50 protein-coding genes and 1 pseudogene (2 of these 51 running past the window's edge) are annotated in these 57671 nt (G+C 62.8%); 21 read left to right on the top strand and 30 right to left on the bottom strand.

What is annotated here, in order from left to right; translation table 11 throughout:
• From QQK16_RS20195 to QQK16_RS20170, 6 genes are all read right to left on the bottom strand, one after another.
• A protein-coding gene (locus QQK16_RS20195) for a bifunctional diguanylate cyclase/phosphodiesterase (RefSeq protein WP_284198297.1) crosses the window boundary here: on the bottom strand, nt 1-805 show its start. 1760 nt of this gene lie to the left of the window's left edge; 805 of the gene's 2565 nt are visible here — the first part of the coding sequence; its start codon is at nt 803-805; the stop codon falls past the left edge of the window.
• Nucleotides 806-1110: 305 nt separating this feature from the next.
• On the bottom strand, nt 1111-2241 hold the full coding sequence (locus tag QQK16_RS20190) for an acyltransferase family protein (RefSeq protein ID WP_284198296.1): 1131 nt from the start codon (nt 2239-2241) through the stop codon (nt 1111-1113).
• A gap of 176 nt (nt 2242-2417) precedes the next feature.
• On the bottom strand, nt 2418-3542 hold the full coding sequence (locus tag QQK16_RS20185; RefSeq protein WP_284198295.1) for a caspase family protein: 1125 nt from the start codon (nt 3540-3542) through the stop codon (nt 2418-2420).
• 137 nt (nt 3543-3679) lie between these two features.
• Nucleotides 3680-5737: an adenylate/guanylate cyclase domain-containing protein gene (locus QQK16_RS20180; protein WP_284198294.1), complete on the bottom strand. Its 2058-nt coding sequence runs from the start codon at nt 5735-5737 to the stop codon at nt 3680-3682.
• Nucleotides 5716-6435 (bottom strand): hypothetical protein, encoded by a 720-nt coding sequence (locus tag QQK16_RS20175; RefSeq protein WP_284198293.1) that lies wholly within the window; start codon nt 6433-6435, stop codon nt 5716-5718. Before QQK16_RS20175 ends, QQK16_RS20180 begins: the two co-directional genes overlap by 22 nt.
• A 34-nt stretch (nt 6436-6469) precedes the next feature.
• Nucleotides 6470-7168, bottom strand: a complete 699-nt coding sequence (locus QQK16_RS20170; RefSeq protein ID WP_284198292.1) for a Crp/Fnr family transcriptional regulator — start codon at nt 7166-7168, stop codon at nt 6470-6472.
• 166 nt (nt 7169-7334) lie between these two features.
• Between QQK16_RS20170 and QQK16_RS20165 the strand changes: the two genes are divergently transcribed.
• The 6 genes from QQK16_RS20165 to QQK16_RS20140 all read left to right on the top strand — a co-directional run bounded on the left by QQK16_RS20165 (nt 7335) and on the right by QQK16_RS20140 (nt 13614).
• Entirely contained in the window at nt 7335-8096 is a 762-nt protein-coding gene (locus QQK16_RS20165; protein ID WP_284198291.1) for a hypothetical protein, read from the top strand.
• A gap of 456 nt (nt 8097-8552) precedes the next feature.
• On the top strand, nt 8553-8828 hold the full coding sequence (gene infA, locus QQK16_RS20160) for a translation initiation factor IF-1 (protein WP_284198290.1): 276 nt from the start codon (nt 8553-8555) through the stop codon (nt 8826-8828).
• 255 nt (nt 8829-9083) lie between these two features.
• Nucleotides 9084-10826 carry an ABC transporter transmembrane domain-containing protein gene (locus QQK16_RS20155; protein ID WP_284198289.1) on the top strand — a complete coding sequence of 581 codons (1743 nt, stop codon included), beginning with the start codon at nt 9084-9086 and terminating at the stop codon, nt 10824-10826.
• Nucleotides 10813-12570, top strand: a complete 1758-nt coding sequence (locus QQK16_RS20150; RefSeq protein WP_284198288.1) for an ABC transporter ATP-binding protein — start codon at nt 10813-10815, stop codon at nt 12568-12570. The genes QQK16_RS20155 and QQK16_RS20150 overlap by 14 nt, the downstream gene beginning before the upstream one ends.
• Before the next feature lies 1 nt (nt 12571).
• Entirely contained in the window at nt 12572-12895 is a 324-nt protein-coding gene (locus tag QQK16_RS20145) for a YnfA family protein (RefSeq protein WP_284198287.1), read from the top strand.
• Nucleotides 12892-13614 carry a pseudouridine synthase gene (locus QQK16_RS20140; RefSeq protein WP_284198286.1) on the top strand — a complete coding sequence of 241 codons (723 nt, stop codon included), beginning with the start codon at nt 12892-12894 and terminating at the stop codon, nt 13612-13614. The genes QQK16_RS20145 and QQK16_RS20140 overlap by 4 nt, the downstream gene beginning before the upstream one ends.
• A 91-nt stretch (nt 13615-13705) precedes the next feature.
• Here QQK16_RS20140 and QQK16_RS20135 read toward each other — a convergent pair whose 3' ends face one another.
• The 6 genes from QQK16_RS20135 to QQK16_RS20110 form a co-directional block, all read right to left on the bottom strand.
• Nucleotides 13706-14605 carry a GNAT family N-acetyltransferase gene (locus tag QQK16_RS20135; protein WP_284198285.1) on the bottom strand — a complete coding sequence of 300 codons (900 nt, stop codon included), beginning with the start codon at nt 14603-14605 and terminating at the stop codon, nt 13706-13708.
• Nucleotides 14606-15614: 1009 nt separating this feature from the next.
• On the bottom strand, nt 15615-16244 hold the full coding sequence (locus tag QQK16_RS20130) for a lytic transglycosylase domain-containing protein (RefSeq protein WP_284198284.1): 630 nt from the start codon (nt 16242-16244) through the stop codon (nt 15615-15617).
• Between the two features lie 17 nt (nt 16245-16261).
• Nucleotides 16262-17977, bottom strand: a complete 1716-nt coding sequence (locus tag QQK16_RS20125; protein ID WP_284198283.1) for a proline--tRNA ligase — start codon at nt 17975-17977, stop codon at nt 16262-16264.
• Nucleotides 17978-18112: 135 nt separating this feature from the next.
• On the bottom strand, nt 18113-19267 hold the full coding sequence (locus tag QQK16_RS20120; protein ID WP_284198282.1) for a hypothetical protein: 1155 nt from the start codon (nt 19265-19267) through the stop codon (nt 18113-18115).
• A complete protein-coding gene (locus QQK16_RS20115) occupies nt 19260-19703 on the bottom strand; it encodes a DNA polymerase III subunit chi (protein ID WP_284198281.1) in 444 nt (147 codons plus the stop codon). Before QQK16_RS20115 ends, QQK16_RS20120 begins: the two co-directional genes overlap by 8 nt.
• Nucleotide 19704: 1 nt before the next feature.
• On the bottom strand, nt 19705-21336 hold the full coding sequence (locus QQK16_RS20110; RefSeq protein WP_308447092.1) for a leucyl aminopeptidase: 1632 nt from the start codon (nt 21334-21336) through the stop codon (nt 19705-19707).
• 84 nt (nt 21337-21420) lie between these two features.
• On the opposite strand from QQK16_RS20110, the gene lptF reads away from it, so the two are divergent.
• Genes lptF through QQK16_RS20095 form a run of 3 tightly spaced genes read left to right on the top strand, consistent with a single transcriptional unit; the run spans nt 21421 to nt 24541 of the window.
• Entirely contained in the window at nt 21421-22611 is a 1191-nt protein-coding gene (gene lptF, locus QQK16_RS20105; protein WP_284198280.1) for an LPS export ABC transporter permease LptF, read from the top strand.
• On the top strand, nt 22608-23684 hold the full coding sequence (gene lptG, locus QQK16_RS20100) for an LPS export ABC transporter permease LptG (protein WP_284198279.1): 1077 nt from the start codon (nt 22608-22610) through the stop codon (nt 23682-23684). The genes lptF and lptG overlap by 4 nt, the downstream gene beginning before the upstream one ends.
• Nucleotides 23681-24541 carry an alpha/beta hydrolase gene (locus tag QQK16_RS20095; RefSeq protein ID WP_284198278.1) on the top strand — a complete coding sequence of 287 codons (861 nt, stop codon included), beginning with the start codon at nt 23681-23683 and terminating at the stop codon, nt 24539-24541. Before lptG ends, QQK16_RS20095 begins: the two co-directional genes overlap by 4 nt.
• Here QQK16_RS20095 and QQK16_RS20090 read toward each other — a convergent pair.
• The 3 genes from QQK16_RS20090 to QQK16_RS20080 form a co-directional block, all read right to left on the bottom strand.
• Nucleotides 24511-25017 (bottom strand): DUF456 domain-containing protein, encoded by a 507-nt coding sequence (locus tag QQK16_RS20090; RefSeq protein ID WP_284198277.1) that lies wholly within the window; start codon nt 25015-25017, stop codon nt 24511-24513. The genes QQK16_RS20095 and QQK16_RS20090 overlap by 31 nt on opposite strands.
• Nucleotides 25018-25200: 183 nt before the next feature.
• Nucleotides 25201-25395 carry a hypothetical protein gene (locus tag QQK16_RS20085; protein ID WP_284198276.1) on the bottom strand — a complete coding sequence of 65 codons (195 nt, stop codon included), beginning with the start codon at nt 25393-25395 and terminating at the stop codon, nt 25201-25203.
• A 277-nt stretch (nt 25396-25672) separates the two neighbouring features.
• Nucleotides 25673-26332 (bottom strand): glutathione S-transferase family protein, encoded by a 660-nt coding sequence (locus tag QQK16_RS20080; protein ID WP_284198275.1) that lies wholly within the window; start codon nt 26330-26332, stop codon nt 25673-25675.
• 241 nt (nt 26333-26573) lie between these two features.
• On the opposite strand from QQK16_RS20080, the gene QQK16_RS20075 reads away from it, so the two are divergent.
• Nucleotides 26574-27767: an efflux RND transporter periplasmic adaptor subunit gene (locus tag QQK16_RS20075; RefSeq protein ID WP_284198274.1), complete on the top strand. Its 1194-nt coding sequence runs from the start codon at nt 26574-26576 to the stop codon at nt 27765-27767.
• Nucleotides 27764-28486 carry an ABC transporter ATP-binding protein gene (locus QQK16_RS20070; RefSeq protein ID WP_284198273.1) on the top strand — a complete coding sequence of 241 codons (723 nt, stop codon included), beginning with the start codon at nt 27764-27766 and terminating at the stop codon, nt 28484-28486. Before QQK16_RS20075 ends, QQK16_RS20070 begins: the two co-directional genes overlap by 4 nt.
• Before the next feature lie 25 nt (nt 28487-28511).
• Here QQK16_RS20070 and QQK16_RS20065 read toward each other — a convergent pair whose 3' ends face one another.
• A complete protein-coding gene (locus QQK16_RS20065; protein ID WP_284198272.1) occupies nt 28512-29663 on the bottom strand; it encodes a GGDEF domain-containing protein in 1152 nt (383 codons plus the stop codon).
• 116 nt (nt 29664-29779) lie between these two features.
• On the opposite strand from QQK16_RS20065, the gene QQK16_RS20060 reads away from it, so the two are divergent.
• The 4 genes from QQK16_RS20060 to QQK16_RS20045 all read left to right on the top strand — a co-directional run bounded on the left by QQK16_RS20060 (nt 29780) and on the right by QQK16_RS20045 (nt 33526).
• On the top strand, nt 29780-30943 hold the full coding sequence (locus tag QQK16_RS20060) for an ABC transporter permease (protein ID WP_308447091.1): 1164 nt from the start codon (nt 29780-29782) through the stop codon (nt 30941-30943).
• Entirely contained in the window at nt 30940-32115 is a 1176-nt protein-coding gene (locus QQK16_RS20055; RefSeq protein WP_284198271.1) for an ABC transporter permease, read from the top strand. The genes QQK16_RS20060 and QQK16_RS20055 overlap by 4 nt, the downstream gene beginning before the upstream one ends.
• A gap of 211 nt (nt 32116-32326) precedes the next feature.
• Nucleotides 32327-32887, top strand: coding sequence for a DUF5610 domain-containing protein (locus tag QQK16_RS20050; RefSeq protein WP_284198270.1), 561 nt, complete (start codon nt 32327-32329; stop codon nt 32885-32887).
• A 78-nt stretch (nt 32888-32965) separates the two neighbouring features.
• Nucleotides 32966-33526: a DUF2062 domain-containing protein gene (locus tag QQK16_RS20045; protein WP_284198269.1), complete on the top strand. Its 561-nt coding sequence runs from the start codon at nt 32966-32968 to the stop codon at nt 33524-33526.
• A 40-nt stretch (nt 33527-33566) separates the two neighbouring features.
• On the opposite strand, the gene QQK16_RS20040 is transcribed toward QQK16_RS20045, so the two are convergent.
• Together QQK16_RS20040 and QQK16_RS21590 are read right to left on the bottom strand one after the other, a co-directional pair.
• Entirely contained in the window at nt 33567-34388 is an 822-nt protein-coding gene (locus QQK16_RS20040) for a mechanosensitive ion channel family protein (protein ID WP_284198268.1), read from the bottom strand.
• Nucleotides 34389-34729: 341 nt separating this feature from the next.
• Nucleotides 34730-34972, bottom strand: a pseudogene (locus QQK16_RS21590) (transposase); the annotation flags it as partial.
• 291 nt (nt 34973-35263) lie between these two features.
• Between QQK16_RS21590 and QQK16_RS20030 the strand changes: the two are divergent.
• Nucleotides 35264-35572: a hypothetical protein gene (locus tag QQK16_RS20030; protein WP_284198267.1), complete on the top strand. Its 309-nt coding sequence runs from the start codon at nt 35264-35266 to the stop codon at nt 35570-35572.
• 660 nt (nt 35573-36232) lie between these two features.
• On the opposite strand, the gene phaC is transcribed toward QQK16_RS20030, so the two are convergent.
• The 3 genes from phaC to QQK16_RS20015 all read right to left on the bottom strand — a co-directional run bounded on the left by phaC (nt 36233) and on the right by QQK16_RS20015 (nt 41427).
• Nucleotides 36233-38008, bottom strand: coding sequence for a class I poly(R)-hydroxyalkanoic acid synthase (phaC, locus tag QQK16_RS20025; RefSeq protein WP_284198266.1), 1776 nt, complete (start codon nt 38006-38008; stop codon nt 36233-36235).
• A gap of 92 nt (nt 38009-38100) precedes the next feature.
• The gene (locus QQK16_RS20020; protein WP_284198265.1) at nt 38101-40212 is read right to left on the bottom strand and encodes a 3-hydroxyacyl-CoA dehydrogenase NAD-binding domain-containing protein; all 2112 of its coding nucleotides are present in this window, start codon (nt 40210-40212) and stop codon (nt 38101-38103) included.
• A gap of 9 nt (nt 40213-40221) precedes the next feature.
• A complete protein-coding gene (locus tag QQK16_RS20015) occupies nt 40222-41427 on the bottom strand; it encodes an acetyl-CoA C-acetyltransferase (RefSeq protein WP_284198264.1) in 1206 nt (401 codons plus the stop codon).
• Nucleotides 41428-41580: 153 nt separating this feature from the next.
• On the opposite strand from QQK16_RS20015, the gene QQK16_RS20010 reads away from it, so the two are divergent.
• Entirely contained in the window at nt 41581-42717 is a 1137-nt protein-coding gene (locus QQK16_RS20010; protein WP_284198263.1) for an acyl-CoA dehydrogenase family protein, read from the top strand.
• A gap of 164 nt (nt 42718-42881) precedes the next feature.
• Nucleotides 42882-44099 (top strand): hypothetical protein, encoded by a 1218-nt coding sequence (locus QQK16_RS20005; protein ID WP_284198262.1) that lies wholly within the window; start codon nt 42882-42884, stop codon nt 44097-44099.
• Between the two features lie 31 nt (nt 44100-44130).
• On the opposite strand, the gene QQK16_RS20000 is transcribed toward QQK16_RS20005, so the two are convergent.
• From QQK16_RS20000 to QQK16_RS19960, 9 genes are all read right to left on the bottom strand, one after another.
• Nucleotides 44131-44691 carry a DUF2059 domain-containing protein gene (locus QQK16_RS20000; protein WP_284198261.1) on the bottom strand — a complete coding sequence of 187 codons (561 nt, stop codon included), beginning with the start codon at nt 44689-44691 and terminating at the stop codon, nt 44131-44133.
• Between the two features lie 34 nt (nt 44692-44725).
• Nucleotides 44726-45598 carry a dTDP-4-dehydrorhamnose reductase gene (rfbD, locus tag QQK16_RS19995; protein ID WP_284198260.1) on the bottom strand — a complete coding sequence of 291 codons (873 nt, stop codon included), beginning with the start codon at nt 45596-45598 and terminating at the stop codon, nt 44726-44728.
• Nucleotides 45599-45803: 205 nt separating this feature from the next.
• Entirely contained in the window at nt 45804-47264 is a 1461-nt protein-coding gene (sbcB, locus tag QQK16_RS19990; RefSeq protein WP_284198259.1) for an exodeoxyribonuclease I, read from the bottom strand.
• Nucleotides 47257-48747, bottom strand: a complete 1491-nt coding sequence (locus QQK16_RS19985; protein WP_284198258.1) for a hypothetical protein — start codon at nt 48745-48747, stop codon at nt 47257-47259. Before QQK16_RS19985 ends, sbcB begins: the two co-directional genes overlap by 8 nt.
• Complete coding sequence (locus QQK16_RS19980; RefSeq protein ID WP_284198257.1) at nt 48744-49487, bottom strand: ABC transporter ATP-binding protein; 744 nt, start codon at nt 49485-49487, stop codon at nt 48744-48746. Before QQK16_RS19980 ends, QQK16_RS19985 begins: the two co-directional genes overlap by 4 nt.
• Before the next feature lie 186 nt (nt 49488-49673).
• The gene (locus QQK16_RS19975; RefSeq protein WP_308447090.1) at nt 49674-50555 is read right to left on the bottom strand and encodes a dienelactone hydrolase family protein; all 882 of its coding nucleotides are present in this window, start codon (nt 50553-50555) and stop codon (nt 49674-49676) included.
• Nucleotides 50556-50611: 56 nt separating this feature from the next.
• Nucleotides 50612-52468, bottom strand: a complete 1857-nt coding sequence (locus QQK16_RS19970) for an Ig-like domain-containing protein (protein WP_284198256.1) — start codon at nt 52466-52468, stop codon at nt 50612-50614.
• Nucleotides 52469-52563: 95 nt separating this feature from the next.
• Nucleotides 52564-53463, bottom strand: a complete 900-nt coding sequence (locus tag QQK16_RS19965) for a DMT family transporter (protein WP_284198255.1) — start codon at nt 53461-53463, stop codon at nt 52564-52566.
• Nucleotides 53460-54416, bottom strand: coding sequence for a histone deacetylase family protein (locus QQK16_RS19960; RefSeq protein ID WP_308447089.1), 957 nt, complete (start codon nt 54414-54416; stop codon nt 53460-53462). The genes QQK16_RS19965 and QQK16_RS19960 overlap by 4 nt, the downstream gene beginning before the upstream one ends.
• Nucleotides 54417-54583: 167 nt before the next feature.
• Here QQK16_RS19960 and QQK16_RS19955 point away from each other — a divergent pair, with 167 nt between their 5' ends.
• The 3 genes in view from QQK16_RS19955 to QQK16_RS19945 are tightly spaced (at most 8 nt apart) and all read left to right on the top strand, a layout consistent with a single transcriptional unit that may run on beyond the window.
• The gene (locus QQK16_RS19955; RefSeq protein WP_284198254.1) at nt 54584-55522 is read left to right on the top strand and encodes an AAA family ATPase; all 939 of its coding nucleotides are present in this window, start codon (nt 54584-54586) and stop codon (nt 55520-55522) included.
• An 8-nt stretch (nt 55523-55530) separates the two neighbouring features.
• Nucleotides 55531-56535: a DUF58 domain-containing protein gene (locus QQK16_RS19950; RefSeq protein ID WP_284198253.1), complete on the top strand. Its 1005-nt coding sequence runs from the start codon at nt 55531-55533 to the stop codon at nt 56533-56535.
• Nucleotides 56532-57671: the 5' portion of a transglutaminase TgpA family protein gene (locus tag QQK16_RS19945; RefSeq protein ID WP_284198252.1), read on the top strand. Its footprint extends 804 nt past the window's final position; 1140 of the gene's 1944 nt are visible here — the first part of the coding sequence; the start codon lies at nt 56532-56534; its stop codon lies off the right edge, out of view. Before QQK16_RS19950 ends, QQK16_RS19945 begins: the two co-directional genes overlap by 4 nt.

Raw genomic sequence — 57671 nt, 5'->3', positions numbered from 1 at the left:
GACTCAACGCTCGCTGACGGAGCCTTGCGTCACGCAATAGTCCCCACCCCAGCAACAGTATCAACATCACCAGCAACCCGGCTGGCACCAGCAGAGCATGGACAAACGCACTGCCGCTCTGCTTCGGCCACCAGACAACATAGCGCCCCTGCACACCGTCAACTTGCGTCAGCGCCACATAGGCCCCACCCGCCACCGGCTCGCGTCTCAAGGTCAATCCGTCCAGCCGTTGCTGCGACAGCACATCAGCCACTCGTGCCACGTCCAGCTTGCGGGCGAAGACTAATACCCGATCAGCGCGCAGCTTGGCGTATTTCGTAACGTCCTGGGGCTGCACCCGTAAGGCAGTTACCCAATAGGCATGGTCGCCCCAGCGCAGGTCACGGCTGACTTCCTTGCCGGCCGCCGCCGCCCTGGCTTCACTCAGCAAGGCACGCCAGGCTGGCAGGCGATCCAGTTCGAACTCGGCGCCATCTCTCAACTCACCGCGCAGCATCAGGCGCAATACACGGCGGTCACCCTCGGCCAAGAGCATCAGATCTATCTTGAGCTTGGTGTGTATGGTCTCGGTCGTTCCGTCGTCAAACCATGCCAGATCCGGCTGTGCCGGCATGCCCACCTTGGCATACATGTCATCCCACAAGGCATAGTCTGACAAGCTGGCCGGCAGCTGGCGCTTGGAGGCGTCCAGCAGCGCCATCACCAAGGCCTGCTCGGCCGCCACCGCAACCTCGTTCTGGCGCACAGCCGTTCGCCAAAGCAGCCATGCCAGGCCACCGATCAGCAACGCGATCAGCAACATCATGCTGAGCACATATCGATGCAGCGTCTGGCTGGGTAATCTCTGCTGGGGGTTCAAGTCGCCTCCGTGGCTACGCCTACAAACGGCACAGCTCAAGGCAACTATAGCCAAGCCTGCCGAGTTGGGTAGGAGCCTGACTTGCCCTTGCCAGCCGAAGCGCAGGGATACCAGCCCATCTGGCACCCGGGAAACCCGGGCGCTAGCCCCAGGAGCATCTCAAGCAGCGGCTCCACCTTGATATAGCCCCACCCCTACCCCCGCCCGCCGGCGGGGAACCTCGCTACGCTCGAGGGCGCCTGACTTGCCCATCACCCGCCCAGGCGTCGCCTGCCCCAACGTAGCAGCGGCCGTTCCAGCCAGTGATGGAAGAGCAAACCACAGCCAACACACAGCAGGCAGGCCAGCAGCAGCACCAGCAGCCAGGGGCCTTGCTGTTGTGGCAAACCCAGGCCCAGCAGCCAACGAAATGCCGGTAACCCAGCCAGCAGCAGCAGACCCATATGGGTGAGATAGATCGAATAGGAAGCATCACCCAGTTTTTCCAGCCAAACCAGTTTGCGGCTACGTGCTTCCCAATAAGGCGACAGACTGGCCTGCATCAGCACGGCCAGGGCCAACCCCAGAACAGAGATGCCCAGGCCATCCTCGGCAATAGGCTTACCCGATTGCAGGAAGGCGACAGCCAGCCAGAAGCACAATGTGGCGGCCAGTGGCGCCGAGTACTCCACCAGCCAGCGCCCCACCGGGCTGGTGGCACCATACCGTGCCCACAAGGCGCTCGCCATGCCAAAGAAGAACAGCAAGGAATAGTTGGAGAATAGATACGCCACCGACCAGGGTATGCTGACCAACTTGCCGGCAAGCAACATGATGCCCAGCAACCAAGACGCCATCAGGAACAGGCCCAGGCTGCGATTCAGTATCAGAACGCCAAATACCAGATAGAAGGCCAGTTCAAACCGTAATGTCCAACCTATGCCAACTAACATGGGTTCGGGCGTGGCCGGGTGCAGTATCACGATATCCATCAGCGGGCGCAGCCACTCCCAGCGAGTGCCCAGATACCAACTTGCGGCCAGCGTCAGCAGCAAGACCACCCAGTAAGGTGGGTAGATGCGCAGTAGCCGCTTGAGCAGGTAGACGCCGGCACGATAGGGCCGACCGATATCGTCGCCATGCATCCACATGATGATGAACCCGCTGAGTACAAAGAACAGCTCCACCCCCAGGCTGCCTATTGCCAATAGGCCTCCCAGCAAGGGCGCGCCGGCAAATGGTGCCAGCAGCAAGGCGCAGTGAAACACCAGCACCATCAGCGCCGCCAGGCCCCTCAGGCACTGCAGGGTATGCAGCTGTTGCGCCGCTTGCACCCCGCACTGTACCTGCTGGCCAGACAACAACGGCGTCACGGAAAGGTTGGAGGGCAAGGTAGTATGCATGCGTAGTCCAAGCGGAACGGCCCCCCGACAGCGACACCGGACACGCCGGGGTGAGCACGGGCAAACCCGGATCGTGGCGGGGCACCTTGCCCGACCTGGATCCATTGCATGCAGTATGGGGAGCTTGCCGCCAGGCCGCTGTGAGCCAGCTCACAGGCCTGCTGGATAGCGCAGAACTATAGCGGTGGCGGCGGCAGGTAACGGCTGGTGCGCTTGGCTTCTTCCGCCTGGCTGGCCTGCCGTTGCAGCTCGGCAATCTGCGACGCCAGTTGCTGCCGCATCGCCCGGGTCGCCGACGCCTCCGCCCTGACACGGGCTGCCGCCTGCTCGTTGGCCTCATACCGTGTCTGCAGCTGCTGGCTGCGCTTGAATACCGTTTCGTCGCTGCTATTGCTACTCGCCAGGAGGTCGAGTTCACCGCGCAGCCGGCGGCCCTCTGCTTCGCGCGCCAACACTGCTGCATCCAGCCGGTTTTCCAGCGCCTGCTTGTCGCTGTACTGGCGCTGCAGCTCGACCAGGTCCGATTTGGAGGCGCAGCCGGCAAAGCAGAATTCGCCGGTAAACGAAGTATAGACATAGGGTACTTGTTTACGTCCCAGGGCCAGCAGGGTTTCACCCTGCACACCCTGGCTTACCCGCTTCAGCATGTCCTCAATGCCCAGCCGGGGCGTGGCAATGTGCTGAAGAAAATGCCGGGTGAGCGTGCCGTTTCGCCCGCTGCCGTCAAAGGCGGCTTCATTGGCGCCCGTGGCATACAGCACCATGGTGCCCGCCGGTACGACATCCATGCGGGCCAGGCCCTGGCGGCCGAGCTGCCCCGCCCACGGGTTGTCCCGGCAAGCGTCCAGCACCACCAGGTTCAGGCTGTTGCGTGCCTCGCCCAGTGCCTGCATCAACACCCGCAGATTGACGGTTTCGATCTCCAGCGCCGCCAGCGAGCGCAGCGTGGCCTCGGTCGGTATCAGGTAGTTGTCGCCATGGATCTGGACTGCGTGACCGGCGTAGTAGAACACCCCGATATCGGCGGGCCCCAGGCTGGCAGCATAGTCGCGTATGCTGGCTTGCAGCACGGCTGCCGTCGGCAGATTCTCCAGGCAAACTGGGGTAAAGCCCTGCTGACGCAAGGCCTCGCAGATATCCACCGCATCATTGCGCGGATTGCGCAGGCTGCCCGCGTGGACGTAGTCGGCATTGCCTATGACCAGGGCCAGCCGCCGTGGCGGGTTGGCCTCGGCGGCAACCGGCAGGTTTGCCAAGGTCATGGCAACGGCAAACAGCAGGTAGGCTAGGCAACGGGACATGGTAGGCAAATAGACACCCCAGGCAACATCCCACAGGGATTAGGTGTTTTTCTTCTTGTGGATTTTAACACGACCCACTCCCTTCTCTCCCGCAGGTCCGCTTGGTGCAGGGTCGCCTGCCGCAGGATCGCCTGCCGCTACTTCTGCTCCAGCAGGTAGCAGGCCTGGTCGGTGTCCCACCAGCCGGCCTGGCGCCAGCGGCGCAGGGTGGCGGCATCCTGGTCGAACTGCGGTGGTGGAGCAGGTTCGCCGCCGGCCTCGAAATCCTGGCGCCAGGCATCCCAGGCGGCTACTGCTGCCAGGTCCACCGCTTCGTCCTGCAGATGCAAGGCCCACGCCGCCAGACACCCCTGCCGCCCCTTCAGTTGCAACTGGGCCAACAGGCGCGGCTGCAGGCCCAGACGACTGGCGGCAGGCAGCATGTCCGCCGTAACGATCAATCTGGCCGAGAAATGCCGGGTCAACGCTTCCAGCCGAGCCACGAGGTTGAGCGGATCGCCGATGATGCCAAACTTGCGTATGCCGCCTTCCGGCCCGATCTCGCCCATGCAGACCTTGCCCCGCGTCAGCGCCACCCCGGCAAACAACCTGGCCGCCAATTGCTCACGCTGCGCCAGCGGCATGCTAGTCGGCAGTCGTTGGGGCAAGGCCTTCAACCATGCCTGTTGCCGATGCAAGAGTGCCACAGCGGCTTGTAGTGCCTGCACACCGTCGCAGTGCCTCTCGCCACCATCCAGGTCTGGCCAGTAGTAGCACACCATATCGCCCATATAGGACTCCAGCCAGGCACCATGCTCAAGCTGCATGCCTGCGGTAACCTGGGTCAGGTAGTCGTTGATGAAATCGAATACGGCCAAGGCGGAGGGCAACTGGCGGGTCAGGCTGGCGTAATCCGCCAGATCGCTCATCAGCACCACGGCCTCCACCTGCTGCCCCTGCTTGGCCAGTGGCGTATCCGCCAGCAGCAGATGGCGCACCTGCGGCGGCAGAAAGCGCGCCAGCACACTGTTCTGGCGAGTGCGCAGGTAAAGATGCCCGGCATGGCAGACACTGCCCGCCACCAGCAGGGCTATCAGCAAGGTTGTCCAGGGCAGCAGGGCATAAGGGTAGGCCAGCGGCGCCATCAACCAGGCCGCCCCACCCAGCGCAAGCGCCAGCAGGCCCAGCCACCGGGCACGCAGATAGCAGCAGGCAGCGATCCAGCCTGCCAGCATCAGCAGTCCCAGCAGCATCAACCACGGCCAGGGCAGCAGCCTGGGGCCATCACCCTGCAGCAAGGTGGCCAGGCCGTCCTCAATCAAGCGGCCACCCGAGCGCAAAGCCACGCTGCCCCCGGGGCCAGTGGGCACCATATGTACGTCTTCCGCTCCTTGCTCATCGGTCAGCTGCAGCACCACATGGCGCCCCTGCACCTGGGGTGACAGCGCTTGCCAGAGCCTGGTTTCGCAAGCAGCCAATTGGCTTAGCGGCAGCGGGGTAATCCTGCCGGCATCGCCAAAGCGCAAGGCCAACAGGCCAGCCGTATTAGGGGACGGCATGGCAAACGCCCCAAGCAAGCTACCGGCATCCGTAGCCATATGGCGTATCAGCCCATCTGCCCCCAGTGGCAGGGTAGGTTGCACCATGCGCACGCCGTCGGCAGCACCAAACAACCAGGCGTGGGGCGGCGGCTGGCGGTCAGACAGCGGGGTGGGCAGTATCAATGCCCGCTGCGCAGCTGCATCCATATCCAGCGGCGCTGTGCGGTTACGGCCGGCCAGTGTCTGGCAGGCCTGCTCCCCCAGCAGGGTGCATATTCGAGGCGGTTCACCTGTCGGCAGACAGGCAACAAAATCCTGGGCGCGACGATTGCGCAGGGCAATCTGGGCATCCAGCACGACCGAGCGCGCGCCCATGGCGACCAGCCGCTCCACCGCCAGCGCCTGCAGGGTCAGAGACTGCTCGCGGGATACCGAGTGCGGGATATCGGCATCAAACACCACCCGCTGCGTCAAGGGCGATGCCTGCCGCTGATTGGCGGCCAGTACCCGGTCATAGAAAACCGTATCCAGCCATCGCCACTCCAACACGAGGCTGGCGCCGGCCGCCAGGGCCGCCAACCATAGCGCGGCCAGCCACCAGCGTGGCCGGCTCAGGGGCAACGCCAGGCATAGCGCCCGGCGCGTTGCCGCGATCACGGCGCTTCGACGCGCCATTGGATGGTGTATTCCGCCTCGCCCGCCAAGGCAGGCTGCTGCAGGGCCAAGCGATGCAGCACGCAGCTCGCCAGCGCGGCATCATTCTCCGCCGTGGCGGCAAAGCCCTGCTTGGCTTGATAACGGAGGACCAGGTTTAGAGGCCATTGCAGGCCCTGCTTTTGCCGGCACAGATCCAATACTGCCACCTGGCCCTGCATCCAGGCGGCAAGCACATCGTCGTCACCGGGTTTGCTGGCCGCGATCGAACGCAGTTGTACGGTGGCGGCCACGCTGGCACGTTGCCGCAAAGGTACGATGGACTCCACCACGCATACCGGCGCCGCCTCCTTGCCGCACCGCAACTGATCACCGCGCCATTCGCAACCGGCCGATGCCAGCCGCGATTGCCAACCCGCTCCGGCCTGCAGGCGCAAGACCAAGGGCCGGTCACTCCAGCCATCGCAGCGCAGCCGAGCTGGCTTGCTGCCCGTAGGTGCCGCAATGCTCAGTGACACAAAGCCATGCGGTGCAATCACCAGCTCGCCCTGCTCCAGGCGCAATCTGTCCTTGCCAGCGCAGGGTGCCTGGTTGTGGTAACGGTCACTGGAGCTGGGGTCGATCACGATGCTGCACGCCATTGCATGACCCAGGCCGGCTGCCGCCCACAGGCCTGCAGCCACCGTTATTGGTACATGGCGCATTCCCCGCCTTTTCATGCCCATCTCTCCTTAGAGCCTGCTTCGCCTGACGCTAGGCCCCGGTCATGCCCAGTCGCTGCAAGTCCTCAGGCTTGAGTATCTGTATGCGCCCGTCTACCACCGCGATCAGGCCAGCCTCATCCCAGCTGCGCAGCAATTTGTTCACACTCTCCCGGGTGGCGCCCACCATGCCGCCCAACTCGCCCTGCGACACCCGCAGTTGCAGATAATGCCTGCCCTGCAGCTCGGTTCCATGGGCAGAGGCCAAGAACAGCAAGGTACGCGACAGACGTGCAGGTACGTCAAGCACAGACAGGTGCTCTACCCGCTCGGTCAAGGTACGGATACGCTGGCACAGGGCCACCATCAGCTTATCGCGCACGGCTGGATGCTGCGCCAGAAAGGCCAGGAAACCCTGCCGGTCTATATAGGCCAGCTCCGCACGACTGCTGCATATCACCGTGGCGCTGCGGCACTTCCCGTCCAGCAGGGCAATTTCGCCAAATGTAGTACCGGCATCCAGCAGCGACAAGACGGTCTCCTGCCCTTCCTCATTGCTGGCCACCACCTTGAGTACGCCGCGCAGCACGGCATAGAAGCGATCCCCAGCATCGCCTTGCAGGAACACGGCATCCCGCGCCCTGACCTCCATCAGCGACATGCGTGCTACCAGTGCGTCCAATTCCTCGTCGTGCAAGTCGGCAAACAGGGTGTTGCGCGCCAACATTTCGCGCAGCGAGATCGGTTGCACTATTTATTCCATCCAGACGGTTCGGGTACCATCATCTTAACGCCAACGGCACCTTGGCGGACCACGGCCTGCAACCGCGCAGGCCGGCAAGGCACCCAGGGTCACCATCGCCTGGGCGCCAGCGCAAGGCGGCAGTCCCTCCCCATCGGTATCCATCAGGTTCTACATGCCACGTCCTACCCCATTCAGCTGCTCGCTGCCCACTCTCACCATCCTGCTGCTGGCTCTGCCAGCCCAGGCCGAGGAAGCCACCTGGTCCATCAGCACCGGCATCCGGCTCTGGTCCAATGAGTGGGAAGCCAACAGCTTCCCCTACGCCAGTTACCTGCCAGGCAATGGCAGCCAGCCACAACGGCAGGTGGTAGCCAAGATGCGCTCCGATGCGGAGATCGTGCCGATACCGACACTGTCGCTCCGTTACGGCAACTGGATACTGAATGGATCGGCCGCCATGGAGCGTGAGTTCCGCTTCAATGACAACCTGAGTACCCTCTATGCCTCACGCCGGGAACAGGACATCAACCTGGGCTATTTTTTCGCCCCCCAGTTCAATGTCGGCGTGGGTTACAAGCGCCTGCTGTGGGATGCGGTACAGATAGATGGCCCCACCCTGTCTGTCAGCGGCGCCGCGCCACTGGACACCCACCTGGCCCTCTACGGCGGCGCCGCCATAGGCGCGCTGAAGACCCATACCAGCAGCCTGCCTGGCTCGCTCAGCACCCGCTACTTTGTCAGCGAGGTGGGGCTGACCTACAACCTGGCGGGCATCAGCCCCGGGCTCTCCAGCGTCTCCGGCCTGTTCGGCTACCGCATGCAGAAGCTGACGGTACACCGCTTTCCCTTGGCCGATAGCGCGGGCGGCCGCTACACCAGCAGCATTTCAGACTTTACTTCCGGCCCGGTTGCCGGCCTGAACCTGCGATTCTGACTGACCTGCCAGGCTAGCCTGTACGCTCGGCACGCGCCTTCTCCGCCGCATTCTGCAGGCTTGCCGACATGCCGTTCAGCCAGCAGCTACGGCCCTTGCCGTATAAACCTGTATAGTGTCGGACTGTGCTCCGTTTGGGCAGTGTTGCGCCGTACGCCGCAACGCCGCGCTGTGCCGCGCACACGGGCTGATTTAGTCCGCTTTACAGGGTCCATCCAGCAATCTCGGTTTCTACGCGAGGCGAGGCGCGAATGACTATTTTCAATGCTGCATAGGCTAGATATGCGCGGAAATGGTTTTCACGAGTAACGCCGCCTTGGAACGAAATGGTCGTCACCGCCAGGTGCCCGCCCATCTCGGCCTACTCCTTGAGGGTACGACGAATCGAGGCTGCCGGAGTGCCCTACAGTACCCTATCCCCCACCGAGGCGGCTTGCCTCGGCACTGGAGTAATGCATGGCCAAGGAAGAACTGATTGAAATGGAAGGTACGGTATCGGAAGTCCTGCCGGATACCCGCTTTCGCGTGAAACTGGAAAACGGCATGGAGCTGATCGCCTACGTTTCGGGCAAGATGCGCATGCACCGCATCCGCATCCTCGAAGGCGACAAGGTGACCGTGGAACTGTCGCCCTACGACCTGACCAAGGCCCGCGTCAGCTTCCGCCACAAGGATGAGCGCGCAGGTGGCGGCGGTGGTCAACGCCGTCCTGGCCAGTTCAACCGGCGCTAAACCGCCAGGTAGCTGGTCACGCCAACGGCACCCCCAGGGGTGCCGTTGTGCTTTTGGCAGGCGTCCGGCCAAAACCCTCTCCAGGTGCCAGCAACCACGCACCACCATGCCGTGGCCGACCAGGATGCTCACAAGACACCCCGCTGGGTGCGCCTAATAGACAACCGCCAGCATTTTGTCGCAACCGTGCATGCCTTCTCGCGCCAGCCCCGTTAGAATCGACCACCCTTCCCGAGCCATCACGGTATTCCCGGCATGCCATTATCGCGGCTGATCGCCCAGTTTATACGCCAGCATTGGCGCCCCTATGTGCTGTCGGCCCTGATGCTAATGGGCGTAGGCGTACTGACCGTCTTTATCCCCCGCCAAGTGGGCGCGATCGTTGACGGCCTGGTAGCCGGCCAATTGCATGGCAATGCCTTGCTCTGGCAATTGGGCAGCCTGTTGCTGGCCGGCATGGGCATCTACTTTCTGCGGGTAGGCTGGCGCTTGCAGCTGTTTGCCGCCAGCTACCAGTTGGGTGTGCAACTGCGCACCCAGCTCTACCAACGGCTTAGCCTGCAGGGCCCCAGCTTCTACCAGCAACAGCGTACCGGCGATCTGATGGCCCTGGCGACCAACGATGTCGATGCGGTCGAAATGGCGGCCGGCGAAGCCATGCTGGCTGGATTTGACGGCACGCTCACCCTGCTGATGGTGCTGGCCATGATGACCCTAGGCGTGGACTGGCACCTGGCCGCTGCCGCTCTGGCGCCCTTCCCGCTGATGGCTTTGGCTTTCTGGTATATCTCCAACCAGATACATCGCGCCAGCCATGACTCGCTTACCCGCTTCTCCGACCTGAACGACCACGTACAGGAAACCCTGGCTGGGGTGCGGACCTTGCGCGCCCTGGGGCTGGAGGCACGTAGTGCACAGCAGTTCAGCGAGCTGGCCGAGCACGCCGCCGAGGCCAGCCTGCGGGCGCAGCGCTGGGAGGCTGCCTATGAGCCCGCCGTGGGCCTGACCCTGGTTGCCGCCGTTGGGCTGACGCTGGGCGTTGGCGGTTATCTGGTCTGGCAAGGCGAGCTGACCGTGGGCCTGCTGACTGCCTTCAGCATGTATCTGGGCCAGCTTATCTGGCCCATGTTTGCCGCCGGCTGGGTCATGTCGCTGATAGAACGCGGCCGAGCAGCCTGGAGCAGGCTGCAACCGATACTGGATGCCCCGCTTACCATCACCGACACAGGCAAGGTGACCAAGGTCGAGCCAGGCCCGCTGCGGCTCGATGGCGTGCAATTGCGTTACCCGGGCCAGCAGGCCGAAGCGCTCAGCGACATCAGCTTCTGCCTGCTGCCCGGCCAGACCCTGGGCCTGGTCGGCCCCACCGGTGCGGGCAAATCCAGCATCGTGCGACTGATACTGCGCCAGTACGCCCAGCACAGCGGCAGCTTGTTCTGGGGCGGCCATGCCCTCGCCGACTACCAGCTGGAAGCCCTGCATGGCGCCATAGCCTGGGTGCCGCAGGAACCCTTCCTGTTCTCTGCCAGCGTGGCCGACAACATCGCCCTGGCCAAGCCTGATGCCAGCCGCGCCGAGATCGAGCAGGTTGCCCGGCTGGCCTCGGTGCACGAAGACATACTGCGCTTTCCACAGGGCTATGACACCCCAGTGGGCGAGCGTGGCGTCACCCTCTCGGGGGGCCAGCGCCAGCGTGTGGCTATCGCTCGCGCCCTGCTGGCCGATGCCCCGCTGCTGCTGCTGGATGATGCGCTGTCTGCCGTCGATACCCAGACCGAAACCGATATCCTGGGCCACTTGCGCGACCAGCGCCTGAACCGCACCGTCATCATTGTCAGCCACCGGCTCAGTGCCGTGATGGATGCCGACCAGATACTGGTGCTCAAGCACGGCCGGATTACCGAAACCGGCCACCACGCCGACCTGTTGCTGCAGGATGGCTGGTACGCCAGCCAATGGCGCTATCAGCAACTGGAGGCCAGTCTTGACGCCCTCTAACCCGCTCTCCGCCGCCAATACCCGGCAGGCCATTGCCTTGCTGCGGCAGGCCGCAGCACCCGAACACCACAACCTATGGTGGGGCTGCTTCTGGCTGATTGTTGCAGCCGGCCTGGAAGCCCTGGGGCCACTGTTGGGTAAATATTTCATCGACCAGTACCTGCTGCCCAGGGTGCTGGACTGGCCGGCCATTAGCGGCTTGCTGATAGGTATTCTGCTGACCGGCTGGGTAGCCAGCGTGCTGCGCTACCTGCAGCTCACCCGGCTGGCTGGCGTGGCCATGCGCTCGGTAAAACGGCTGCGCGAGCAGGTCTACGGCCATGTGCTGCGGCTACCCATGGCCTTTTTCGACAAGGCTATCACCGGTCAGTTGGTCAGCCGCGTCACCAACGACACCGAGCAAGTCAAGAACCTCTACGTGCAGGTGCTGTTCGTCATGCTGGACAGCAGCATCGTGGTGCTGGGTGCGCTCGTTGCCATGGCCTGGCTGGATTGGCGCCTGATGCTGATCGTCATCGTGCTGCTGCCGGCCGTAGTCATCATCGTCTGGTTCTACCAGCGCTTCAGCGCACCGGCTGTCAGCCGCGCCCGCGAGCTGCGCAGCGATATCAATGCCCAGGTAGCAGAGAGCATTGCCGGCATGGCAGTCCTGCAGGCCAGCAATGCCGAAAGCCGTTTTGGCCTGCGCTTTGGCGATACCAATCGGCAGCATTTCCGCGCCCGCATGGCTGAGCTGCGTGCCAATGCCTGGCTGCTGCGGCCCATGCTGGACCTGCTCAACGTGATCCTGCTGGTGGTGGTGATCCATAGCTTCAGCCAGCGGGCGCTGGGCGGGCTGGAGGTAGGTATCCTGTATGCCTTTGTCAGCTATATCGGTCGGGTGGTGGATCCGCTGATCCAGATTACCTTGCAGTTCAGCCAGCTGCAGCAAGCGGTAGTAGCCGCCTCCAGGGTCAACACCCTGCTACAGGAGCACAAGCCGATGCCCCAGGGCGGGCACGCCCGCATCAGCCACGGCGAGGTGAACATCAGCGGACTGGGCTTCGGCTACAGTAGCGACAACCCGGTGATACACGATCTCAACCTGCACATAGAGGCAGGCCAATTTGTCGGTATCGTCGGCCACACCGGCAGCGGCAAATCCACCTTGCTCTCGCTGCTGCTGCGCTTTTACACCCAGCAACAGGGCTTGATCGCCATAGACGGTATCGAGCTGCAGCAATTCAGCGACGATGACTTCCGCGCGGACGTGGGGCTGGTGCCGCAAGACCCCTTCTTGCTGGCCGCCAGTGCACGCGAGAACATCGCCATGGGCAGGCCGCTCAGCAGCGCAGAAATCGAAACCGCCGCCCGTGCCGCCCGTTGCCACGACTTTATCCTGGCCCTGGAGCAAGGCTACGACACTCCCCTGGGTGAAGGCGGCGCCCGCCTATCCACCGGGCAGAAGCAGTTGATTGCCATTGCCAGGGCACTTGCAGGCAAACCCCGCATATTGTTCCTGGATGAAGCCACCGCCCATATCGACAGCGAAACCGAACAGGTGGTGCAACAAGCCTTGACCGAGCTGCGTGGCAGGGTCACTGTCATTGCCATCGCCCACCGGCTTTCCACCATACGCGACGCGGACACCATCGTGGTGCTGAATCATGGCCGCATTGCCGAGCAAGGCCAGCACGAGACGCTGATGGCCCATGAAGGCGGCATCTACCAACGGCTCTACCTGCTGCAGCAGTTGGGCGACTAGCATGCTGCAGACCTTGGGCCTCTACCTGCTCACCGCAATAGCCGAGATACTGGGCTGCTTTCTGCCCATGCTGTGGCTGCACAAGCGCGGCCCAGCCTGGCTGCTGTTGCCGGCAGCGGCGTGCCTGGCCCTGTTCGTCTGGCTGCTTAGCCTGCACCCGGCCGCCAGCGGCCGCGTCTATGCTGCCTACGGCGGGGTTTACGTGGCGACTGCACTAGCCTGGCTATGGCTGGTCGATGGCCTGCGCCCCACCGCTTGGGATTGGGCTGGCGTCGGCCTGGTACTGGCCGGCGCCACCGTCATCATCCTGGCCCCGCGCACATGAACTACCACCATCCTATTCTCTATCGCGACGAGCGCCTGGTCGCCATCCACAAACCCTCGGGCCTGCTGGTACACCGCAGCGAGATAGACCGGCACGAGACCCGCTTTGCCCTGCAGGAGGTGCGCGATCAGCTGGGCCAGCGCGTACATGCCATACACCGGCTGGACAAAGGCACCTCGGGCATCTTGCTGTTTGGTCTGGATGCCGACGCCGCCCGCGCGGTATCGCAACAGTTCGAAGCAGGTACCGTGGAGAAGCGCTATCTGGCCGTCGTCCGTGGCTGGCCAGATGATGCCGGCGAAATCAACCACCCGCTCAGCCGCCAGTACGACAGCTACGAGCGCATGCCCGACCAGTTGGCACCACCGCAGGAAGCCATCACGCGCTACCGCCGGCTGGCCACGGCCGAGCTGCCCCATAGTGTCGATCGCTATCCGCAAAGCCGCTATGCGCTGCTGGAACTGGACCCACTGACCGGCCGCAAGCACCAGTTACGCCGACATCTCAAGCATCTGTCCCACCCCATCATCGGCGATGCCACCTATGGCAAGGGCAAGCACAATCGCCTGTTCACCGAACTCTATGGCAATACGCGATTGCTGCTCGCCTGCACCCGGCTGGCCTTCAGCCACCCGGATGGCGGTGCGCGCATCATTGTGGACGCCCCGCTGGCGGAGGATTTTTCCGCTGTCTGCAGGGCGCTGGGCTGGACTGCCTGATTTTTAGGCAGCGGCAATTCCCTCCAAGCGCTCAAGCACTTGGCCTACTTTCCCACAGGCCACACACAGGCTTGTCCCTGCCCTGTGTGGGTCAAATTGCGACGGGGCGACGCAGATAGCAGGTGGTGCCGTATTGCTCGAAGCCATGGGCCAAGTACAACCTTAGTGCAGTTGTGTTGGCCGTAGATACGGTCAACTCCACCGTCTGCGCCCCCTGCTCGGCCATACGCTGCAAGGCCCAGCGCAGCAAATGCCGGCCCAAGCCCTCCCCCTGCCTAGAAGGGTGCACCAGCAGGCTGTTGAGATAGACCAGGCTGTCGCTGTCCGCCTCCCACTGCACCAGCCCCTGTGGCCGGCCATCGATCTCGACAAAGCCCAGCGAGCAGCCCGGCAGGCTGGCCCGGTGCGCCAAATCTGCTACCGTAGCCGGCGTCACAGGCGGTAGGTGGCCGGCATAAGCGGCGTTCGATAGGGCACACCAGGCTGCCATATCGTCGGCATCTCCCCGGCGCAAGGGGCGTATGGCAACGTCCGGCGCCGGTGGATAGTCAACGGGCAGGGCACGCCGCAACTCGGCCTCCTCTGCCAGCACCGCAAAACCCTGCTGCTGCGCAAAGGCCAACCCAGCCAACCAACGGGCCGGCAAGGCGCACTCCAGGGGCATGCGCTCTCCATCCATCGCCAACAGCCCCGCCATGATGGCCCGGGCTACGCCACGCCGCCGAAAGGCCGGATGCACCATGATGCGGCCATAGCGCAACATCCCCTGCGCGCCCTCCTCCAGGCCGCTATAGGCCATGCCGGCGACTTGCCCATCCAACTCCACCACCAGGAAGTCCCTGCCAGCCAGGCGGCCCGGATCGCGGGCAAAATGCTGCCAGCGGGCCATGCTCAGTACATTGACGTCAGCATCCACTGCGGCGCAGGCCGCAAACAGCGCCACGATACCCGCATCGTGCAGGTCGGCTTGGTAGGCAATCACGGGAATCATGGCGCGGGAGCCTAGCATAGGTGTGCAGGCAAGCGCACGCACACCCAGCCTAACTGCCTGCTTTTTAAGCAGCACCAAAAACCCCTGCGGGGTCAGCCACTTGCCCAACTTGTCCACAGTTGCCACACAGGCTTGTCCCGCCGTACTGTGGAAACAACCCGTCCTATCACCAGCCCGCGTGCCGCAGTACTGCTGGCAGTCGCGGTTTGCACCAGAGCCCATGCAATGGCTAGGACAAGCCACGCCTGCCTGTTTTTTAGGCAGCTCCATAAAGCCTTCTGCCTTCAGTCACTTAGCCTATTTGCCCACAGGCCACACACAGGCTTGTCCCGCGCCGGTGTGGAAACACTGGGGTTTTACCCCCAGCGCACAAGCTGCAGCCCTGCTGGCAGGCTGTTTTTACCCATTTATGGCTCGGCAGGCAGCCAAATGCGCTGTTTGCCTGTTTATTAGGCACACCTGGAAAGCATCTTTTCCTCAGTGACTTACCGCGCTTGCCCACAGGCCACACACAGGCTTGTCCCGCGCCTGTGTGGAAACACCGGGGCTAACCCCCAGGACACCGGCCGCAGCCCTGCTGGCGGGCGGTTATTGCCCGCTTATGGCTCGCCAGGCAGCCAACTACGCCACTTGCTTGTTTTTTAGGCACGCTGGGAAAAACGCCTGCCCTCAGTGACTTACCATGCTTGCCCACAGGCCGTGCACAGGCTTGTCCCGGCTGGATGTGGAGCAATGGAAAAGCGCACAAACGCGCTACATGCCTATGGAAGCTGCCGCCTCCCGAACTGCATCCACATCCACCGCGACGACCTTCTCGCCCTTATGCATGAGATGGTGCGGGAATGCATCGCCGTAACAGGCAAGCCCGGCAGGCAAAAAACGGCAAGATAACGGCGCATGGCGACACGCCGACCTGGACCTTGATTCCATGCCGCACAAGCGGCGTCCGGGCCGGGCAACGCTGCACGATCTGGGCCAAAAACAAAACCCCGCCATGGCGGGGTTTTATTTACTTGTTGGTCGGGTAGGACACCGTCTGCACCCTGACCTGGCCTGGCTGCCAATCCCAGTGGGTGCGCCAGGCCGCCAGGACGGCATTGGGGTATTCCGGCCTGCCGGTACTACCGTTGTAACGCCCCAGGGCACGGTAAAGATCGCCCTTCTCGACATTCAGGTAGTGCCGCATGATGGTGCAGCCAAAGCGCAGGTTGGTGTACATGTCGAACAGGTTGTGATCGCCCTTGCCGATAGCGCGTTGCCAGAACGGCATCACCTGCATCAGGCCACGCGCGCCCACCGACGAGATGGCATAACGGCGAAAGCCACTCTCGACATGGATCAAGCCCATCACCATCTGCGGATCCAGCCCGGCGCGGGTGGCTTCGTAGTGGATGGCCGTCAACAGCTTCTCGCGCATGAAGTCATCGGGGATGCGCTTTTTCAGCCGAGCCGACATCTCGATCATCCAGGCCTGTCCCTCATTGGGGTTGGCAAACACCAGCCGTGGCGAGGCGCTGTCGTTGATGGACCGCTGCATGGCAGTGGCCACCGAGAACGACAGGTCTTCTTCCCGCTGGGCGCCGGCCAGGGCCGGCAGCGTCGCAAAAAGCAATGTAGAGACGAGTACTGAACGCAACATACTACGAACCATAATCCTTACTTTGAAAGCTTGCCAAGCAGGAAGCCTGTGACATCGGCCTGTGCTACCAGTTCCGTGGTACCAGCCTGGCGCGACACGTACTCCACCTTGCCATCCGCCAGCGACTTGTCGCCAATAGTGATGCGGTGGGGGATGCCTATCAGTTCCATATCGGCAAACATCACGCCAGGACGTTCGTTGCGATCGTCCATCAGGACTTCCACGCCACGGCCTGCCAGCTCGGCGTACAGCGCATCTGCTGCCGCCTTGACGGCCTCGGAACGCTGGTAGCCCACCGGCACGATGACCACAGCGAACGGCGCCATGGTGGTGCTGAAGCGTATGCCCTTGTCGTCGTAGCTCTGCTCGATGGCGGCTCCGACGATACGGGACACGCCTATGCCATAGCAGCCCATTTCCATGGGCTTGAGCTGGCCTTCGCTATCGAGGTAGTTGCAGCCCAGGGCGGTAGAGTATTTGGTGCCCAACTGGAAGATATGCCCCACTTCGATGCCACGGCAGATTTCCAGCACGCCACGGCCATCGGGCGAGGGGTCACCGGCCACCACATTGCGGATATCAGCAACCAGATCTGCTTCCGGCAAATCGCGGCCCCAGTTCACACCGGCGGTGTGGAACTTGGGCTTGTTGGCCCCCACCACAAAGTCGCTCATGGCGGCGACGGTGCGGTCGGCAATCAACTTCACCTTGCTGCGATCAATACCGACTGGCCCCAGGAAACCGGGAGGGCAATTGAAGAAGGCCCGTATCTCTTCCTCGCTGGCAAAACGGAAGTCGGCCAGGCCATCGAGCTTGCCTACCTTCACCTCGTTGAGAGAGTGATCACCGCGAAGCAGCAGGATATGCAACTGTTCATTGGCCATCAGGGCAATGAGCTTGACGGTACGCTGCAGTGGAATGCCCATCAACTCAGCCACGGCTTCGCAGGTGGTCTGCTTGGGCGTATCCACATCGCGCATGTCCTCGCTGGCAGCGGCGCGCGGCGCGGCCGGTGCCATGGCTTCGGCGGCTTCCACATTGGCGGCAAAGTCCGAATCCGGACAGTAGGCCAGGGCGTCCTCACCCGACTCGGCCAGCACATGGAACTCCTGCGAGGCATCGCCACCAATGGCGCCGGAATCGGCCTTCACGGCCCGGAACTGCAGGCCCAGGCGGGTGAATACCTGGGTATAGGCCTGATGCATCTTGCGGTAGCTCTCGGCCATGCCCGCCACATCAGCATCAAACGAGTAGGCATCCTTCATGACAAACTCACGCGCCCGTATCACGCCAAAACGGGGGCGTATCTCGTCGCGGAACTTGGTCTGTACCTGGTAGAAATTCAGCGGCAGCTGCTTGTAGCTCTTGATCTCGGTGCGGGCGATATCGGTAATCACCTCTTCGTGCGTCGGCCCAAAGCAGAAGTCGCGATCATGCCTGTCCTTCATCTTCAGCATCTGAGGGCCGAACACCGCCCAGCGGCCACTCTCCTGCCACAATTCAGCCGGCTGTATGGCCGGCATGGTCAGTTCCAGTGCACCGGCCTTGTTCATCTCCTCGCGCACGATGGCCTCTACCTTGCGCAGTACACGCAGACCCAGTGGCATCCAGGTATAGAGGCCGGAGCCGAGCTTCTTGATCAGCCCGGCACGCAGCATCAGCTTGTGGCTAGGCAGTTCGGCCTCATTGGGGGCTTCTTTGAGGGTAGAGAGGAAGAATTGCGAGGTGCGCATCAGACGGTAGCTCGACGGTAATCGTTTGAAAGAACGCGATTTTACCGTAGGTTCTGCCGAATATTCCGTTTGAATGCATAAACAAATACCGGCCCTGTTGCAGGACCGGCTGATTTGTACCTTTTCTGCGGTCTTTCAGCGTTTTTTCAGCGCGTCTTCTATGCGGCTGCGTATCAGTTTGTCTAGCTGGGGCTGCAGGGCACCCAGGGTCCGTTTCAGCGATTCGGTATGCACAATGGCCAGCTGCTTGCCCAGCTCTATGCGCACCATACGCTCCAGCTCGGGCTTGAGGCCGGCGACCAGCTCCTGCGCCAGTGCGGCCACATCCAATACAGGCGCCGGCTCTGCGTGATCCTCGTCCAGCTCCAGGCTCAGCTCGGGCAGTTCGTCCGATACCAGCACCGTGACACCGCTACGCGGCGAAGGTGAAGCTGGCGACATCGCCGGGGGGGAAGCCGTCGCAACCGGGGCGGCGGGCGCCACTGCCGGGGCAGTGGGTGGCGCAACGGGCGCCACTGGCACGGCCGCTGGCTTCGTCGCAGGAACCGCAGGTGTTACCGGTGCGGGTGCGGGTGCGGGTGCGGGGACAGGCTGCGGTGTGGCAGCAACCACGGGTGCAGGGGCAACAGGCGCTGCCACCAAGGGCGCTGCCGGTACAACAGCAGGTGCAGGTGCAGGTGCAGGTGCCGCCCTGGGCTCTTCTGGAGGTGGGGAAAAATCGAAGTTGAGCGACAGCTCTGGCATCAGCGGCCCATCCGCCAAGGGCGAGTGCGGCTGTGACTGCGGCACAGCGGGCTTGGCAAGCTCCTTGGCGGGCGGTGCATCCAAACTGGGGATGGTCAGCTCGGGGAATTCAAAACTGGGCGCGGGCGACGCAGGCCTTGCCGCCTCCACGGGCGGAGCGGGTGCTGTAGGCGGGGGGGCCACGGGCGCCGCAACCTGCGGTGCAGCCGGGGCGGGCCTGGGGGACGGGGCAACCGGATCTGCCGCCACGGGCGCAGCAACCGGCGCAGGTGCCGCAGCGCGTGTCGGCGGTGCACCCAGGCTATCCAACGACGAGGGCAACTCGCCACGTATCTCTTCGGGCGTGAACATCAGTTCATCGCCCACCACCGGTTCTACCTGGGTCAGCACCGGAATCGCATCACTGAGATCCCCGGCATCCAGGTCGGTAAGCACCGGCACGTTGGGGTTGAGGCCGCTGCCACGATGGCGTGCGATCAAGGCATCCATCTTGCCTACGACAGCTGGCGGCTCGGTATCGGGGCCCAGCGAGGGAAAATCAGCCATTTGCACGACCTTGCTTGTCCATATCGGTGAACTCGACGTCGTATCCAGCCCGTTTATAGAGGGCCAGACGTTGCCGGGCAACCTCGCGCAAATCCATGTCGTCGCGCGGCACGATTTCTACGATACGCGCTATGCCGCGATCTGTGGGGACGACATGCGCCGTCCAGTTGAACACCACCTCGCGCGGCAGTAGCAGCTCGAGGCGGTGGTCTATCAGTGCCGGCGTCTGGGAGGCCAGCGCATCATCGCCCAGGCAGTGGGGGACAAAGCCAGTAGGCGGCACCTCCCACAGCAGGCGATCGATGACGCGACTGGCGGTCTCCGAATCGGTGACGATGCCGGTGGCAAGCTTGCGCTTCACAGCCTTGCCCACAAGCTGGCATAGCGCCTGCTCGCGGTTGGACACATTGAAATAGAAGCTTGCCAGCGGTTTCATATCACTTCTTCTTGCCAGCCGGCTTGGCAGCGGGCTTTGCTGCAGGCTTTGCAGCAGCCTTGGTTTCAACCTTGGCAACAGGCTTGACCGCAGCCTTGGCTGCAGGCTTGGCGACTGCCTTGGTAGCGGGCTTGGCAGCCGCCTTAGCCGGCGCAGCCTTGGCTGCAGGCTTGCTGCCTGCCACCGCTGCGGCACGTGCCCGCAGGAACTGCGTCAGCAGCGGCACGGGACGGCCGGTCGCACCCTTGGCCGCGCCCGACTTCCAGGCCGTACCGGCAATATCCAGGTGAGCCCAGTCATACTTCTTGGTAAAGCGCGACAGGAAGCAGGCAGCGGTGACCGAACCACCAGGGCGGCCGCCGATATTGGCCAGATCGGCGAAGTTGGACTTCAGTTGTTCCTGGTATTCGTCGAACATCGGCATCTGCCAGGCACGGTCGCCCGCGGTTTCGCCCGCTGCCACCAGTTCACGGCCCAACTCTTCCTTGTTGGCATACAGGCCGGTCACATGATGCCCCAGGGCAATTACGCAGGCGCCGGTCAGGGTAGCCACATCCACCACAGCGGCAGGCTCGAAGCGTTCTGCATAAGTCAGCGCGTCGCACAGGATCAAACGACCTTCGGCGTCGGTATTCAGTATCTCGACCGTCAGGCCATTCATGGTGGTCACGACATCACCAGGCTTGCTGGCATTGCCGGCAGGCATGTTCTCGCAACTGGCGACCACGGCGTAGACATTGAGCGGCAGCTTCATGGCGCCCACGGCGTGCATGGTGGCAATCACCGAACCCGCGCCCATCATGTCGTACTTCATTTCGTCCATGCCCTCACCCGGCTTCAGGCTGATGCCGCCCGAATCGAAGGTGATGCCCTTGCCGACCAGCACCACGGGCTTGTCGCCCTTCTTGCCGCCTTCGTGCTTGAGCACGATGAACTTGAGCGGTTCGGTGCTGCCCTTGGCCACCGAGACAAACGAGCCCATGCCCAGCTTCTCGACGTCGGCACGCTCTAGCACTTCCACTTTCATGCCAAACTGCTTGGCAATATCCTTGGCGGTGTTGGCCAGATGGGTGGGGGTGCAGAAATTGGGTGGCAGGTTGCCCAGGTCCTTGCCTAGGTTGATGGCGCTACCCAGCGCCACACCAGCAGCCACACCGACGGCAGCAGCAGCTTCATCGGCCTTGGCCACCAGCACGGTCACTTTCTTGAGGCCGGGCTTGTCGTCCTTCTTGGACTTGGTGGCATCGAATTTGTAGCTGGCATCAAATGCCGCCACAGCGATTTCCTCGGCGGCCCAAGCCGCATCGCGGCCTTCAAAAGCCAATGCCAGCTCGCCACCGGCTGCCGTCGCAGCGCGCACGGCAGCGCGGGCGGCATCACGGAATTCCTTGTCGGTCTTGCCGGTGCTGACCAGCAGCACGCGCTCGGCAGCCACGCCGGCAACCTTGTGCAGCAGTACACTGCTGCCCGACTTGGCATCCAGGTCGCCCAGCTTCAATATGGCGCTGAGATGGCCACCGGCCGCCTTGTCCACCAGTTGCGCAGCCGCCCCGAGTTTGCCCTCGGTGACCGACAGCGCCAATACGGCCGCCTTGTGTTTTTCGGGGCTCGCGGCCTTTGCAATGATTTCCACGGTGGACTCCTGTAAGATCGCGGCTCGGCCGCTGCCCGGTATAGGCAGCGCACCCCGCTAGGTTTTTGAAACGCACTGCGGCTTATGGCCGTAGCGAGAATCGAGAAAATTCTCCCGATTTTCCGAACTAGACCGGCAAAAGTCAAAGCGCAACCCGTGCCAGCCCATTCAGCCTCCCCTTCCCTGCTACGTTCCTGCCTACCTTCAGAGCGCCTGTTCGAACGTGCCATGCTGCGCGAATTCGGCGTCATGAGCGCTGGTGTGTTCGTCATTCTGCTCAGCATTATGATCGTAACCAGCGGTGCCAAGTTGCTCGGCCTTGCGGCCAGTGGCGGCATCGTATCCGAAGCCGTGGCCGCCTTGCTGGGTTTCACGCTGCTCGGCCTGGTGCCATGGCTGCTGTCCATGACGGTCTTCATCACCGTACTCTGGTCGCTTACCCGCGCCTGGCGCGACCACGAGATGGCCATCTGGTTCGCGGCCGGCCAGCCACTCACTGCCTGGATCAGGCCGGTGCTGACCTTTGCCATTCCACTGGCGCTGGTGGTGGCCATGCTCAGCCTGGGCCTCAGCCCGTGGGCCAAGCAAAAAAGCCGTGAATACCGCGAACAACTGGCTACCCGAGACGATATGTCAGCGCTGGCGCCGGGTCTGTTCAAGGAATCTTCCCTCAGCGACCGGGTCTATTTCATCGAGAATTTCTCCGGCGTGGCGGGTGCGGCCCGCAATATCTTCGTGCAGTCCACCGCCAGGGACGGCACCCATAGCGTTACCGTAGCAGCCCAGGGTTATCTGCGCAGCCTGCCCGATGGCGAGCGCATACTGGTCATGCAGAACGGCCGCCGCTATGAGGGCATGCTAGGCCAGCCCAACTACCGCATCGTGGAATTCAATGAGGCCCGCATCCGGGTGCAGGAACCCGACCGGCGGGAAGCCACTACCACCAGCGAGACGCAGTCCACCCTGGCGCTCTGGCATAGTGATAACCCCGAAGACAAGGGCGAACTGGCACGCCGCATTGCCAGCCCCATCAGCACGCTGCTGCTGGCCCTGCTGGCTATCCCGCTGGCCTATGTCAATCCGCGTGTCGGCCGGGGTTTCAACCTCATCGTCGCCATCCTGCTGTTTTCCATCTACCTCAATCTGGTCAACATCGCCCAGAGCTGGATCGCGGCGGGCAAACTCTCCAGCCTGATAGGCATCTGGCCGGTGCATCTGGCCATGGCGGCCATTGCCTGGGGCCTGTTCCGCTGGCGGGCCAAACCCCGATCATGAAATCGCTCTCCCGCTACCTAATTGCAGAAGTCACCCGCAGCAGCCTGTTCGTGCTGGCCGGGCTGCTGGGCCTGTTCCTGTTCTTCGACCTGATAGGCGAACTGCGCGACATGGGCCAGGGCAGCTACACCTTCAGCAAGCTGCTGGCCTATGTGCTCCTGCTGATACCCGGCCACGCCTATGAACTGATGCCCATCGCCGTACTGATAGGCGGCATGATCGGCCTCTCCATGCTCAACCAGCACTCCGAGCTGACCGTCATGCGGGTGGGTGGCCTGTCGGTCTGGCGCCTGCTGGGCATACTTGGCATCGCCGGCCTGTTTTTCGCACTGATCACCATGGCGGCAGGCGAGTACCTGGCCCCCACGGCTGAGCGCGCCGCCACCCAGTTGCGGTTGGCGGCCAAGGGCCAATTGGTGGCCCAGAACAACCGTTCCGGTTTCTGGCTCAAGGACGACAGCAGCTTTGTGAATGTGCGCGAAGTCCTGCCCGACCAGACCCTGCGCCATGTGCATGTCTATTTGTTCGATGACCAGCGGCAGATGACAGCCTATGGCTATGCCCGCTTTGGCGACTGGCAGAAATCCGAGCAGGCCTGGAAGCTGCGGGAAATCATCCTCACCAACTTCCATGGCGACAAGGTGGATGTCCAGCACATGCCCGAGTACCTCTGGCGCTCGGTGCTGACACCCGACACCCTGCAGGTATTGCTGGTGAAGCCCGAGCAGATGTCGGTGCTGACCCTACTCGACTATATCGACCACCTGGCCCGCAACCAGCAGAAAACCAGTCGCTACGAAATCGCCTTGTGGAGCAAGCTGGTCTACCCCTTCGCCTGTCTTGCCATGCTGATCATCGCCCTGCCCTTTGCCCAGACCCAACGCCGGGCCGGCGGGGTAGGCATGAAACTGTTCATCGGCATCATGCTGGGCCTGGGCTTCTACTTCGTCAACAAGCTGGTCGGGCACTTCGGCCTGCTGTATGACTGGCCGCCCCTCTTGGCCGCCATCCTGCCTTCCACCCTGTTCCTGATACTGGCGCTGTTCCTGCTCTGGTGGCAGGAACGACGATGACCGCGGCGGGTGTGGCCAGCGCCTTGCTGCGCATCGCGCTGGGCACAACCTGCGCAGTCATGCTGTTGTGGCTGCTGCTCTACCTGCTACAGGAACGCTTGCTGTTCCAGCCCCAGCCCCTGGCTGACGCACAGCGAACCGCCACCGGTCGCCTGCCCGGCACCGAGACGCTGAGCCTGGTCAGCCCAGAAGGCCACACCCTGCGGGGCTGGCTACGCAAACCTGACCAAACTGGTCCCTGGCCCTTGCTGCTGTATTTTGGCGGCAACGCCGAAGAAGTCAGCCACATCCTCGCTGAGCAGGCCGCCTGGCCCGGCTGGGCCATCGCCACCCTCAACTACCGCGGTTTTGGCGATAGCCAGGGCGAGGCCGGTGAAGCGGCCTTGCGTGCCGATGCCCTGCTGCTCTACGACCACCTGAGCCGCCGTAGCGATGTGCAAGCCAGCCGCATTGTCGCCATGGGCCGCAGCATGGGCACCGGGGTCGTGGTGGCCCTGGCAGCCGAGCGCAAACTCAGCGGGCTGGTGTTGATCACCCCCTACGACAGCCTCACTGCAGTGGCCCAGCGGCACTATCGCTGGGTGCCGGTACGCTGGTTGCTGCGCCACCATTTCGATTCAGCAGCCCAGGCACCGCAGCGACACGAACCCGCCTTGTTTCTGGTGGCAGGCGAAGACCAACTGATACCCAAAGCCCACGCCCAGCGACTGCACGATGCCTGGCGCGGCAGCAAGATCTGGGTGGAACTACCCAACACCGGCCATGGCGACCTGTCATCCGCCCCAGCCTATGACGTCGCCCTTCGAAGCTTCCTGCAGGGGATAGCTCAAGGTACCGAAGGCGCACCCAGAAAATAGGCCAGCACAAACAAGCCCAGCATGAACAGGCTCAGGCCTACCTTGGCCACGGTGCCAATCAGCAGTCCCAGCCAGGTTGCCGCCCCCACCTTGCCTGCCTTCAGGGTGTCTCCGCTGGCCATCCATTCGCCCACGGCCGCACCGACAAACGGGCCCAGTATCAGACCCGGTATGCCGGCAAAGATGCCGACAATGGCGCCCACCGTGGCCCCGATGACCGCCTGGCGGCTGGCCCCTGCTTTCTTGGCGCCCCAGGCGCCAGACACGAAATCAACCACCTGCAGAATGATGGCCAGCACCAGCAATACGCCTAGCCAGCCCCAGCCCAGGCGTTTGAAATCGTCCAGCCAGGCGCCCAGCAGGCAGCCCGCAAACAGTAGCGGCGCAGACGGCAGCAGGGGTAGCAAATTGCCGGCAAAACCGGCCAGCATCAGCAGTATGGCCAGCAACCAGCCGCCGATATAGAGATAATCCATGACAACCCATCAGCAATGCAGCCCTTGCGGCTGCGATGGGGAGCAAGCATAGCGGGAATGCCCGCCCCATGCCCAGCCTCATGGTGGCGGCGCCCAAATGCAAAGGCGACCGAAACCACGGTCGCCTTTTATTTGCCGGCTTGGGCCAGCAGCGGCGCTTACGCGCGCCGCCCTATGGCGGGCCTAGTGCTGCAAGCCCGCGAGAAATGCATAATCGCTATCACGTCGGCCTAGGGAACCGCGCTGTTCACTGCTTTCCAGCGCGAGGTTGTAAATACGCCAGTCGCGGTCTTCAGGGTGTATCGGGGTGCGACGATCTTGCAGGCGACGTTCCGGGCCTCGGTAGCCTAGCGTGTCGATAAAGGACTGTTCGCGCATCCAGCCTCCTTTCCTTGGCGCAGTGCAGATTACACACCGCTTGAGACCCAACTCTAGACCCGTACGGACAATTTGGCGCGGCCGTTCGTCGCGGAACCGCCGATACGCGGGCTTCACTGGCAACCTTGCTAGGGCAGACCCGTAGCCTGGCATGAGGTTGGGCGCTCAAGTATTGAGCTCGTGATAGCGCCCCCCTCCAACAGGTGCAGCCCCGAAGTTGGGACGACCCGCGATCAGTTCTGCCCACCTCGATACTGCCCAATTCGCCCGGCACACCTCAGTCCCGCTCCGGCGCACCCAATGGGAAGTTCGGCCGAAACCACCGCGCCTCCTCCACCGCACGGGCGAAGGAGGGACGGGCAAGCAGCCTTGCGCGATAAGCGCGCAGTACGGGAAACGTCTCGGCAATCCGGTGCGTCCAGTCCGCGTAGAACAAGGAAGGTGCGGCAGCACAGTCTGCCAGCGTGAAATCCTCACCGGCAGCCCAGGTCGTGCCAGCCAATTGCCCTTCAAGCCAGGCATAAGCAAGTTCCAGTTTGCTGACGGCCAGCGCCATGCCTTCCTGGCGCTTCACCGGGTCGCCCGTCAAGGCGCCATCCACGGCGTATTGTGCCGCGTTCATGACATGCAGGTCGAAGAAGCGGTCGAGAAAGCGCACCTCCAGCGCCGCTACCGGGTCTGCGGGTAGCAGGCGCACCGGCCCAGGGTAGGCATGCTGCAGGTACTCGATGATAATGCTGGTCTCGGCAATGCTGCGCTCGCCATCCACCAGCAGTGGGAACTTGCGCAGGGGCCAGCGTCGTAGCCACTCTGCCGTATGCTGTGGGGTATCCGGCCCTATGCTGCAGAAAGCGAAAGGCGTGTCGTTCTCATACAGCGCCACCAGCACTTTCTGCGTATAGGAGGAGAATGAATGACCGTAGAGCAACAGCGACATCGTGAGACCTCCCGTTTTTGGAACCGCGAACAAGCCCGCTGCATTCAGCAATGCGGCGCCGATTGATAGTCCATCACTGGCCCAGACACCCAGGCATCAACCTGTACCGGGCCGGGTCGCCCGCAGCATTAATAGCTGGAATATTTGCGCCATCGCAACTGGATAGCAAATTTATGCGTGGTACACGCCGCTCACCCACCGCCGGCCCTAGAATGCGGGAATCCTAACCGGACCTCCCACCATGACCGATAACCTCAAGCAACTCGCCATCGATCGCACCGCTCAGCCGAACAAGCGCCGCAAGCGCTGGGGTAAATGGCGTATCGCACTGGTGGTGATAGTACTGGCAGGCGGCGCCCTGCTCTTCAGCCAGCGGGGCAGGCCGGTTGCGGTACAGACCGCCAAGGTCACACAGGCGTGGCCCTCGTCGGCATTGTCGGACCTGACCGCCACCGGTTATGTGGTCGCCCAGAAAAAAGCCGCCATTGCCTCCAAAGGCACAGGCAGGCTGGAGTGGCTGGGTGTGCGCGAAGGTAGCCAGGTCAAGGAAGGCGAAGTCATAGCCCGGCTGGAGAGCGCCGACCTGCAAGCCCAGGTAGCCCAGGCCGTGGCCAATGTAGAAGCAGCCCGCGCCCGGCTCAAGCAGACCGAGGCCGAGGCCCTGGAAGCCGAACGGGCATTCCGCCGTAGCCAGGAGCTGCTGGCGCAGGGCTTTATCGCCGGTGCCTCCCACGACAATGCCATCTCGCGCACCAAGCAGGCCGCTGCCCTGGTTGGTGCCCAGGCGGCGGCAGTGAGACAGGCCGAGGCCGCACTGACACAGGCGCGGGTGGGGCTGGAGAACGCCTATATCCGTGCCCCCTTCTCCGGCGTAGTGCTGACCAAGACCGCCAATGTCGGCGATGTGATCTCGCCCTTCAATGCCAGCGCCGACTCCAAAGGCGCCGTGGTCAGCATGGCCGACATGACAACCCTGGAGGTAGAGGCAGACGTATCCGAAGCCAGCCTATTCAAGGCTAAGCAGGATCAGCCCTGCGAGATACAGCTGGATGCGCTGCCTGACCTGCGCCTGCTGGGCCGTGTCAGCAGCATCGTACCCTCGGTGGATCGCAGCAAGGCCACGGTCACGTTCAAGATCGGCTTTATCGAGAAGGACCCGCGCATCCTGCCCGAGATGAGCGCCAAGGTGAGCTTCCTCAGCCGTCAGCTCAAGGCTGACGAGCGCCAACCTCGCCTGGCGATCAACCCCAAGGCACTCAGCCAAGGGGCGGTTTTCGTCGTGCGTGAGGGCATCGCCCACCGCACCGCAGTGCAACTGGGTGGCAAGCTGGGCGACATGCAGGAGGTGCGTGCCGGCATCAAGCTGGACGAGGTAGTGGTACTGGAACCCGGCGACCTCAAGGACGGTGCCCGCATCGTGGAGGCCAAACCTTGACGTCCAGCACCAAGGTAGCAGTCGCACTGCGCCATGTCAGCAAGTCCTATACCCGTGGCGGGCAGGCGGTGGAGGTACTGACCGATATCGATTTCGATATCCAGTCAGGCGACTTCCTGGCCCTGATGGGGCCATCCGGCTCCGGCAAATCCACCCTCTTGAACCTGATTGCCGGCATAGATAAACCCACCGGCGGCCAGATACTGGTGGGCGGCACAGATATCGCCACACTGGACGAAGCTGACCTGGCCGACTGGCGTGCAGGCAATGTGGGTTTCATCTTTCAGTTCTACAACCTGATGCCGGTGCTGACCGGCCTGGAGAACGTCGAGCTCCCCCTGATGCTGACCCGGCTGAACCGGCGTGAGCGGCGCGAGCATGCTGCGCTGGCACTGGAGATGGTCGGCTTGGCCGACCGCATGCAGCATTATCCGAATGAGCTCTCGGGCGGCCAGCAGCAAAGGGTGGCGATTGCCCGCGCCCTGGTCACCGACCCCACCCTGATCGTGGCGGACGAACCCACTGGCGACCTGGACAGAAAATCAGCCGGCGAGATACTGGACCTGCTGGACAGGCTCAATACCGAGCTGGGCAAGACCATCATCATGGTGACGCACGATGCCCGTGCGGCCGAGCGCGCCCATGCCATACGCCACCTGGAGAAAGGCGAGCTGTCCAGCCTGGAGATCAATCCGCGTGCCGCGCCCTCCCATGCCTGATTCCTTGCCGGACTGCGCCACCGAGCTAGCAGAGGTCTGGCCCGTAGCTACGGTTGCGGCCAGCCATCTTGGCGCCATAGAGGGCACTGTCCGCCAGGCCGATAAGTTGCTTGAGTTCCATGGCTTCGGCCACGGTGGCCACCCCTATGCTGGCCGTGACCTTGATGCTGCAGCCCTTGAGCATGAACAGTTCACAGGCGATGGCCAGACGCAGGCGCTCTGCCACCTGCAAGGCCTCGGCTGGGCCGGTCGCCGGCAGCAGGATGCAGAACTCCTCGCCACCGTAGCGGGCCAACATATCGCCGCCCCGCAGCAAGGACTCGATCCGTCGCGCCACCTCGCACAACACCTCATCCCCAGCAAGATGCCCGATTTCGTCGTTGATCTGCTTGAAATGATCGATATCCAGCATCAGCACAGACAGCTCCCCTGGCTCGCGCGCAAGCCGGGTCAGGGCAGCCTGGCCTACCGGATCAAAGGCATAACGGTTGAAGGCACCAGTAAGGGCATCGTGGGTGGCACGCTGCGCCAGCTCCATCACCATGGTTTCCCGCGCCATCAGGGCAAAGCCGAGCGAACAGCCCAGCACGATGACCTGGGCTGCCAGCATGGAGAGGGTGTGCAGTGGCCCGGTCATCTGCATGGAAGCCGGCGGATGCACCAAGGCACCAATGGTGCGCACCAGCAAGATCAGGGCGCAAAGGCCCAGCCAGAGCCCCATGGCATAGCGGGCCGGTGCCTCCATGCGGGTCGCTCCCCTCAGCAACATGCGCACCGACATCACCAGCAGCAAGGTCAGCGCCAGCGAGACGATAAAGATCATGAGCATGGGTATGGCACCGCCGAAGAAAGCCAGGCTCAGCCCCCCGCCGCCAATGATGGCCGTCCAGCGCAGATTGGCCGGATAGGGCGGCAGCCCCACCACCTCGGCCATGGCGGCATAGAGCAGCACGGCGGCAGTGAATATCAGCAGGTTGGCCAGCAGTACGCTCAGGACATCGGGCACTACCCCGCGCAATGCCATCAAGCCCCAGGTCACGGCCAGCAGCAGCAGGCCCACTACCCAGTGGCGCCCGCCTGGCAGGTGCATGCGGCCATAGCTGGCCAGCTGCAGCATCAGCGCAGACAGCAGAGTGGTGACTACCAGAGCTATGGCCAGCGTGCGGGCATCAAGCATGTCGGCCTTTCCACGCCGAAACCTAACGTCCTTACTGTAGAACCTGCGATGGACTATTTCATCTTCCGGCCCCTGGCACCAAACCTGCCGCCAAACCGCTACGGGGGCATGCTGCCATGATGCTGTTCCTGCTGCGCATGTCACTCAAGAATGCCCTGCGCCATCGTCTGCGTGCGGCACTCACCCTGGCCGGCCTGGCCGTTGCGATTCTGTCGTTCGGCCTGCTCAGCACCGTGGTCACCGCCTGGTATGCCGGGGCAGACGCCGCCTCCGACAAGCGCCTGATCAGCCGCAGCGCCATCTCACTGGTGTTTCCACTGCCCATGAGCTACGGCGAGAAGATACGCGGCGTGGAAGGCGTGACCGGCATCTCCTGGGCCAACTGGTTTGGCGGTATCTATATCGAGCCCAAGAATTTCTTCCCCCAGTTCGCAGTGGATCCCGCCAGCTACCTGCGGCTGTACCCCGAATTCCAGGTGGATGAGGCCGAACGCGCTGCCTTCATCCGTGACCGCCAGGGCTGCCTGGTGGGCCGCAAGCTGGCGCAGCGCTTTGGCTGGAAAGTCGGGGATACCATCCCGCTCAAGGGCACCATCTACCCCGGCACCTGGTCCTTCGTGGTACGCGGCATTTACGAGGGGCGCGATGCCACCACCGACGAGAACCAGTTTTTCTTCCACTGGGCCTACCTGAACGAATGGGTTCTGCAACGCTATCCCAAGCGGGGCAATGCCACCGGGGTGTTCGTGGTGGGCATACGCGAGGGCAGCGAAGCGGCGCTGGTCAGCGAGCGGGTGGACAGCCAGTTCCGCAACTCGCTGGCCGAGACCCTGACCGAGACCGAAAAATCCTTCCAGCTGTCGTTTGTCGCCATGACCGACAGCATCGTGCTGGCCATCCAGGTGGTGAGCTATGTGGTCATACTCATCATCATGGCCGTCATGGCCAATACCATGGCCATGGCAGCACGCGAGCGCACGGCAGAGTACGCCACCCTCAAGGCGCTGGGCTTTGGCCCGCCGGTGGTAGGCTGGCTGATCCTGCTGGAGAGCGTCCTGCTATGCGCCCTGGGGGCGGGCATGGGCATCCTGCTCAGCTTCCCGGCAGTGCAACTGGTAGGCCACGCACTGGACAATCTGTTCCCAGTCTTTCATATCGCCAACCAGACGCTATGGCTACAGACCGGTGCGGCCCTGGTCGTCGCACTGGTGTCTGCCGCCATACCTGCCTGGCAATCCATGCGCATACGCATTGTTGACGGCCTGAGGGCCATTGCATGACCCTGACCCGCGTCCCGCTCAGCTATGTCTGGCGCAACCTGCTGACCCGCAAGCTCACCACCGGCCTCACGGCTGCCGGCATGGCCTTGGTGGTGTTTGTCTTCGCCACCGTGCTGATGCTGGAAGCCGGGCTCAAGCAGACCCTGACTGCAACCGGCCTACCCCAGAATGTGGTGGTCATCCGCAAGGGATCGCAGACCGAGGTCCAGAGCGGCGTGTCCCGTAGCGAGGCCGCCATCATCGAAAGCCAGCCCAATATCGCGCTTGATGGCGCCGGCCGCCTACTCAGCAGCCGCGAAAGTGTGGTACTGATCTCACTGAAGAAACAGGGCAGCGGCAAGCCGGCCAATGTGGTGGTGCGGGGGGCTGGCGAGCAGGGGCTGGCATTGCGGCCCCAGGTACAACTATTGGCCGGCCGCCAGTTCCGCCCAGGCAGCTCCGAGATCATCGTCGGGCGCGCCATTGCCGATGGCTTCGATGGCGTGCAGTTGGGCGCCAGCCTGCGCTTTGCCCGCCGCGACTGGTTGGTGGTAGGCATTTTCGATGCAGGCAAGACCGGTTTCAACTCCGAGATATGGGGCGACGCCGAACAGATGATGCAGGCTTTTCGCCGCGTCAACTATTCCGCCCTGGTATTTCAGCTGGCCGACAGCAATGGCTACGAGGCAAGCCGCCAGGCCTTGGAGGCCGACCAGCGCCTGACCACCGAATACAAGCGTGAAACCCGCTTCTATGCAGACCAGGCACAGACCATGGCCACCTTCATCTCCATACTCGGCACCGTGCTCTCGGTCATTTTCTCCATCGGCGCCGTCATCGGCGCCATGATCACCATGTATGCCGCCGTCGCCAACCGCACCGGCGAGATCGGTACGCTCAGAGCACTGGGCTACCGACGTAGCAGCGTGATGGCCGCCTTTCTGGCCGAATCGCTGCTGCTGGCCTTGCTGGGCGGGGTCATGGGCGTGGTACTGGCGTCCTTCATGCAGTTCTTTGCTGTCTCCACCATGAACTGGCAAACCTTTTCCGAGCTGGCATTCAGCTTTACGCTCACCCCGGCCATTGTGGTCAAATCCCTGTTGTTTGCCCTCTTCATGGGCTTGTTGGGCGGCTTTTTGCCTGCCGTGCGGGCGGCCCGAATGCAAATCGTCGATGCCTTGCGGGCAGCCTGAGCGCCTGTCGCGCCCCCGCGTCATGGATGGGTGGTGAAGCCCCCAAGCCGACCAACGGCAGGCAACACTCCCAAGGTTGCCAGTTGCGGCCAAACGGCTTTTTCTATCCACCGCTGGTCGGCTGCCCTATATAAAACCGGTTTGCTGCCGATAAGGTGGCATAGCCCGGCGAAATCATACAAACGGGCAAGGCAATGACAGGAGCACGACCATGAAACTCGCATCGTTAGACGCCGGGCAGCAGGCCCAGACGCACGCGCCCCATGCCAGCCCGGGCAAGGCGGCCGACAAGGCCAAGCTGGACCTGGAGATCACCCATACCCAGTCCAGCTACAGCTTCAGCGCCTCCTTCAGCGATGGCAACAATCATCTCAAGCTGGTGCTGCAGACCAGTTACGAAGCCATCAGCGTCCGTGCCCGCATTGCCCTGCCCGAAGGCCAGGCACTACCAGAGCCCGCCGAGTACGACCCGCTCGATGTCAGCCCGGAAGCCACCGCCAAGCGCATCGTCGATCTGTCCACCGGTTTTTACGAGCTGTTCAAGCAGCAGCACCCGGATGAAGACGAAGCCAGCGTGCTGGACAATTTCATGCAGACCATAGGAAAGGGCGTGGCACAGGGTTTTGCCGAGGCGCGCGAGATACTGGACAGCCTGGGCGTACTCAAGGACCAGATCGCCAGCAATATCGACAAGACCTGGGAGCTGGTACAGAATGGCCTACAGGCATTTGCCAAACTGCACATGCCCGCCAAGCCCGATACCGCTCAATAGGCGTGTGCGAGGCGGGAACGGGAAGGCACTTTTTGTCCCGGCGGCAGTCCATCGATCATCTTCCCGCCGCTGCTGCCCATGCCTCGAAAACTACTACGCCGCTGGTTGCCTGACCGTGACACGCTCAATCGCAATGCCTTCTTGCGGCGTTGCGCGCCCTTCCTGACTCACCACAACCTCTGGCACCTCAACCGGCACTCGGTCTCGGGAGGCCTGGCCGTAGGGCTGGCCTGCGGCATGATACCGGGGCCGCTGCAGATGCTGACAGCCACCGTGCTGTCCATCCTGTTTCGGGTCAACCTGCCGGTGGCCATCTTCGGCACCTTCTTCAGCAACCCCTTTACCATCGTCCCGCTCTACCTGGCCGCATTCGGGTTGGGCCGGCTGATCACCGGCGCAAATGGTGGCCCCGCCCATATCCCGCCGGCGCCGGAAACCGACTGGTCCAACCTGGCAGGCACCGTACAAGCCTGGCTGGACTGGATGGTGACACTGGGCACACCACTAGCCATAGGCATCGTGGTGCTGGCTCTGCTGTTGGCCCTGGCCGGCTATGGCGCAGTCCAGCTGGGCTGGCGCCTGCATGTCCGGCATGCCCTGCATTGCCGGCGGCAACGCAGGGCTACAGCAGGGCTGTAAGAGCCTGCTCAAAGTCGCAGCCATATGGGCATGAGGCGGATCAACCTGCGTTGTGCACCACCACGGTCTGTGCCGGCATGGGTGCCGGAAAACCCGCCTCGGCCAAGGCCTCGCGTATCAGTGCCTGGGTATCGAAGTACACCTGCCAGTAATGGTCGTTATGGCAGAACGGCCGCACCGCCAGCACCGGCCCCACCAGGTTGAATTCCAGTATCGAAACCTCAGGCTCCGGGTCGGCCACCACATTGGCAATCCCGGCCAATTTACCCTGCAGCAGGGCTATCGCCGCACGGTGATCTGCGCTGCCCGCCAGTTGCGCCTTCAGCTCCACCCGCCGGTAGGCATTGGCACTGAAATTCTGGATGGTGTCGCCGAATATCTTGTTGTTGCCCACTATGGTCAGCACATTGTCAGGCGTATTGATGGTGGTGGTGAACAGGCTGATTTCCTTCACCGTGCCGGTAATGCCAGCCACCGAAACAAAATCGCCCACCTTGAAGGGCCGTAACACAATCATGAAGGCACCGGCCGCAAAGTTGGCCAGCAAACCCGACCAGGCCATGCCTATGGCCACTCCAGCAGCCGCAATCAGCGCCGCAAAGGTGGTGGTCTGCACCCCGAAGTAGCCGAGTATGCCTATCACAAGCAGGATATTGAGCGTAACCGTCAGCACCCCGCCGATGTAGCGCATCACGGTGGGGTCCACCTTCTGCCGCTCCAGTGAGCTGCGCACCGCCCGTTCGGCTATGCCTATCAACCAGCGGCCTATGACCCAGAAGGCAATCGCCGCCAGCAGCTTCACCCCCAGGGTGGTGGCGTAACCCAGCAGCAGATCCTGCCAATGTGCGAAATCAATATCCATTTCTTCCTCCAGGCGAACCTGTGCAGCGAGACACGCCAGGTTCTGGCTGCGGCCGCCATTCGGCCGTGCGCTCAGCTTAGTGCCTGGGCGGGCTGATTTCACCCCCAACGCGTATTGGTCGGGGTGCCGCCAAAAATGGATAAGAAAGGTCGAAACAAGGGGAGCAGGCCAACACCTATGTGCTTGCCAGCGTAACCGACACCCCCGACAGGGCTTTGTTGCACAACGCAGTTGAAGGTTGAGTCGCCCCAAACACCGGACGGATTTATGCCACACGCACTGTTTGCGGCGTACCCGGTTGGGTAAAACAGTTCAGCAGTGCGGCGCGAATCTACAACTCCGCCACCTGCCTCTCGAAGGTTCTCGATCAAGCCGATGGCCTGCCGCAATGCCAGGCTGAGCAGCACCTTTATCGACAGGCAGAACTGGATGGCAGCATTAGAAAAAGTGGGCTGGCGACTGGCCGACGCATACCATCGCATGGCTGGACCAAGCCAGATCAAGAGTGATCCCCGAACCTTGAGGGCGGAGTTGCAGTTGCGTCAGTTGGTGGTTCTATACTTGGCAGGAGTGTGCTTGGTCATGGCCGTAGTTTATCGGCCGAGCTCAGGTGCGTGGAGTTGTGCAACAAAGCTGTGTGGTGGTTATATCGAGTTGGGCGCTTTGGTATATTTTGGCGACGATTGCAATGACTGCAATTATCGCGGAGATCTTCGTATATGCAGAGTATGATTTGGCGTGAGGGGACGTATCTGGTGCGACACTTTTTGCACTGTCTGCTTCGTTTGGTTTGCTAGGATTTGCATCATCGCAAATAGTACAGGGCTTGGCTTTTGCTGCTTTCACAACAGTGGCGAGATATGTGGATATTCATCATGCAAAGTAGGAATCAGGGCAATATATGCCCTAACTGTGGTATTAAAATTACAGGAAAGGGGCTTGTTTCCAAACAGAGACGTATTTTGTTTTTTTCGCTGAATAAGCCGTATTGTACCAACTGCGGCGTTGCTCTGCGGAGTAATTTTCTTTCATTGCTTGTAGGTGCGGCTTTTGTGATTTCGGGCTCGCTGTTATTTGGCTTGGCTGATGTAGATTGGCAACGTACTCTCGCTATTTTTATTATCGTTATTGGTGGGGTGCTTGCCAAGATTTTGCACAAATACGTAATTGTCTCTGAGACGTAGGCATTAATTGCCAGATCAAGGACTAGGTCACCCCCCGACTCGAATACTCTGCTCGTCAGTTTTCATTCCGCCGAGACACACCGCGCAACTTGGACCATGCGATTAAGTTCGCAAACAGAAAAACACCTGCAATCCCGGCGATAGTATTGATACTTTCTGGCCCTTTACCCAAACCGCTCAAAACCAACACCAGAGAAAGCGCAAATACGTTCCCGGCAAAAACAAGCTGAAAAAACGATACATTCATAGCCACTACAGACCCCCAGTAAAAAACATTCTTAAACTACCTATTCCCCGACCACCACGCCTTTTCACGCTCGATTGCGATGAGCTTGCCCATCCATCAGCATTGAGAACACATGCTGCTTGTTCTTATTTATTCGCGTGCCTGTCGATATTTTTTTAAGCGCAGCGGATTCCTCTCCTCGTGGCCGCATACCCGTGACTGTGTCGCCTTGGGAGGCACAATATAGCCTAGCCAGAATCAGCACAGCAAGCGCCACCAAAGGAAAAAGCAGAAAAGGTGCCAATATATCCAATTAGGGTATTCAGCGCGGCGAATGATGCGCAGCGCATGCCGTACCCACCCAATCAGCGAGACCCTGCCTCTCTCGCATCATTACCCCTTACAAACTTGCAAACGCGGATGGAGGACGCTCCTTACAACTTGGCCTTCACATAGCTGCCTGGCGCATCCTCGATGGCAGGCAGCTCGCCCGCACCGGGTTGCCGCGCAGCCACCGGCTTGCCTTGGTGTGGCAGCACCCATTGGGCCCAGTCCATCCACCACGAGCCTTCATGTGCGCTGCTATCCGCCAGCCATTGCTGCGGTGTCGTTGGCAACGCAGCATTGGTGGCATAGCCGTATTTGTTGGCCGAGGGTGGGTTGACGATGCCGGCAATATGGCCGGAGCCGCCCAGCACGAAGCGGACCGGCCCCTGCAGTAGGCGAGCGCCAGCATAGGTCGATTGCCAGGGGGCGATATGATCCTCGCGGGCGGAGATGAAATAGGCTGGCGTCTTGATGGCCCGCATATCGATGGGCACGCCTGCCAGCGTCACTCCGCCGGGGTCTTTCAGTACGTTCTCCAGGTACATCTTGCGCAGGTAGAAGCGATGCATGGCCGCAGGCATGCGGGTGGAGTCGCAGTTCCAGTACAGCAGGTCGAACGGCATGGGTTCTCGGCCCAGCAGGTAGTTGTTGATCACGAAGCTCCAGATCAGGTCATTCTCGCGCAACAGGTTGAACACCCCGGCCATCTGGTGTCCTTCCAGATAGCCCTTTTCCTCCATATAGGCATCCAGGCTGCCCAACTGCTCCTCGTCGATAAATACCCCCAGCTCGCCCGGCTCGCTGAAATCGATCATGGTGGTGAAAAAGGCCGCAGACTTGATGCGGTTGGGCGGATAGCGCTTGTCCTTGGCCGCCGCCATCCAGGCCAGGGTGGCCGATAGCAGGGTGCCGCCTATGCAATAGGCGGCGGCATTGATCTGCTTCTCGCCGGTAGCCGCCTGTATGGCATCCAGCGCGGCCAGTGTGCCCTCGGTCATGTAGTGCTCGAAGCCCTTGTCGCGGTGGCGGCCATCGGGGTTGACCCAGGAGATGACGAATACGGTATGCCCCTGCTCCACCAGCCAGCGTATCAACGAGTTCTTGGGCTTGAGGTCGAGGATATAGAACTTGTTGATCCAGGGCGGCACCACCAGCAACGGTGTCTTGTGTACCTTGTCGGTCAGCGGGGCATACTGGATCAGCTGCATCAACTCGTTCTGGAACACCACCTTGCCCGGCGTGGTGGCCACATTTTCGCCCAGCGTGAAGGCATCCAGATCGGTCATGCGCGGCATCATGCGGCCACCGTTGCGTTCCAGGTCTTCCAGCAGGTGGGCAAAGCCCTTGATCAGGTTCTCGCCCCCGCTTTCCAGCGTGGCCTTGAGCGCCACCGGATTGGTCGCCAGAAAATTGGTAGGGGCCATGGCATCGACAAACTGACGGGTATAGAACTGCACCCGTTGGGCCGTATGCTCATCCAGGCCATCGACGCCGGACACGCTGTCCTGGATATGGCGCGAAGCCAGCAGATAGGCCTGCTTGACGAAGCCGAATACCTGATTGTTGACCCACAGCTCATCCTTGAAGCGTTTGTCCGGCTGGGCGACGGACTGGGCAGCCTCACCCAGCCAGAACTGGCGCATGGCCGCCTGGGCCATATCGGCATAGTCCATCCAGAACTGCATCTGCGCCCGCAGCATGGGCTCGGGTTTTTCCAGCACCACACGCCAGAGCGCCTCGAAGGCATGCTGCACACTCTGCGGATCAGGTATCTGAACCTGGGGGGCGCCGCTGGCTTGCTGCTGCAGCTTGTCCTGCATCAGCTTCTGCCAGCGTGCCGCCAGCTCGCTTATTTGTGTCAGGCGGTCGTGTGGTTCGGTCATGGCCGGTCTCCTTGTCCGGGCAGTGTAGCCCATGCCACCACTGCCGTAGCAATGGCATGGGCCCGGCTGCAGGCCGGCGCAACCTTACCCGCTCATCTACCCAGGCGTGCAGCCAGCCCCGCCGGGGCGGCAAAGCGATCACCATGGGCCACTGCCAACTCAGCGGCACGGCCCAATGCATCACCATGCTGATGCAGGAACTGCATGGCGCCACCGCTCCAGACCGGGAAGCCTATGCCCAGGATGGCGCCGACATTGGCATCCCGCTCGCTCTCCAGTACGCCCTCATCAAAACAACGGGCGGTTTCCAGCGCCTGGGCGAACAGCAAGCGGTCTATCAGCAACTGCATGTCAGGCAGCGGTCTGTCCGGCTGGGCAAAGTGCGCGAGGCCCGGCCAGAGCTGTTTCTTGCCACCTTCGGGGTAGTCGTAGAAGCCGCCACCAGCCGCCCGGCCGCTACGGCCCAGTGCGTGGATCATGCGGTTGACCACCGCCTCTGCCGGATGGGCGACATAGGCATCGCCCAAGTCTTCGCGTGCCTGCTTGCTGATGTGCTCGCACAGGGTCAGGCTGACCTCGTCGGTCACCGCCAATGGGCCAACCGGCATGCCAGCCTGCAAGCCCGCCTGCTCTACCATGGCAGGCGGTACACCCTCGGCCAGCATGGCCATACCTTCGTTGATGTAGCAACCAAACACTCGGCTGGTAAAGAAGCCGCGGCCATCATTGACCACGATGGGGGTCTTGCCTATCTGCTGCACAAAGTCATAGGCCAGCGCCACGGTGGCCGCGTCGGTATCGCGGCCCTTGATGATCTCCACCAGCTGCATCTTGTCTACCGGGCTGAAGAAATGCAGGCCAATGAAATGGGCCGGTGCTCGGGATGCCTTAGCCAGACCGCTGATGGGCAGGGTCGAGGTATTGGAGGCAAACACCGCGTCGGCAGCCAGCACCGCTTCGGTTTCCTGGGTTACCCTGGCCTTCAGCTCGCGGCTCTCGAATACCGCCTCGATCACCAGCTCGCATCCGGCCAGATCAGCCACTGCCTCGGTGGGCTGTATGCGCGCCAAAATGGCCGCCGCTTCTGCCTCGCTGCAGCGGCCCTTGGCTATCCGCTTCTCCAGCAGCTTGGCACTATAGGCCTTGCCCTTCTCGGCAGCGGCCAGGCTCACATCCTTGAGTACCACCTGCACACCCTTGCTGGCGCAGGCCCAGGCGATGCCTGCACCCATCATGCCCGCCCCCAGCACGCCCACCCGCGCCACCTGGCGCACGGCGACACCCGCAGGCCGGCTGGCACCCGCCTTGATTTCATTCATGGCAAAGAACAGCGTCGCAATCATGTTCTTGGCTACCTGGCCGGTAGCCAGACGGGTGAAGTAACGGGTCTCTATCCGGCAGGCATTGGTGAAATCCACCTGCGCGCCTTCCACCATGGTGGCCAGCACCGCCTCTGGTGCGGGGTAGTTGCCACGGGTCTTCTCGTACAGCATGGCCGGCGCCACCGCCAGCATCTGGGCGACCTTGGGCTGGCTGGGCACGCCGCCGGGCAGCTTGTAGCCATCGGTATCCCACGGTTGTTTGGCATGGGGATTGGCCTTGATCCAGGCTCGTGCCTGGGCCAGCATGTCCTCTGTCGATCCAGCCAGTGCGTGCAAGAGCCCGGCCTTGAGGCCAGCCTGCGCGCCAAATTGCTTGCCTTCGACCAGGTACTCGAATGCCCCCTGCAGGCCTAGCAAGCGCACCATGCGGGTCACGCCACCTGCGCCGGGCAACAGGCCCAGCGTCACTTCTGGCAGGCCCAGCCGCAGGCTGGCATCATCCAGCGCAATGCGATGGTGGCACGCTAGGGTAATCTCGAACCCACCACCCAACGCACTGCCGTTGATGGCCGCCACCAAGGGCACACCCAAGGTCTCGATACGGCGCATATCGGCCTTCAGCTTTTCCACCATCAGGAAGAACGCCTCGGCGCCATCGGCAGGGATGGCGACCAGTTCCTTCAGATCGCCCCCCGAAAAGAAACTGCGCTTGGCCGAGGTCACAATGACGCCGGCTATCTGCCCTCGCTCTGCCTCCAGCCGGTTGGCCACGGCGTGCAAGGCGGCACGGAATGCCGCGTTCATGGTATTGGTCTTGTCGTCGGCCGCATCCAGGGTCAGGGTGACGATGCGGTCCGCGTCGATGTCGTAACGTATGCTCATGCTCTGCCCTCAGATTCTTTCCACGATGGTGGCAATGCCCATGCCGCCGCCTATGCAGAGCGTGGCCAGGCCATAACGCTTCTGCTGCCGTTCCAGCTCGTCCACCAGCGTCCCCAATATCATGGCGCCGGTCGCACCCAGGGGGTGACCCATGGCAATGGCGCCGCCGTTGACGTTGATCCTGTCCATCCCCACCCCCATCTCTCGGGCAAAACGCATTACTACAGCCGCAAAGGCTTCATTGACCTCGAACAGATCGATGTCGTCGGCCGTCAGCCCGGCCTTGGCCAGGGCTTTCTGGGCAGCGGGTGCCGGGCCGGTCAGCATGATGGTCGGGTCGGTTCCGGTCAGCGCAGTGGCCACGATGCGGGCGCGCGGCGTCCAGCCATAGCGGCGGCCGGCGGCCTCGTTGGCCACCAGCACCAGTGCGGCGCCATCGACTATGCCCGAGGCATTGCCAGCATGGTGTACATGGGCAATCCGCTCCACCCAGGGATAGCGCTTGAGCGCCACTGCGTCATAGCCCATGGCCCCCATCTGCTCGAAGCTGGGCTTGAGCTTGGCCAGGCCTTCCAGCGTGGTGCCCGCCTTGATGAATTCGTCCTCGGCCAGGATGGCAATGCCGTTGATATCGCGTACCGGCACGATGCTGCGGGCAAAACGCCCCTCGCTGCGTGCCTGCGCAGCACGCCGCTGGCTTTCCACGGCAAAGGCATCCACTTCGGCCCGGCCATAGCCCTCCAGCGTGGCGATCAGGTCGGCGCCTATGCCCTGTGGCACAAAGCCCAGCGCCTTGGCCGTCTGCGGGTCGGTCGCCATGGCCCAGCCATCCGAGCCCATGGGCACGCGCGACATGGACTCCACGCCTCCGGCCACCACGATGTCCTCCCAGCCGGAGCGCACTTTCTGCGCGGCCAGATTGACGGCCTCCAGGCCAGAACCACAGAATCGATTGACCTGCACGCCAGCGGCCTTCCAGTCCCAGCCTGCCGCCAATGCCGCCGTCTTGGCGATATCGCCGCCCTGATCACCCACTGGGGTAACGCAACCCAGCACCACGTCGTCCACCTCGGCGGTGGGTAACCCGGTACGCGCCTCCAGTGCGTGCATCAGGCCGGTCAACAGCGAGATCGGCTTGACCTCGTGCAGGCTGCCATCGGCCTTGCCCTTGCCGCGCGGGGTACGCAGGGCGTCATAGATCAACGCATCAGTCATGTGTCTGTCCTTGAGCAATCTGATTCGATAAATATCAAGCAAGCGCTAGGTTAGCGCATAAACTCTAAAGGTTGTAGCATCCAGCCAATAATCAAACGCACCGTGGTGCTTATCTGCCCCGCGCCCAGCAAACCATGGAGAGAAAGAGACAACATGCTGCCACGCCGCCATTTCGAACCCGAACACGATCTGTTCCGTGACAACTTCCGCCGCTGGCTGGCTGAAGAAGTCATACCCCACCAGCGCGGCTGGGAAACCGCCGGCATGGTGCCCCGCGCCATCTGGCGCCGCGCTGGCGAGCTGGGCTTTCTGGCCACTTTTGTCGACGAGGCCTACGGTGGCGCAGGCTGCCGCGACTACCGCTACGACCAGATCGTGGCAGAGGAGCTAGGCTACGCCAACGAATGGGGTCTTGCCATGGGCCTGCACTCCTCGCTGGTGGCCCCCTACATCGACGAGTTCGGTACCGAGACACAGAAGCAGCGCTATCTGCCCGGTGTGGTGTCAGGCGAGTGCGTGCTGGCCGTTGCCATGACCGAACCCAATACTGGTAGCGACCTGGCCGGCATCCAGACCCAGGCGGTGGAGCATGCCGACCACTGGCTGCTCAACGGCAGCAAGACCTTTATCTCCAACGGCGTGCATAGCGACCTGGTCATCGTCGCTGCCCGTACCCACCCCACCGAGAAACGCGGCCTGTCGCTGTTCCTGGTCGAAAAAGGCTGGGCCGGGTTTGAGGTGGGCCGCAAGCTGGACAAAATCGGCCAGCACAGCCAGGACACGGCAGAGCTGTTCTTTCGTGATGTCAAGGTACCCAAGGATGGCCTGTTGGGCGAAGCCCACCAGGGCTTCAAACTGCTGATGCGCATGCTGGCGCCCGAGCGGCTGACATGCGCCATCGGCGCCCATGCTGCAGCGCAGGCCGCCCTGAACCTGGCACTGGACTACGTCAAGGAACGCCGGGCCTTTGGTCAGCGCCTGATCGACTTCCAGAACACCCGTTTCGAGCTGGCCGCCATGAAGACCGAGCTGGATGTCGGCCAGGTCTACCTGGATAGGCTGGTCACGGAATACAACCTGGGCGCGCTGGATGCAGTAGATGCCGCCGAGGCCAAGCTGTGGACATCGGAGCTGCTGGGCCGGGTGGCCGACCGCAGCCTGCAGCTGTTTGGCGGCTACGGCTATATGGCCGAGTACCCCATAGGGCGGCTATGGGCCTCTGCCAGGGTGGCGCGCATCTACGCAGGCTCCAGCGAGATCATGAAGGAGATCATCGCCAAGGCCATGTAGGCGCTACCGCTTCTACACGCGCAGCTTGCATGGCGACGCAAGCAGGGCTTTTGGCAGGTGCCCGTGGCGGCGCTACGCTGGTCGGCTGGTCTATGATTCCTACATAACGTCATGGCGCGCAGTATTGATCGACCAAGCGCCATGTAAACCTCAGGAGGATGCAGGTGTCGCCCACACTGGCCAGAACGCTAGCCTGCCTTACCCTGCTCGCCCCAGCCTATGCCCTGGAAGTCGAGGGTTTGCTGGACCAAAGGCTGGTCTACAGCAACAGCCCGCAAGGCTGGCTGGAAGGCGGCCTGGGCAAGCAACGCCATGATGCCCGCCACGATGGCTTGCGCCTGGGCCAGGCCATGCTATTGCTGCGCGGCGAGCTGGCCGACACCGTCAGCGCCCAGGCCGTCATCAACCTGGCCGACGATCGCGCCAGTGCATTTGATGTCAGCGAAGCCTGGCTACGCTGGAAACCCCTGCCTACCGGCCCCTGGCGCCACAGCGCCAAGGTAGGTGCCTTCTTTCCTGCCGTCAGCCTGGAACATGACGGGCTGGGCTGGACAACCACCCGCACGCTATCAGCCTCCGCCATCAACAGCTGGATAGGCGAGGAGTTACGCACGATAGGGCTGGAATACACTCTGGCCCGCCCTGGCCGCTTTGCTGGCTCGCCTCACGACATCAGCCTCAGCCTGGCCGCCTTCAAGGGCAATGACCCGGCTGGAACGCTGATCGCCTGGCGCGGCTGGGGGGTGGGCGACCGCATCACCGGCCTGACAGAAAAGCTGCCCCTGCCAGACCTGCCCGTCTACCGCGACGATGGCCGCATAGCCAAGCAGGACTCAAGGGTAGACAACTTCCGCGAGTTGGATGGCCGATGGGGCTATCACGCTGGCCTGCACTATGGTTATGGCGGCCGCCTCGAACTCTCAGCCTTTCACTACGACAATCGCGCCGACCCCCTGGTGGTGAACCGAGGCCAATACGCCTGGACCACCCGCTTCAAGCAGCTAGCCCTGCGTTGGCGCCCCGATCAGGAATGGGAAATCCTCAGCCAGTGGCTGGCCGGCAGTACGGTGATGGGACGCAATGCCGTCAATGCGGCCTATCGTTCCGCTTATGTGCTGGCAGCCCACCCCCTGGGCAGCGGCAAGCTGGCCGTGCGCTACGACTATTTCAGCAGCCGCGAGCGCGACCGTCTGCCGGAAGACCCCAATGGCGAGCACGGGCAGGCGCTGGCCTTGGCCTACAGCTGGCCCTGGCGCGATAGCCTGAGTGTGATGGCAGAAGGCCTCGTACTGCGCAGCGAACGGCCTGCCCGGCAACTGCTGTCAACACCCAGCCGCCAAACCGAGCGCAGCCTGAGCCTGGCCTTGCGCTGGCGGCTTTAAGAAGCATGCCGCTCCCAGCCTGACCCGCCGGTCAAATACGCCCTGCCCCCTTGCGCCCCTCCTGCCAGCGCAACACTGTCTTGCGTGCCGCTTCCTCGGCAAGGGGCGCGATACGCTCCATGCTCAGTTGCATGGATTCCTGCGTCACTTGCGGCAACAGGCGCAGGACCTTGCGGCCAGTGGGAGATCGATAGAAGGCCGTCATGTCGCGTATCTCCGCCGTCTCGAAATGCTTGCCGTAAACGCTGAAGATCACCTCGTTGACGATAGGGCTCAGATCCAGCTTGGCCAGGCTGACATTCAGTTCCATGGCCAGTCCGGGCAGCTCGCGCTCCAGCATCTGGCGGGCCTCAGCCCGCTGTGCTTCGCTCAGCTCGGCATTGGCGTCGATCACGCCCAGCGCCGTCTGCCGCATGATGGCCTCACCTTGCCCAGCCAGTTGCTGCATCATCTGCGGCCCCATGGCCTTGAGATTGAGTGTATCGATCAAGGTCTGTATGGCCTGGCGCTTCTCGGCACCCGGCTCTGCCGCCTGCACGCCAGCCAGGCACAGCAGGGCCAATAGCAGGCCGTGGCCAATAAACTTGCCCATATTCACTCCCGGTGTCAGTAGCGCGCCCACGGACTCAGGCCACGGTGTCAAAGCAGAGCTTGAGTGCCTCTTCCCAGTCGGGTGGCACCAGGCCAAAGGTGTCGTGCAGCTTATCCAGCTGCAGGCGCGAATTCTTGGGCCGCTTGGCCGGCGTGGGGTAAGCCTCGGTGGCAATGGCAGCCAGCGTAGTCGGCACCTTGTCGCCACGCTCCGCCGCCAGCTTGAAGATCGCCTCGGCAAAGCCGTGCCAGCTGGTTTCGCCGGCATTGACCAGGTGGTACACCCCGCTGACACCCTCCCAATCAGGCCGGCCCGCCACGATATGGGCAGTGATGTCGGCAATGCTGCGGCTCCAGGTTGGCGCACCGATCTGGTCCGCCACGATACTCATGCTGTCGCGCTCGCGGCCAAACTTGAGCATGGTCAGCAGGAAGTTCTTGCCCCGCGCCCCGTACACCCAACTGGTGCGCAGAATCAGGTGATCGCAGCCGCTGGCCCGTATGGCTTCCTCGCCGGCCAGCTTACTGGCGCCATAAACATTGGGCGGCGCGACCGCATCATCCTCCCGCCAGGGCTGGCTGCCCTCGCCCGAGTAGACATAGTCGGTGGAGTAATGGATCAGCGGCACCCCCAGGCGCTTGGCCTCCTCCGCCAGCACCCCAGCGGCGGTGGCATTGATGGCATAGGCCAGCTCAGCTTCGCTCTCGGCCTTGTCCACCGCCGTATAGGCCGCCGGGTTGACAATCAGCGTGGGCTTGAGCGCCCGCACCAACTCACGAATGGCATCAGGCCGGGTCAGATCCAGGCCCTCCCGGCCCGGCGCATGGACGGTACCCAGCCCTTGCAGGCTGCGCTTGAGCTCAAAACCAACCTGGCCATTGACGCCAGTAAGCAGGATGTTGTGCATGGAGGACTCGACAGAAAGGGATGCCGCCATGATAGCGCGCCGGCGGCCAAGCTGAAGCCGTTGGTGAGCCTGGTCGTCCCCTACCAGCCTACCCAGTGCTTGCAGCAATACGGCCAAGCATTGCTTGGCGCTATTCGATGCTCTGTTTGCCGCGAAGTAACAAGCGTCTTGCTACTTCAGCGCTCTTCGCAGCAATGGGTCGAAATCATGCCCGCAACCCGATCTCTTGTTCCTTAGCAAACGCCGCCACAGCATCCAGCAAGGCCAGTGCCGCAGGCTCGTCGGCACGTTCCAGCCGCAGGGCGCTCAGCTTGGCGTCCAACTCGGCCAGGCTGAGCCCGCCATGGGCACCGTCCAGCAACCGCTCCGAGCGGTGTGCCTGCCAGCGAGCCCGCTCGTTTTCGCTCAGGCTGTCTGGCCAATTGCGAGCCCGGTAGCGGAACAGCAGTTCACCCAGGCGCTCGTCGTCAAAGCTCACCGCCATGCCCGCCAGGTCCTGCGGGCTGGCCTGTCGTGCCTTATCCAGCCGGCGCCGGTCGCCATCGCCGATAAAGCCTTCGTACAGTGCGGCATCGATATCACGCCGGGCCAGCGGGGTATCGCGGCTGTAGACCTGCTTGAAGGTATTACCCAGGCGTTTGCCGTGCTGCTGCAGCAATGTCGCCAGCTTGGCGGCATGCTGCTGGGCCAGCTTCATGTCCAGCTGTAGCTGCTCTGCCCGCTCGGCCGTCAGGGTGCGGGTATTGCCCACCACGACGGGCGACTTGTTCAGGTGTATGGTCTTGACCGGCAAGCGCGTTACGCCCTCGGCCAGATCGGCACTGCGGGTGAACATGCGTGTCCGTATCTGTTCGGCATCGAGGTCGAACAGTTCGGTCGGGTCGTATTGCAAGTCCCACACCGCCAGTTCGTTCTTGTTGCTGGGGTGCCAGCCCAGCGCAGCCACCGGTGCCAGGCAACCCTGGGCGGTGGGATACATGCCCGAGACATGCAGGAAGGCATGGCCATCCAGCAGGCCGATCTCGGCCGCCACCGCATCCTTTTTGCGCAGCTTGAAGCAGAAGTCGAACAGGCGGGGCTGCTGGGTCTTGACCAGCTTGGCAAAGGCTATGGTGGCGTAAACGTCGCTGAGTGCATCATGCGCTGCCGCGTGCGCCAGGCCGTTGGCCTGGGTCAGTTGCTCCAGCTTGAACGATACCCGGCCATCCTCATGGCGTGGCCAGTGTATGCCCTCTGGCCTGAAGGCAAAGGCGGCGCGCACGCAATCAAGCAAATCCCAGCGCGAGCCGCCGTTCTGCCATTCGCGGCCATAGGGGTCGTAGAGATTGCGCCAGAACAGATGGCGGGTCAGCTCGTCGTCGAAACGCAGGGTGTTATAGCCCAGCCCACAGGTGCCTGGCTGCGCCAGCTCGGCATGAATGCGGCCGACGAACTCCGGCTCGCCCACCCCGCGCTCGCGCGCCTGCTGCGGGGTGATGCCGGTAATCAGCACCGAAACCGGATCGGGCAGAAAGTCGTCGCTGGGCTGGCAGAACAGCTCGACTGGCTCGCCTATGGGGTTCAGCTCCAGGTCGGTACGGACCCCGGCAAACTGGGCCGGCCTGTCCAGCTTGGGGTCTATGCCAAAGGTCTCGTAGTCGTGCCAGTAAAAAGTGGTGTCAGTCATACAGGTATTCGCGGTCTTCCATACGCATCAGCAACCAGGCGGGCAGGCCCAGCACAAAGGGCAGCAGGACCAGGCCCAGGGCAAAGCCGTTCAGCGCGGTCGATACGCCCCCCCAGGCCGCACCATACAGCATCATGATGATCACCTGGGGGGTGCGCATGCCGTATTGCATATTGCGTTCATGCTTGGCCACCGGGCGATAAAAACTTTGCGCTAGCAGACCACCACCTATACCAGCCGCGACAGCCACCACCGCCAGGCCCACCGCCTTGAGCGGCGCCACCCAGGCCACGATGGCCAGCACCGGCAGCATGGCCAGCCAGGTAGGCAGCAAGCCCGCCAGCAACTGCCAGCGGCGCCAGCGCTCACGCTGCATGGGGGCAGACCACAGCAGGGCTGGCGATTCATCCAGCGAACTGGCGGCCCAGCACAGCGAATGAGCGGTCATGGCTGCCATGCCGCCAGAGAACGCCACGGTCATGTCCAGCGCCTCATGCCAGGCACCCTTGCCTTCCAGCACATGCATAAGGGGGAAAATCAGCATCATCACCGGGTTGGCCAGGTTCATGGCCAGCATGGGGTAACGCAGCATCAGGCGCCATTCCTTGTTCAGCAGCGCCCGCACGGGCGATACCTCGAAGCGCAGTGGCTTGTCATTCACCGGTGCGGCAGCCACCACCTGGGTCTCGGCCGCCATCTTGACGCCACGGGCCGCAAACCGCGCCAGGCCAAGCCAGAGCGCCAGCCCCAGTAGCAGCACCACCAGCGTGGGCAGCCACTCGCCTGCTACCGTGCCAGCAACAAACTTGTGCCAGGGCTGCGGTGTCAGCTGAGCGGCCTTAAGCATCTTCATGCCCAGGCTGATGACCACGCCGCTGGTCAACAGCAGCACGATCCCGATCAAACCCACATAGCGCTTGGCCCGGGCCGGCCCCAGAAGGCGTTGCAGGCCAAATGCCACCAATACCCCTATGCTGGCGGCAGTCAGGGCATAACCAGCAATGCTCAGGTAGACCAGCAAGGCCTGTGGCTTGCCAAAGCAGACCAGCACATTCACGAAGGGCAGCACAAACAGCGGAAAACCCACCAGCGTACCCATTGCGTTGCTGGCAATGAACCAGCGCCCCAAGGTACGTTCGGGCAAGGGGCTGGTCAGCACCAGCTCGGTGTATTTACGCTCGCCCAGCGCCGTGACGGCGGTATAGATGGCCATGAAGGTCATCGACAGAAACAGCATGCAGGCCAGAAAGGTCATGGCGATGTCGATCGCCAGCTTGACATCGTCGGAGCGCCGCTCCGGTGCAGGCAGCAGCAGTATCAGCAGCGCCGGCATATGCAGCAGCACCAGGAGCACCAGCCGGGACAGCCAGGCATAGCGCTTGCCGATACGCCGCTCGCTGGTGGTGCCCAGCCAGTTCCACAGCTGGATCAAATCCCATTTCAGCAACCAGGCTACCGAGCCGGGCTTGGCTTGCAGATTCATGCTGCCACCTCGTCATGCAGATGCAGGAAGATGTCCTCCAGGCTGGCATCGCCACGACCTATGCGCTCCCGCAGCTCGGTCAGCGTTCCCTCGGCAATCAGGCGGCCCTGGGCAATCACGCCTATGACCTCGGCCAGTTTTTCCGCCACTTCCAGGATATGGGTGGTCAGTATCACCGTGCAGCCCTCGCGCACCTTGGCCTGCAGCAGGTCCTTTACCTGGCGGGCGGCGGCCACATCCAGACCGGTCAGGGGCTCATCCAGCAGCAGCAGCTTGGGTTCGTGTATCAACGCGCCGCATAGCGCCAGCTTCTGCTGCATGCCGCGCGAGAAGCCCTCGCAGTATTCACCACGATGCTTCCACAGATCTGTCCATTCCAGCAGCTCACGGGCTCTTGCTTCCGCCTGCAGTGCCGGGATGGCCCACAGGCCTGCCACGTATTCCAGATACTCCAGCGGCCGCAGCTTGCCGTAGAGCAGCGGCTCATCGGGCAGAAAAGCCAGGGGCTGCTTGGCGGCCTCGGGATGGATGGCCATGTCCTGGCCCAGGATGCGCACATTGCCGAAATCTGGCCGGCTCAGGCCCGCTATCATCCTCAAGGTGGTGGACTTACCCGCACCGTTATGCCCCAACAAGGCATAGAAGCACCCCGCCTCGATATTGAGATTGAGGTTATCGACAGCGGTACGCTCACCAAATCGCTTGGTCAGGTTGCTCAGTTGCAGGGCGGGCTGGTTCATTGCTGGCTTACTCCAGGATGGTTGCTGGATGCCACTCTAGGGCCAGGCATCCCGCCCGGCAATGCCGCAGGGATCAACGACGACACGCATGCGACGAACGCCGATCGCAGCAGTACCAATAGCCTCAGCCAACACCCATAAAAAAAGCGCACTGCCAGGCAGTGCGCTTGTCCTAAGCCGTTGCGATCAATTCACGCCGTTCTGCTTGAACCACGCCAACAGCCGCTTCCAGCCATCATCCGCCGCCTCCTTGCGGTAGGTAGGCCGGTAGTCGGCATGGAAGCCATGGGGCATATCCGGGTAGAGCACAATCTCGCTGGGCTTGCCGGCAGTCTTCAGGGCCGCGCGCATCTGTTCCACCGTGTCGTTCGGGATGCCGTTGTCCGCACCGCCATACAAGCCCAGTACCGGCGCCTTGAGTTCGGCCACCACGTCCAGCGGATGCCGGGGGTTGATGGGTGGCTTGGCCTCGCCCACCAGCCGGCCATACCAGGCCACGCCAGCCTTGAGCTTGGGATTGTGGGCAGCATACAGCCAGGTGATGCGGCCACCCCAGCAAAAGCCGGTCACGCCCAGCTTGTCGGTCGCCGCCTTGCCTGTCCCCTTGGCCCACGCCACCGTCCTGTCCAGGTCATCCATCACCTGGGCATCCGGCACCTTGGACACCACGGTATCCACGATGGACTTCACATCGGGCAGCTTGGACACATCACCCTGACGGGCATACAGCTCCGGCGCCACCGCAAAATAGCCAGCCTTGGCAAAACGGCGGCACACCTCGCGGATATGCTCGTGCACACCAAATATTTCCTGCACCACCAGCACGGTGGGGAAAGGCCCCGCACCGTCCGGCATGGCGCGATAGGCTGGCATGTCCCCGCCCGCTACCGGTATCTTGACCTCTCCGGCAACCAGGCCATCAAGCGGGGTATTGATCACTGTGGCCTGGGCATCCGGCAGCACCGCCAGGGCGAAACCGGTTGCCAGCGTCGTCGTCACGAACTCGCGCCGGCTGTATGCCTGCTTGGGCATGAAAGGCTGTGCTTCGGGGTGTATGGTGTCGTTCACATTGGCTCCTGCCTGCGGTGGCTAATATGGCCGCGATCATCAGCCGCGGCCTCCTATCAATTGGCACTGGTGCAACTGGTCCCCACACCAAACGGGCTAACCGCATTGGGTGCGCGGATGGTCAGGTCACTGACATCGTCAACCAGCACACCCAAGGGCAATACTCGGCTGGCACGCGGCCCGTCGGTGCCCACGGCGCCGACATAGGCATCGACCTGCACATCCAGCCATAGGCTACGCTCCCTGGCATAGCTGAGGTAAACCTGGGCCTGGCCATTGGCATCGGTCACCACGGTACGGGTGACTATCTCACCTGGTATCGGGTCAAGCCGGCCGTTGCCGTTCACATCCTCGCCAGCATCCAGGAAGCCGTCGAGATCCAGATCCTCGTTGTTGCAGGCAAACGTACCCAGCCCTGTGGTGCCTGGATCGCCACTGGTCAGGCTGTAGCCGGCCACCCAGGTCTGCGCCCCGGTCACCATCGATCCCTTGTAATACGCCACCGGCCTGACCCGAAACTCCACTACCTGGTTGCCGACCGGATTCCCCGCCGCATCGCTCACGATGGCAGTCAGCTGCTTGCGGTACATATTGTTGTTGTCTGTATCGCGCCCCAGCAGATTGTCTTGCACCAGCGCCACGGCCAGGCCACTCTGCGCCACCGTCAGCAAGGTGCTGCCGCTGACACTGGGGGTCTCCTTGACCCTGGCGGTAATGGTCACCCCGTTCTGGCCAGAGGCAACCCGGCCGGCGGTATAGCGCACTGTCGCCTGCCCTACCGCGTTGGCCTTGACCACGGCAGCCGACAAGGTACCGCCGGTGGTGTCCTGAGTCAGGGTGAACTCTACATCCTTGCCGGCTACCAGGTTGCCGCGCGCATCGCGCAGAGTCGCCACCAGGTCGGCCTGCTCGGCAAATGCCAGCGTGCTGCGGCTCGATTGCAGCGTCACCCTGGACGGCAGGGTGGCAATCACGTCAAAGCTAAACTGGCCACTAAAACCAGGCGCCTGCGCGGTTACCGTCACCGGGCCGGCATCCAGCGAGTTGAAGAACGCCACCGCCTCGCCCAGCGCGTTGGTGGTTGCCGTAGCAGTAATGGCACCGCGCGAGACCGAGAAACTGACCGGCACATTGGCCTGGGCGATGCCGTCTCGGCTGTAGACGGCTGTCAACAAGGCCTCGCTGCCCACCACCACCTGGCTGGTGTTGAGGCCAAAGCTGAACTGCTGGGTACTGCTGGTGAGCAAGGTGGCCGTGGTGCTGGCGCCCAAGGCACTGAAACTCAGGGTATCGCTACCGATCACCCGGCCGATCACGGTCACGCTGGCCCGACCACTGGTATTCGTAGTCACGCTGGCCGGCACGGTGTTGCCCTTGAGACTGCTGATGGTCACCGCCCGATTGGCCAGCCCCTGCCCGGCCGAATCGGTCAGCATCACGTCCAGCGTGGTGCTCTGGTTGAGTGCAACTCCCAGATTGCCGCTGACGACCAGTGCCGTGCCCTGCACGGCCAGCTCTACCCGGTCGCTGTTATTGCCCAGGGCGGCCGTTACCGTAATGGTGCGGTTGGCCGGATTGCCGGCGGTGCTGAGTACGGCCGTGGCAGTGCCGTCGTCGTCACTCAGTGCTTCAATATTCTTGAGTGTGCCGGAATCACTGCTGAAGCTCACCGTCTGGCCCGCAACCACCTTGTTGGCGCTGTCCTTCACAACGGCCGTCAGCAGTACCTCGGTCTGGCCGGCCGAGCCCAGTGCCGTGGCATCGGCATAGAGCTGCACCTGGTAAACCGGCGGGACGGGTTGCGGTGTCACCGGGCCGGCAGAATCCGGCGCGCCACCGCCACAGGCGGACAGAAGCGACAGCAACATCAGGCTGCAAAGTTGGAGCAGGTAGGCAGGATAGGTCAGGCGCACAGTGCTTCCTCGTCGTTATGCCGCAATCTGGGGCGATTCTAGAGTTTGTTATCCACTTAGGCCATTCGGCCCATGCATTCGTCTCAACAAGCACATTAGCCACGCCGGCTGGACAACCACAGGCCAGCAGCTATGCCGGCAATCCCCACGGCGTGAAACCACTCGAAGCGCTCACCCAAAAAAGCAATGGCCAGCAGGGTGCCAAACACTGGCATCAGGTGGATAAAGCTACCGGCCTTGCCCGGCCCCACCTGCTGAACCCCATAGTTGTAGAACAAATACGCCAGCACCGAGGGAAACACCCCCACGTAGACAAAGGTGGCCAGGTTGCCAACCGTCATCGCCACCGTGCGGCCCTGCTGCCATTCCCAGACGTAGAGCGGGGCGATGCAGACCAGGCCCACCACGACCAGCAACAGCAGCAGGCCCAGGCGATCGAGGCGCGGATCCAGGCCGCGCAGCAGCAAGGTATAGACTGCCCAGTCCAGCGCAGCCAGCAGCAGGATCATATCCCCCTGGTTCAGTTCCAGCGCCAGCAGCCGGCCAAGCTGCCCATGGCTGAAGATCACCATCACGCCCACAAAACTGACCAACACCCCCAGCACCTGCCGGCGACTGAAGGGCTCGCCCAGAAACAAGGCACCCAGCGGCAGGATCAGGATAGGGATGAAACTATTGGTCAGCACCGCATTGGTGGCACTGGTGTACTGCAAGCCTGCATAGGCCAACGAATTGAAGCCGGCCACGCCGATGGCACCCAGCAGGACAATGCGGCGCCAGTTCTCGGCGTAGAGGGAGCGGTCGGCCCAAACACGCTGATAGGCAAATGGCAGCAGTATCAACAGGGCAATTAGCCAACGTCCAAAGCTGAGCGTCATGGGTGGGATGGCAGCGTGGGTCGCCCGCGCCACCACGAAATTGCCCGACCAGAACAGGCTGGTCAGCGTCAGCAACGCATAGGCCAGCCAGGGCGTGGTGGGCCGGGTTGGCGTCACAGCCTGGCCAGCGCCTTCACATGGGCCGCCACACTACGCCCCAGCGCCGAGAGGTCATAGCCCCCCTCCAGCACCGAGACGACGCGTCCTTCGGCGTACCGATCGGCCACCGCCATCAACTGTTCGGTCACCCAGGCGTAGTCCTGTTCCAGCAGGCCCAAGCTAGCCATCTCGTCCTCGCGATGGGCATCGAAGCCGGCCGAGATAAACAGCATCTGCGGCTGGAAGGCATGCAGGGCCGGCAACCATTGCTGCTCTACCGCCTGCCGCAGGTCTTCACCCTTGCTGCCGGCCTTGAGCGGCACATTGTGCATATTGGGGCCACTGGGCTGCTCGCCGCAGTAGGGATAGAACGGAGACTGGAAGATGGAGACCATCATGACGCGGGGATTGTCATGGAACAGCTCCTCCGTGCCATTGCCGTGATGTACGTCAAAATCGGCCACGGCGATGCGCTCCATGCCGCGCGACAGCGCATGCGCCACGCCCACGCCCAAGTTGTTGAAGAAGCAAAAGCCCATGGCACGGCGAGACTCGGCATGGTGGCCCGGCGGCCTGACTGCACAGAAGGCATTGGCCGCCTCGCCTGCCAGCACCATCTCCGTCGCTTTCACCACGGCCCCGGCGGCGCGGAAGGCCGCCTGCAGGGTATGCGGGCTCATGGCGGTATCGGGATCAACATGGACTATGCCATGCTGGGGCGACACCTGCTCCAGCGCCTCGACATAGCGGGGCGGGTGCACCAGTGCCAGTTGCTCATGGGTCACCAGCGGCGCCGCCACATGCAGCAGATGGTCCCACAGTCCGGCGCTGATCAGCCTGTCCTGTATGGCCGCAAGCCGGTCTGGCGACTCGGGGTGGTGGCTGCCCATATTGTGCAGCACACACTCGGGGTGAGTGATATAGGCGGTGGGGGCATCCCCCGCCATCTTTCGGGCCAACCAACTGAGCAAGATATGTCTCCCGTGGACGCTAGGCGTCTCTCTGGGCAGGGATGGACGCAGACAGGCCGTCAGCCCGGCTATCGAACCCGTACCATACGTAACAGTTTACGGCTGGTGATGATATAAACCAATAAGCCATTTACGCGTCCAAGCCCGATTCCAGGGAAATCCATATCATGAATGCCGCCACCCCCAGCCGTATCTCGCTCGCTCCGCTGCATGCCGTACTGGCGCAGCTGGATGACTTCATTCTGGGCAAGCCACGCGAAACCCGCCTGGCCCTGGCCTGCCTGCTGGCGCGGGGCCATCTGCTGATAGAGGACGTGCCGGGCGTCGGCAAGACCACCCTCGCACATGCCCTGGCTGCAATGCTGGGCCTTGCCTTCCAGCGTGTGCAGTTCACCAGCGACATGCTGCCGGCCGACCTGATCGGGGTCTCGATCTACGACCGCGACAGCCACGCCTTCCGCTTTCACGCCGGCCCGGTATTCAGCCAGGTGGTGTTGGCAGACGAGATCAACCGGGCCACGCCCAAGACCCAGTCGGCGCTGTTGGAGGCCATGGAGGAACGGCAGGTCACCCTGGACGGCGAAACCCGCGAGCTGCCCGACCCCTTCTTTGTCATCGCCACCCAGAACCCGTCCAGCCAGATAGGCACCTTCCCGCTGCCAGAATCCCAGCTTGATCGCTTCCTGATGCGCATCACCTTGGGCTATCCCGATGTGGCGGCCGAGCGCGCCATGCTGCTGGGCGAAGACCGGCGCGAGATGCTGCGCGACGCCAAGCCGGTGATCAGCCTGGCCGAGCTGGCCGACAGCCAGCACGCGGTACGCCGGGTACATGTAGCACCAGCCCTGGTCGACTATGTACAGGCCCTATGCCGTGCCACTCGCGAAGCGCCTGACTTCCACAATGGCCTGTCGCCCCGCGCAGCCCTGGGCCTCTTGGCCGCCGCCCGTGCCTGGGCCTTGTTGGCCGGACGTGACATGGTGATACCCGAGGACGTACAGGCCGTATTTGCCGCTGTAGCCACCCACAGGCTGCTGGCACGGGCCAGCAACCGCCCGCAACCGGAGCTGGTGGCCAAGCTGCAAGCCGCTGTCGCTATCCCCTGAACCAAGCCATGCACCCAGCACCTCCCCCCCGCCGCACCTGGTTGGCTGGCCTGCTCGCCCCCTTGCAGCAGCGCTGGAACCGCTGGCTGCAACGGCGCCATCCACACGGCATGGTGGCGCAGCGGCTGACCCAGAACCGCGTTTACATCTTTCTCAGCCGTAGCGGCCTGGTGTTCTGCATCATGCTGGTAGCCATGCTGGGCGGTGCCATCAACTACGATCTGGCACTGGCCTACCTGCTGGTCTTCCTGCTGGCCTCGATGGCGCTGGCCTCGGTATTCCATACCTTCCGCAACCTGCTGGGCCTGAGCCTCATGCCCGGCAGGGCAGACCCCTGCTTTGCCGGCGAGGTGGCACGCTTTGAAGTGATACTGGAAAACGACAGCCGCCTACCCCGGCATAACCTTGGCTTGCGCTTCGAGGGTCCGGTCGAAGCCAGCGATGTCGCCCCTGGGGATACCGCTAGGGTCTGGCTGCCACTGTCGGCAAGCAAGCGCGGCTGGCTGGTGGCCCCCCGGCTACGGATAGAAACCCATTGGCCGCTGGGCGTATTCCAGGCCTGGTCTTATGCCTTCTTCAGCCAACGGGCCCTGGTCTACCCAAAACCGGAGAACGACCCGCCTCCCCTGCCCATGGCCGCCACCGGAGACGGCGAAGGCACGCTAACCCCGCGCGGCCAGGACGACTTTGCCGGTCTGCGGCCGTTCCAGCGCGGCGACTCACCACGGCATGTGGCCTGGAAGGTTGCAGCGCGTGACGATGCGCTGATGGTCAAGGAGTTCCACGGCCAGGCCGCCGAGGCCCTCTGGCTGGACTGGGACGCGGCATCCGGCCTGATCGACACCGAGGCGCGCCTTTCCCGCCTTACCGCCTGGGTCCTGGCCGCCCATGCCGCCGGCCTGGCCTATGGCTTGCGCCTGCCGGGCGAAGTGCTGGCGGCAGACCAGGGCGAAGCCCATCGCGATGCCTGCCTGGCAGCACTGGCACTGCACGGCATACGGGAGGCCACATGAACCCGGACCGGCTGGATCGTACCCAGATACTGGCCCTGCTGGCGGTACTGACCGGCCTGCTGCTGCCGCACGCCGGCCGCCTGCCCAGCTGGCTGCTGGGCGCCCTGGCCATTCTGTTCGGTTGGCGCATCTGGCTGATCCGCACCCAGGGGCGCATGCCGCCCAAATGGGTGCTGCTGCCCATCACCTTCGGCCTGATAGTCGGTGTCTTCATCGAATTCCGTACCCTGCTGGGCCGTACCGGCGGCATAGCCCTGTTCGCAGCCCTGATAGGCGCCAAGCTGCTGGAGACCCGTAGTCGCCGCGATGCCCTGCTCCTGGTCTACCTCGGCTACTTTCTGGTGGTGACCAACCTGCTGTTCGACCAGACCATGGCCCTGGCCGCCTATCTGTGCGCCATGGTACTGATCATCACCACCCTGCTGATAGGCTGGCACACCCTGGGCGGCTGGACCGGCCAATGGCGGGTGGCCTTCAAACAGGCACGCTTTGCCGGCGTGCTGATGCTGCAGGCCCTGCCCGTCATGGCCCTGCTGTTCGTCTTCTTCCCGCGTATCGAAGGGCCGCTGTGGCGCTTGCCGCAGGATCGCGGCAGCATACGCTCAGGCCTGGCCGACAGCATGTCGCCCGGCAGCTTCTCGAATATGTCCAAGGACGACTCAGTCGCCTTCCGAGTGAGCTTCGAAGGCGAGCGCCCCGCCCAGGAATTGCTGTACTGGCGCGGCCCGGTATTCCTCGATTACGACGGCAGGACCTGGACCCAAAGCCCACCCAATGCCACCACCTCGCCCCGCATAGAAGGCGGCACCCAGCCGCCGCTACGCTATGCCATCACGCTGGAGCCCCATCAACGCCCCTGGCTGCTGGCTCTGGACATGCCTGCCACGGTGCCGGACGAAGGCCGCATGTCCGACCAACTACAACTGGTCGGCCGCCGCCAAGTCAGCAAGCGCCTGCGGCTGGAACTGTCGGCTTACCTGCAATACCGAGCCGGCGTGGACGAAGACGAGGCCATGCTGGCCCGTGCCCTGGTACTGCCCGAAGAAGGCAACCCCAGGGCGCGCCAGCAGGCTGCAGCCTGGCGCACTCTGCCGCCACAGGCACGGGTCGACGCCGTGTTGCAGCTGTTTACCGGC

It is taken from the genome of Chitinimonas prasina (assembly GCF_030160395.1).
GTDB lineage: Bacteria > Pseudomonadota > Gammaproteobacteria > Burkholderiales > Chitinimonadaceae > Chitinimonas > Chitinimonas prasina.
Note: the sequence above shows the minus strand (reverse complement) of the source record. Positions and strands in the feature narration are given on the sequence as shown.

What these genes read in the sequence shown, in the direction of transcription:
- QQK16_RS20190 (WP_284198296.1), bottom strand. Translation starts at nt 2,241, where the DNA reads ATGCATACTACCTTGCCCTCCAACCTTTCCGTGACGCCGTTGTTGTCT.
- QQK16_RS20185 (WP_284198295.1), bottom strand. Translation starts at nt 3,542, where the DNA reads ATGTCCCGTTGCCTAGCCTACCTGCTGTTTGCCGTTGCCATGACCTTG.
- QQK16_RS20180 (WP_284198294.1), bottom strand. Translation starts at nt 5,737, where the DNA reads ATGGCGCGTCGAAGCGCCGTGATCGCGGCAACGCGCCGGGCGCTATGC.
- QQK16_RS20175 (WP_284198293.1), bottom strand. Translation starts at nt 6,435, where the DNA reads ATGAAAAGGCGGGGAATGCGCCATGTACCAATAACGGTGGCTGCAGGC.
- QQK16_RS20165 (WP_284198291.1), top strand. Translation starts at nt 7,335, where the DNA reads ATGCCACGTCCTACCCCATTCAGCTGCTCGCTGCCCACTCTCACCATC.
- infA (WP_284198290.1), top strand. Translation starts at nt 8,553, where the DNA reads ATGGCCAAGGAAGAACTGATTGAAATGGAAGGTACGGTATCGGAAGTC.
- QQK16_RS20155 (WP_284198289.1), top strand. Translation starts at nt 9,084, where the DNA reads ATGCCATTATCGCGGCTGATCGCCCAGTTTATACGCCAGCATTGGCGC.
- QQK16_RS20145 (WP_284198287.1), top strand. Translation starts at nt 12,572, where the DNA reads ATGCTGCAGACCTTGGGCCTCTACCTGCTCACCGCAATAGCCGAGATA.
- QQK16_RS20140 (WP_284198286.1), top strand. Translation starts at nt 12,892, where the DNA reads ATGAACTACCACCATCCTATTCTCTATCGCGACGAGCGCCTGGTCGCC.
- QQK16_RS20135 (WP_284198285.1), bottom strand. Translation starts at nt 14,605, where the DNA reads ATGATTCCCGTGATTGCCTACCAAGCCGACCTGCACGATGCGGGTATC.
- QQK16_RS20130 (WP_284198284.1), bottom strand. Translation starts at nt 16,244, where the DNA reads ATGTTGCGTTCAGTACTCGTCTCTACATTGCTTTTTGCGACGCTGCCG.
- QQK16_RS20125 (WP_284198283.1), bottom strand. Translation starts at nt 17,977, where the DNA reads ATGCGCACCTCGCAATTCTTCCTCTCTACCCTCAAAGAAGCCCCCAAT.
- QQK16_RS20120 (WP_284198282.1), bottom strand. Translation starts at nt 19,267, where the DNA reads ATGGCTGATTTTCCCTCGCTGGGCCCCGATACCGAGCCGCCAGCTGTC.
- QQK16_RS20115 (WP_284198281.1), bottom strand. Translation starts at nt 19,703, where the DNA reads ATGAAACCGCTGGCAAGCTTCTATTTCAATGTGTCCAACCGCGAGCAG.
- lptF (WP_284198280.1), top strand. Translation starts at nt 21,421, where the DNA reads ATGGCCGTAGCGAGAATCGAGAAAATTCTCCCGATTTTCCGAACTAGA.
- lptG (WP_284198279.1), top strand. Translation starts at nt 22,608, where the DNA reads ATGAAATCGCTCTCCCGCTACCTAATTGCAGAAGTCACCCGCAGCAGC.
- QQK16_RS20095 (WP_284198278.1), top strand. Translation starts at nt 23,681, where the DNA reads ATGACCGCGGCGGGTGTGGCCAGCGCCTTGCTGCGCATCGCGCTGGGC.
- QQK16_RS20090 (WP_284198277.1), bottom strand. Translation starts at nt 25,017, where the DNA reads ATGGATTATCTCTATATCGGCGGCTGGTTGCTGGCCATACTGCTGATG.
- QQK16_RS20085 (WP_284198276.1), bottom strand. Translation starts at nt 25,395, where the DNA reads ATGCGCGAACAGTCCTTTATCGACACGCTAGGCTACCGAGGCCCGGAA.
- QQK16_RS20080 (WP_284198275.1), bottom strand. Translation starts at nt 26,332, where the DNA reads ATGTCGCTGTTGCTCTACGGTCATTCATTCTCCTCCTATACGCAGAAA.
- QQK16_RS20075 (WP_284198274.1), top strand. Translation starts at nt 26,574, where the DNA reads ATGACCGATAACCTCAAGCAACTCGCCATCGATCGCACCGCTCAGCCG.
- QQK16_RS20065 (WP_284198272.1), bottom strand. Translation starts at nt 29,663, where the DNA reads ATGCTTGATGCCCGCACGCTGGCCATAGCTCTGGTAGTCACCACTCTG.
- QQK16_RS20060 (WP_308447091.1), top strand. Translation starts at nt 29,780, where the DNA reads ATGATGCTGTTCCTGCTGCGCATGTCACTCAAGAATGCCCTGCGCCAT.
- QQK16_RS20055 (WP_284198271.1), top strand. Translation starts at nt 30,940, where the DNA reads ATGACCCTGACCCGCGTCCCGCTCAGCTATGTCTGGCGCAACCTGCTG.
- QQK16_RS20050 (WP_284198270.1), top strand. Translation starts at nt 32,327, where the DNA reads ATGAAACTCGCATCGTTAGACGCCGGGCAGCAGGCCCAGACGCACGCG.
- QQK16_RS20045 (WP_284198269.1), top strand. Translation starts at nt 32,966, where the DNA reads ATGCCTCGAAAACTACTACGCCGCTGGTTGCCTGACCGTGACACGCTC.
- QQK16_RS20040 (WP_284198268.1), bottom strand. Translation starts at nt 34,388, where the DNA reads ATGGATATTGATTTCGCACATTGGCAGGATCTGCTGCTGGGTTACGCC.
- QQK16_RS20030 (WP_284198267.1), top strand. Translation starts at nt 35,264, where the DNA reads ATGCAAAGTAGGAATCAGGGCAATATATGCCCTAACTGTGGTATTAAA.
- phaC (WP_284198266.1), bottom strand. Translation starts at nt 38,008, where the DNA reads ATGACCGAACCACACGACCGCCTGACACAAATAAGCGAGCTGGCGGCA.
- QQK16_RS20020 (WP_284198265.1), bottom strand. Translation starts at nt 40,212, where the DNA reads ATGAGCATACGTTACGACATCGACGCGGACCGCATCGTCACCCTGACC.
- QQK16_RS20015 (WP_284198264.1), bottom strand. Translation starts at nt 41,427, where the DNA reads ATGACTGATGCGTTGATCTATGACGCCCTGCGTACCCCGCGCGGCAAG.
- QQK16_RS20010 (WP_284198263.1), top strand. Translation starts at nt 41,581, where the DNA reads ATGCTGCCACGCCGCCATTTCGAACCCGAACACGATCTGTTCCGTGAC.
- QQK16_RS20000 (WP_284198261.1), bottom strand. Translation starts at nt 44,691, where the DNA reads ATGGGCAAGTTTATTGGCCACGGCCTGCTATTGGCCCTGCTGTGCCTG.
- rfbD (WP_284198260.1), bottom strand. Translation starts at nt 45,598, where the DNA reads ATGCACAACATCCTGCTTACTGGCGTCAATGGCCAGGTTGGTTTTGAG.
- sbcB (WP_284198259.1), bottom strand. Translation starts at nt 47,264, where the DNA reads ATGACTGACACCACTTTTTACTGGCACGACTACGAGACCTTTGGCATA.
- QQK16_RS19985 (WP_284198258.1), bottom strand. Translation starts at nt 48,747, where the DNA reads ATGAATCTGCAAGCCAAGCCCGGCTCGGTAGCCTGGTTGCTGAAATGG.
- QQK16_RS19980 (WP_284198257.1), bottom strand. Translation starts at nt 49,487, where the DNA reads ATGAACCAGCCCGCCCTGCAACTGAGCAACCTGACCAAGCGATTTGGT.
- QQK16_RS19955 (WP_284198254.1), top strand. Translation starts at nt 54,584, where the DNA reads ATGAATGCCGCCACCCCCAGCCGTATCTCGCTCGCTCCGCTGCATGCC.
- QQK16_RS19950 (WP_284198253.1), top strand. Translation starts at nt 55,531, where the DNA reads ATGCACCCAGCACCTCCCCCCCGCCGCACCTGGTTGGCTGGCCTGCTC.